59 protein-coding genes, 1 tRNA gene, 1 other RNA gene and 1 pseudogene (1 of these 62 only partly in view) are annotated in these 55034 nt (G+C 61.8%); 36 read left to right on the forward strand and 26 right to left on the reverse strand.

Annotated elements, in window-relative coordinates:
• Complete coding sequence (gene dnaJ / locus EFD55_RS19540; protein WP_125846690.1) at positions 1–1128, forward strand: molecular chaperone DnaJ; 1128 nt, start codon at positions 1–3, stop codon at positions 1126–1128.
• A 328-nt stretch (positions 1129–1456) separates the two neighbouring features.
• Positions 1457–1657: a hypothetical protein gene (locus EFD55_RS19545; RefSeq protein ID WP_125846691.1), complete on the forward strand. Its 201-nt coding sequence runs from the start codon at positions 1457–1459 to the stop codon at positions 1655–1657.
• 161 nt (positions 1658–1818) lie between these two features.
• On the opposite strand, the gene EFD55_RS19550 is transcribed toward EFD55_RS19545, so the two are convergent.
• Complete coding sequence (locus EFD55_RS19550) at positions 1819–2184, reverse strand: helix-turn-helix domain-containing protein (RefSeq protein ID WP_125846692.1); 366 nt, start codon at positions 2182–2184, stop codon at positions 1819–1821.
• A 372-nt stretch (positions 2185–2556) separates the two neighbouring features.
• Between EFD55_RS19550 and recF the strand changes: the two genes are divergently transcribed.
• The 3 genes from recF to EFD55_RS19565 are packed head-to-tail and all read left to right on the forward strand — an operon-like array spanning position 2557 to position 4966.
• Positions 2557–3681 carry a DNA replication/repair protein RecF gene (recF, locus tag EFD55_RS19555; RefSeq protein WP_125846693.1) on the forward strand — a complete coding sequence of 375 codons (1125 nt, stop codon included), beginning with the start codon at positions 2557–2559 and terminating at the stop codon, positions 3679–3681.
• Positions 3678–4496 carry a molybdopterin-synthase adenylyltransferase MoeB gene (locus tag EFD55_RS19560; protein ID WP_125846694.1) on the forward strand — a complete coding sequence of 273 codons (819 nt, stop codon included), beginning with the start codon at positions 3678–3680 and terminating at the stop codon, positions 4494–4496. The genes recF and EFD55_RS19560 overlap by 4 nt, the downstream gene beginning before the upstream one ends.
• The gene (locus EFD55_RS19565; RefSeq protein ID WP_125846695.1) at positions 4493–4966 is read left to right on the forward strand and encodes a GNAT family N-acetyltransferase; all 474 of its coding nucleotides are present in this window, start codon (positions 4493–4495) and stop codon (positions 4964–4966) included. The genes EFD55_RS19560 and EFD55_RS19565 overlap by 4 nt, the downstream gene beginning before the upstream one ends.
• Positions 4967–4979: 13 nt before the next feature.
• Here EFD55_RS19565 and EFD55_RS19570 read toward each other — a convergent pair whose 3' ends face one another.
• Complete coding sequence (locus EFD55_RS19570) at positions 4980–5981, reverse strand: 2-hydroxyacid dehydrogenase (protein WP_125846696.1); 1002 nt, start codon at positions 5979–5981, stop codon at positions 4980–4982.
• Positions 5982–6166: 185 nt separating this feature from the next.
• Between EFD55_RS19570 and EFD55_RS19575 the strand changes: the two genes are divergently transcribed.
• Positions 6167–6706, forward strand: coding sequence for an SH3 domain-containing protein (locus EFD55_RS19575; RefSeq protein ID WP_125846697.1), 540 nt, complete (start codon positions 6167–6169; stop codon positions 6704–6706).
• Here EFD55_RS19575 and EFD55_RS19580 read toward each other — a convergent pair.
• A complete protein-coding gene (locus tag EFD55_RS19580; RefSeq protein WP_125846698.1) occupies positions 6699–7691 on the reverse strand; it encodes an adenosine kinase in 993 nt (330 codons plus the stop codon). The genes EFD55_RS19575 and EFD55_RS19580 overlap by 8 nt on opposite strands.
• A gap of 422 nt (positions 7692–8113) precedes the next feature.
• Between EFD55_RS19580 and EFD55_RS19585 the strand changes: the two genes are divergently transcribed.
• Positions 8114–9061 carry an AEC family transporter gene (locus tag EFD55_RS19585; RefSeq protein ID WP_125846699.1) on the forward strand — a complete coding sequence of 316 codons (948 nt, stop codon included), beginning with the start codon at positions 8114–8116 and terminating at the stop codon, positions 9059–9061.
• Between the two features lie 71 nt (positions 9062–9132).
• Here EFD55_RS19585 and EFD55_RS19590 read toward each other — a convergent pair whose 3' ends face one another.
• Positions 9133–9699 (reverse strand): c-type cytochrome, encoded by a 567-nt coding sequence (locus tag EFD55_RS19590; RefSeq protein WP_125846700.1) that lies wholly within the window; start codon positions 9697–9699, stop codon positions 9133–9135.
• 154 nt (positions 9700–9853) lie between these two features.
• On the opposite strand from EFD55_RS19590, the gene EFD55_RS19595 reads away from it, so the two are divergent.
• Both EFD55_RS19595 and EFD55_RS19600 read left to right on the forward strand, forming a co-directional pair.
• Positions 9854–10609, forward strand: coding sequence for a 3-deoxy-manno-octulosonate cytidylyltransferase (locus EFD55_RS19595; RefSeq protein ID WP_125846701.1), 756 nt, complete (start codon positions 9854–9856; stop codon positions 10607–10609).
• A gap of 10 nt (positions 10610–10619) precedes the next feature.
• The gene (locus tag EFD55_RS19600; RefSeq protein ID WP_125846702.1) at positions 10620–11474 is read left to right on the forward strand and encodes a prephenate dehydratase; all 855 of its coding nucleotides are present in this window, start codon (positions 10620–10622) and stop codon (positions 11472–11474) included.
• Between the two features lie 21 nt (positions 11475–11495).
• Here the strand turns inward: EFD55_RS19600 and EFD55_RS19605 are convergent, their stop codons facing one another.
• From EFD55_RS19605 to EFD55_RS19625, 5 genes are all read right to left on the reverse strand, one after another.
• The gene (locus EFD55_RS19605) at positions 11496–11864 is read right to left on the reverse strand and encodes a VOC family protein (protein ID WP_125846703.1); all 369 of its coding nucleotides are present in this window, start codon (positions 11862–11864) and stop codon (positions 11496–11498) included.
• 137 nt (positions 11865–12001) lie between these two features.
• Positions 12002–12262, reverse strand: a complete 261-nt coding sequence (locus EFD55_RS19610; RefSeq protein WP_125846704.1) for a hypothetical protein — start codon at positions 12260–12262, stop codon at positions 12002–12004.
• 71 nt (positions 12263–12333) lie between these two features.
• Positions 12334–13029, reverse strand: a complete 696-nt coding sequence (locus EFD55_RS19615; RefSeq protein WP_125846705.1) for a helix-turn-helix transcriptional regulator — start codon at positions 13027–13029, stop codon at positions 12334–12336.
• Between the two features lie 4 nt (positions 13030–13033).
• Positions 13034–13993 (reverse strand): NAD(+) diphosphatase, encoded by a 960-nt coding sequence (gene nudC, locus EFD55_RS19620; protein ID WP_125846706.1) that lies wholly within the window; start codon positions 13991–13993, stop codon positions 13034–13036.
• Positions 13990–14400, reverse strand: coding sequence for an HIT domain-containing protein (locus tag EFD55_RS19625; protein WP_125846707.1), 411 nt, complete (start codon positions 14398–14400; stop codon positions 13990–13992). The genes nudC and EFD55_RS19625 overlap by 4 nt, the downstream gene beginning before the upstream one ends.
• Positions 14401–14489: 89 nt before the next feature.
• Here EFD55_RS19625 and ffs point away from each other — a divergent pair.
• The 3 genes from ffs (at position 14490) to EFD55_RS19640 (ending at position 16840) form a co-directional block, all read left to right on the forward strand.
• Positions 14490–14586: signal recognition particle sRNA small type (ffs, locus tag EFD55_RS19630), an RNA gene on the forward strand.
• A gap of 45 nt (positions 14587–14631) precedes the next feature.
• Positions 14632–16494 (forward strand): DNA polymerase III subunit gamma/tau, encoded by a 1863-nt coding sequence (locus EFD55_RS19635; protein ID WP_125846708.1) that lies wholly within the window; start codon positions 14632–14634, stop codon positions 16492–16494.
• A gap of 22 nt (positions 16495–16516) precedes the next feature.
• Positions 16517–16840, forward strand: a complete 324-nt coding sequence (locus tag EFD55_RS19640) for a YbaB/EbfC family nucleoid-associated protein (RefSeq protein WP_004676719.1) — start codon at positions 16517–16519, stop codon at positions 16838–16840.
• Positions 16841–16911: 71 nt separating this feature from the next.
• Here EFD55_RS19640 and EFD55_RS19645 read toward each other — a convergent pair whose 3' ends face one another.
• Positions 16912–17529: an MOSC domain-containing protein gene (locus EFD55_RS19645; protein ID WP_183736767.1), complete on the reverse strand. Its 618-nt coding sequence runs from the start codon at positions 17527–17529 to the stop codon at positions 16912–16914.
• 57 nt (positions 17530–17586) lie between these two features.
• Here EFD55_RS19645 and recR point away from each other — a divergent pair, with 57 nt between their 5' ends.
• Positions 17587–18192 (forward strand): recombination mediator RecR, encoded by a 606-nt coding sequence (gene recR / locus EFD55_RS19650; protein WP_125846710.1) that lies wholly within the window; start codon positions 17587–17589, stop codon positions 18190–18192.
• 11 nt (positions 18193–18203) lie between these two features.
• Entirely contained in the window at positions 18204–19463 is a 1260-nt protein-coding gene (locus EFD55_RS19655) for a lytic murein transglycosylase (RefSeq protein WP_125846711.1), read from the forward strand.
• A 5-nt stretch (positions 19464–19468) separates the two neighbouring features.
• On the opposite strand, the gene EFD55_RS19660 is transcribed toward EFD55_RS19655, so the two are convergent.
• Positions 19469–19924 carry a GNAT family N-acetyltransferase gene (locus tag EFD55_RS19660; RefSeq protein WP_125846712.1) on the reverse strand — a complete coding sequence of 152 codons (456 nt, stop codon included), beginning with the start codon at positions 19922–19924 and terminating at the stop codon, positions 19469–19471.
• A gap of 8 nt (positions 19925–19932) precedes the next feature.
• Positions 19933–21564: an MFS transporter gene (locus tag EFD55_RS19665; RefSeq protein WP_125846713.1), complete on the reverse strand. Its 1632-nt coding sequence runs from the start codon at positions 21562–21564 to the stop codon at positions 19933–19935.
• A gap of 244 nt (positions 21565–21808) precedes the next feature.
• Here EFD55_RS19665 and rimP point away from each other — a divergent pair, with 244 nt between their 5' ends.
• The 10 genes from rimP to EFD55_RS19715 all read left to right on the forward strand — a co-directional run bounded on the left by rimP (position 21809) and on the right by EFD55_RS19715 (position 34160).
• Positions 21809–22414 carry a ribosome maturation factor RimP gene (gene rimP / locus EFD55_RS19670; RefSeq protein ID WP_125846714.1) on the forward strand — a complete coding sequence of 202 codons (606 nt, stop codon included), beginning with the start codon at positions 21809–21811 and terminating at the stop codon, positions 22412–22414.
• A gap of 59 nt (positions 22415–22473) precedes the next feature.
• A complete protein-coding gene (nusA, locus tag EFD55_RS19675; RefSeq protein WP_125846715.1) occupies positions 22474–24075 on the forward strand; it encodes a transcription termination factor NusA in 1602 nt (533 codons plus the stop codon).
• Entirely contained in the window at positions 24072–24767 is a 696-nt protein-coding gene (locus tag EFD55_RS19680; protein WP_183604899.1) for an RNA-binding protein, read from the forward strand. The genes nusA and EFD55_RS19680 overlap by 4 nt, the downstream gene beginning before the upstream one ends.
• Before the next feature lie 101 nt (positions 24768–24868).
• Complete coding sequence (gene infB / locus EFD55_RS19685) at positions 24869–27610, forward strand: translation initiation factor IF-2 (RefSeq protein WP_125846716.1); 2742 nt, start codon at positions 24869–24871, stop codon at positions 27608–27610.
• Between the two features lie 150 nt (positions 27611–27760).
• On the forward strand, positions 27761–28165 hold the full coding sequence (rbfA, locus tag EFD55_RS19690; protein ID WP_125846717.1) for a 30S ribosome-binding factor RbfA: 405 nt from the start codon (positions 27761–27763) through the stop codon (positions 28163–28165).
• A 13-nt stretch (positions 28166–28178) separates the two neighbouring features.
• Positions 28179–29111, forward strand: a complete 933-nt coding sequence (gene truB, locus EFD55_RS19695) for a tRNA pseudouridine(55) synthase TruB (protein ID WP_125846718.1) — start codon at positions 28179–28181, stop codon at positions 29109–29111.
• Between the two features lie 91 nt (positions 29112–29202).
• On the forward strand, positions 29203–30051 hold the full coding sequence (locus EFD55_RS19700) for an alpha/beta fold hydrolase (RefSeq protein WP_125846719.1): 849 nt from the start codon (positions 29203–29205) through the stop codon (positions 30049–30051).
• A 152-nt stretch (positions 30052–30203) separates the two neighbouring features.
• Positions 30204–30473 carry a 30S ribosomal protein S15 gene (rpsO, locus tag EFD55_RS19705; protein WP_125846720.1) on the forward strand — a complete coding sequence of 90 codons (270 nt, stop codon included), beginning with the start codon at positions 30204–30206 and terminating at the stop codon, positions 30471–30473.
• Positions 30474–30826: 353 nt separating this feature from the next.
• A complete protein-coding gene (gene pnp, locus EFD55_RS19710; RefSeq protein ID WP_125846721.1) occupies positions 30827–32965 on the forward strand; it encodes a polyribonucleotide nucleotidyltransferase in 2139 nt (712 codons plus the stop codon).
• Between the two features lie 178 nt (positions 32966–33143).
• Positions 33144–34160 (forward strand): class I SAM-dependent methyltransferase, encoded by a 1017-nt coding sequence (locus EFD55_RS19715; protein ID WP_125846722.1) that lies wholly within the window; start codon positions 33144–33146, stop codon positions 34158–34160.
• Between the two features lie 93 nt (positions 34161–34253).
• Here the strand turns inward: EFD55_RS19715 and fabI are convergent, their stop codons facing one another.
• Genes fabI through fabA form a run of 3 tightly spaced genes read right to left on the reverse strand, consistent with a single transcriptional unit; the run spans position 34254 to position 36857 of the window.
• Positions 34254–35060: an enoyl-ACP reductase FabI gene (gene fabI / locus EFD55_RS19720; protein WP_125846723.1), complete on the reverse strand. Its 807-nt coding sequence runs from the start codon at positions 35058–35060 to the stop codon at positions 34254–34256.
• A gap of 4 nt (positions 35061–35064) precedes the next feature.
• Positions 35065–36297 (reverse strand): beta-ketoacyl-ACP synthase I, encoded by a 1233-nt coding sequence (gene fabB / locus EFD55_RS19725; RefSeq protein WP_125846724.1) that lies wholly within the window; start codon positions 36295–36297, stop codon positions 35065–35067.
• A 44-nt stretch (positions 36298–36341) separates the two neighbouring features.
• Positions 36342–36857 carry a 3-hydroxyacyl-[acyl-carrier-protein] dehydratase FabA gene (fabA, locus tag EFD55_RS19730; protein ID WP_008536155.1) on the reverse strand — a complete coding sequence of 172 codons (516 nt, stop codon included), beginning with the start codon at positions 36855–36857 and terminating at the stop codon, positions 36342–36344.
• Between the two features lie 72 nt (positions 36858–36929).
• Between fabA and EFD55_RS33480 the strand changes: the two genes are divergently transcribed.
• Both EFD55_RS33480 and irrA read left to right on the forward strand, forming a co-directional pair.
• Complete coding sequence (locus EFD55_RS33480; RefSeq protein WP_131588445.1) at positions 36930–37124, forward strand: hypothetical protein; 195 nt, start codon at positions 36930–36932, stop codon at positions 37122–37124.
• 34 nt (positions 37125–37158) lie between these two features.
• Positions 37159–37578, forward strand: a complete 420-nt coding sequence (gene irrA, locus EFD55_RS19735; RefSeq protein WP_125846725.1) for an iron response transcriptional regulator IrrA — start codon at positions 37159–37161, stop codon at positions 37576–37578.
• Between the two features lie 13 nt (positions 37579–37591).
• Here the strand turns inward: irrA and EFD55_RS19740 are convergent, their stop codons facing one another.
• Positions 37592–38227, reverse strand: a complete 636-nt coding sequence (locus EFD55_RS19740) for a trimeric intracellular cation channel family protein (RefSeq protein WP_125846726.1) — start codon at positions 38225–38227, stop codon at positions 37592–37594.
• A gap of 279 nt (positions 38228–38506) precedes the next feature.
• Between EFD55_RS19740 and EFD55_RS19750 the strand changes: the two genes are divergently transcribed.
• A complete protein-coding gene (locus EFD55_RS19750; RefSeq protein ID WP_125846727.1) occupies positions 38507–38980 on the forward strand; it encodes a hypothetical protein in 474 nt (157 codons plus the stop codon).
• Positions 38981–39068: 88 nt separating this feature from the next.
• On the opposite strand, the gene EFD55_RS19755 is transcribed toward EFD55_RS19750, so the two are convergent.
• Both EFD55_RS19755 and EFD55_RS19760 read right to left on the reverse strand, forming a co-directional pair.
• Positions 39069–39857 (reverse strand): YdcF family protein, encoded by a 789-nt coding sequence (locus EFD55_RS19755; protein ID WP_125846728.1) that lies wholly within the window; start codon positions 39855–39857, stop codon positions 39069–39071.
• Positions 39858–39925: 68 nt separating this feature from the next.
• Positions 39926–40648 carry a YoaK family protein gene (locus EFD55_RS19760; RefSeq protein WP_125846729.1) on the reverse strand — a complete coding sequence of 241 codons (723 nt, stop codon included), beginning with the start codon at positions 40646–40648 and terminating at the stop codon, positions 39926–39928.
• Positions 40649–40835: 187 nt separating this feature from the next.
• Between EFD55_RS19760 and EFD55_RS19765 the strand changes: the two genes are divergently transcribed.
• Both EFD55_RS19765 and EFD55_RS19770 read left to right on the forward strand, forming a co-directional pair.
• Positions 40836–41690 (forward strand): AraC family transcriptional regulator, encoded by an 855-nt coding sequence (locus tag EFD55_RS19765; RefSeq protein ID WP_125846730.1) that lies wholly within the window; start codon positions 40836–40838, stop codon positions 41688–41690.
• A gap of 38 nt (positions 41691–41728) precedes the next feature.
• Positions 41729–42271: a YbhB/YbcL family Raf kinase inhibitor-like protein gene (locus EFD55_RS19770; RefSeq protein WP_125846731.1), complete on the forward strand. Its 543-nt coding sequence runs from the start codon at positions 41729–41731 to the stop codon at positions 42269–42271.
• A 42-nt stretch (positions 42272–42313) separates the two neighbouring features.
• Here the strand turns inward: EFD55_RS19770 and EFD55_RS33845 are convergent.
• Positions 42314–42446 (reverse strand): annotated as a pseudogene (locus EFD55_RS33845) (YoaK family protein); the annotation flags it as partial.
• A 203-nt stretch (positions 42447–42649) separates the two neighbouring features.
• On the opposite strand from EFD55_RS33845, the gene EFD55_RS19780 reads away from it, so the two are divergent.
• Entirely contained in the window at positions 42650–42886 is a 237-nt protein-coding gene (locus tag EFD55_RS19780) for a DUF2798 domain-containing protein (RefSeq protein ID WP_125846732.1), read from the forward strand.
• Positions 42887–42974: 88 nt separating this feature from the next.
• On the opposite strand, the gene EFD55_RS19785 is transcribed toward EFD55_RS19780, so the two are convergent.
• From EFD55_RS19785 to EFD55_RS19795, 3 genes are all read right to left on the reverse strand, one after another.
• Complete coding sequence (locus EFD55_RS19785; RefSeq protein WP_125846733.1) at positions 42975–43268, reverse strand: GIY-YIG nuclease family protein; 294 nt, start codon at positions 43266–43268, stop codon at positions 42975–42977.
• A 101-nt stretch (positions 43269–43369) separates the two neighbouring features.
• Positions 43370–43445 (reverse strand) — tRNA-Ala (locus EFD55_RS19790).
• 147 nt (positions 43446–43592) lie between these two features.
• Entirely contained in the window at positions 43593–43976 is a 384-nt protein-coding gene (locus EFD55_RS19795) for a TIGR02300 family protein (RefSeq protein WP_125846734.1), read from the reverse strand.
• Between the two features lie 276 nt (positions 43977–44252).
• Between EFD55_RS19795 and aroA the strand changes: the two genes are divergently transcribed.
• The 3 genes from aroA (at position 44253) to rpsA (ending at position 48172) form a co-directional block, all read left to right on the forward strand.
• Positions 44253–45611, forward strand: coding sequence for a 3-phosphoshikimate 1-carboxyvinyltransferase (gene aroA / locus EFD55_RS19805; protein ID WP_125846735.1), 1359 nt, complete (start codon positions 44253–44255; stop codon positions 45609–45611).
• A gap of 31 nt (positions 45612–45642) precedes the next feature.
• Positions 45643–46296 carry a (d)CMP kinase gene (cmk, locus tag EFD55_RS19810; RefSeq protein WP_125846736.1) on the forward strand — a complete coding sequence of 218 codons (654 nt, stop codon included), beginning with the start codon at positions 45643–45645 and terminating at the stop codon, positions 46294–46296.
• A 172-nt stretch (positions 46297–46468) separates the two neighbouring features.
• Positions 46469–48172, forward strand: coding sequence for a 30S ribosomal protein S1 (gene rpsA, locus EFD55_RS19815; protein ID WP_125846737.1), 1704 nt, complete (start codon positions 46469–46471; stop codon positions 48170–48172).
• Between the two features lie 76 nt (positions 48173–48248).
• Here the strand turns inward: rpsA and EFD55_RS19820 are convergent, their stop codons facing one another.
• From EFD55_RS19820 to EFD55_RS19830, 3 genes are all read right to left on the reverse strand, one after another.
• Complete coding sequence (locus EFD55_RS19820; protein ID WP_125846738.1) at positions 48249–49790, reverse strand: hypothetical protein; 1542 nt, start codon at positions 49788–49790, stop codon at positions 48249–48251.
• A 226-nt stretch (positions 49791–50016) separates the two neighbouring features.
• Positions 50017–50643 carry a ribonuclease D gene (locus tag EFD55_RS19825; protein WP_125846739.1) on the reverse strand — a complete coding sequence of 209 codons (627 nt, stop codon included), beginning with the start codon at positions 50641–50643 and terminating at the stop codon, positions 50017–50019.
• Positions 50644–50729: 86 nt separating this feature from the next.
• Positions 50730–51539, reverse strand: a complete 810-nt coding sequence (locus EFD55_RS19830; RefSeq protein WP_125846740.1) for a MerR family transcriptional regulator — start codon at positions 51537–51539, stop codon at positions 50730–50732.
• Positions 51540–51707: 168 nt separating this feature from the next.
• Here EFD55_RS19830 and EFD55_RS19835 point away from each other — a divergent pair, with 168 nt between their 5' ends.
• A complete protein-coding gene (locus tag EFD55_RS19835) occupies positions 51708–52988 on the forward strand; it encodes a 4-aminobutyrate--2-oxoglutarate transaminase (RefSeq protein WP_125846741.1) in 1281 nt (426 codons plus the stop codon).
• Between the two features lie 64 nt (positions 52989–53052).
• Positions 53053–54534, forward strand: a complete 1482-nt coding sequence (locus tag EFD55_RS19840; RefSeq protein ID WP_125846742.1) for an NAD-dependent succinate-semialdehyde dehydrogenase — start codon at positions 53053–53055, stop codon at positions 54532–54534.
• A gap of 48 nt (positions 54535–54582) precedes the next feature.
• Here EFD55_RS19840 and EFD55_RS19845 read toward each other — a convergent pair whose 3' ends face one another.
• Positions 54583–54792, reverse strand: a complete 210-nt coding sequence (locus EFD55_RS19845; RefSeq protein WP_028757154.1) for a SlyX family protein — start codon at positions 54790–54792, stop codon at positions 54583–54585.
• 177 nt (positions 54793–54969) lie between these two features.
• Between EFD55_RS19845 and uxaC the strand changes: the two genes are divergently transcribed.
• Positions 54970–55034 carry the beginning of a glucuronate isomerase gene (uxaC, locus tag EFD55_RS19850; protein WP_125846743.1) on the forward strand. The gene runs 1351 nt beyond the window's last position, so the window shows 65 of its 1416 coding nt (coding positions 1–65); it begins with the start codon at positions 54970–54972; its stop codon lies off the right edge, out of view.

Raw genomic sequence — 55034 nt, forward strand, 5'->3', positions numbered from 1 at the left:
ATGGCAAAAGCGGACTTTTACGAAACTCTGGGTGTAGCCAAGTCGGCGGACGAGAAAGAGCTGAAGAGCGCCTTCCGCAAACTGGCGATGAAATACCATCCGGACAAAAACCCGGATGACAAGGACGCGGAACGGAAGTTCAAGGAAATCAACGAAGCCTACGAGATGCTCAAGGACCCGCAGAAGCGGGCGGCCTATGATCGCTATGGCCACGCGGCCTTCGAGCAAGGCGGCATGGGCGGCGGTGGCGGCGGATTTGCCGGCGGCGGTTTCTCCGATATCTTCGAGGATATTTTCGGCGAGATGATGGGTGGCGGCCGCGCACGCCAGCGCTCGTCGGGCGGCCGCGAGCGCGGCGCCGATCTTCGCTACAACATGGAAATAACGCTGGAAGAAGCCTTCTCCGGCAAAACGGCGCAGATCCGCGTTCCGACGTCGATCACCTGCGACGTCTGTTCGGGCTCGGGCGCCAAGCCCGGCACGCAGCCGAAGAACTGCGGAACCTGCCAGGGAACGGGGCGCGTGCGTGCCGCACAGGGCTTCTTCTCGATTGAGCGGACCTGCCCGACCTGCCACGGCCGCGGCCAGATCATTCCCGATCCTTGTCCGAAGTGCCACGGCCAGGGCCGGGTGACGGAAGAGCGTTCGCTTTCGGTCAATATTCCCTCGGGCATCGAAGACGGCACGCGCATCCGCCTGCAGGGCGAAGGCGAAGCCGGCGCCCGCGGTGGGCCGGCCGGCGACCTCTATATTTTCCTGTCGGTGAAGCCGCACGAATTCTACCAGCGCGACGGAGCAGACCTCTATTGCGCCGTTCCGATCTCGATGACGACGGCCGCTCTCGGCGGGACCTTCGATGTGGCGACGCTCGACGGCACGAAGTCGCGCGTGAGCGTGCCCGAAGGCACGCAGGCGGGCAAACAGTTCCGCCTCAAGAGCAAGGGCATGCCGGTGCTGCGTTCGGCGCAGACGGGCGATCTCTACATCCAGATCCAGATCGAGACGCCGCAGAAACTCACCAAGCGCCAGCGCGAGCTGCTGCAAGAGTTCGAGCAGCTTTCCTCCAAGGAGAACAACCCGGAATCGACGGGCTTCTTCGCCCGGATGAAGGAATTCTTCGAAGGCTGAGCCGCCGGTCGACATGCCAATCCCGAAAGCCGGGGACGGAAACGTCTCCGGCTTTTTTTGTCCCGCGAATCCTGATTTGCGACACTTGCCGCCCGTTGCCGGGCGATCTGTCTCAGATCGATACGGCGATGGGACGGCAGACGACTTGCGTTAACGCAGCCACATGATGCCGCTTGCAAGTTTTCCAAATGAATTCAGTCTCTGCGGTCAGCGCAGAACCCCTCGATAACAGGGGTTCTGCGCCAATTCAAAGTGATAGAGCGCCCTTGGCGCGTCCCATCGGACGCGCGGCGCTCCGGCGGGAACAACCAGAACAAGGGTATCTAAAATGGCGCCAGCCTTCTCCTCTCAGTCCGAAGACGTCGACGTTCTTGCCGGGGCCATCTACACATGGTGTGCCGAGCGCAACATCAAGCTTCGCAGCCAGCAGGGCCTCTCCATCGCCAGTATCGCGATCGACCTCTATCATGCCGGCCACCAGACGCAGGACGATCTGCTGACGGCGCTGCACGAGAGCGAGATTCACTAAAGCGACGCATCGAAGCTGACGCGACATGCGTCGGCAGCCCCATCCTCGATTCCGAGAATGCTTCCACCTTTGCGGATATGCAGACCTTCAAGGTCCGGACATCGTCCATACCTTGAAGACGCTGAGCTCTTCCGGAAATAAACTTGTCCGCCCCGGCGGAATCAGGCGGCGCTTTCGACCGCTTCACCACTCATGAGAGTGAGAATGGTCTTGACCGCCTCCTTGCCCGCGGTCGAGTTCAGCTTGTCGTAGCTCAGCGCAAGCGCATAGGCATCGGGGCTAAGTTCGATACGGCTGCCGAATTGCGATATGCCGGTTCCCTCGAAAAGAGCGGAGATCTCGACATCGAGAAAAACAGCGATCTGATGCAGCTTGCTGGCGGAAACGCGGTTCGTTCCCTTTTCGTATTTCTGGATCTGCTGGAAAGTCAGTCCGAGTGCTTCACCGAGTTCAAGTTGGGAAACACGACGAAGGGCGCGAAGGTGTCTTACGTTGCGACCAACGATAATATCAACCGGATCTGGCACTTCACTACTCTCTCATACATAAACACTTGGTTTACCATATCGTGTTCAGCGAATAACTCAACCCGGAAGCTGCAAAATTCAACCGACTTTTTTTGGGCTTTACGTTACGTCAGTAATCTCAACCGAATGCGCCAAAGCCTCTGAAATCAGGGCTCGCGGCCGGTGAACCCTGATGTTGGCAATATCGGCTTAGCAACGTCGAGCCATTGCCTCTGAGGTTGTATTTTTTGCAGTAATTGGGACCGCCGCGGCATTGCTCCACGACCGATTTCCGGCATCACCGGCGGTACGCGATCCACCACCGTGAAGCAGCGCGCTTGCCATCAAGACTGCTTCGGCTTAGCTGTCACGCTTAACGATTCCGGACATCCGATGCCGCACAAGGTTTCCCTTTCTCGCCTGAAGCTCACCGACTTCCGCAACTATGCGGCGGCAGCACTTGCCCTTGACGGCCGGCACGTCGTGCTGACGGGAGACAACGGCGCCGGCAAGACCAATCTCATGGAGGCGGTTTCGCTGCTTTCGCCCGGCCGCGGCCTGCGCCGCGCGGCCTATGGCGATATCACCCGCGTCGGCGCGCCGGGTGGCTTTTCGATCTTCGCAGCGCTCGACGGCATGGAGGGTGACGTCGAGATCGGCACCGGCATCGAGACGGGCGAAGAGACAACCGCCCGCAGGCTGCGCATCAACGGTACGCCGGCCAAGACCGCCGACGAGCTGACGGATCACCTGCGTCTTCTTTGGCTGACGCCGGCGATGGATGGCCTGTTTACCGGCGCCTCTTCCGACCGGCGCCGCTTTCTCGACCGGCTGGTGCTGTCGCTCGATCCCGCCCATGGCCGCCGCGCCAGCGATTTCGAGCGCGCCATGCGCAGCCGCAACAAACTGCTCGACGAAGGCCGCTTCGACCCCTCCTGGCTTACCGGAATTGAGGAGCAGATGGCAAGCCTCGGCATCGCGATGGCGCTCGCCCGCCAGGAAATGCTCGGGCTCTTGACCCGGCTGATCGAGGAAACACTGGAGAGTTCACCCTTCCCCTCGGCATCGCTGCGGCTCTCCGGCTTCATGGACGGCCAGTTCTCACGCCCCTCGGTCGACCTCGAGGACGACTACGCCGCGATGCTGGCGGAAAGCCGTTACCGCGATGCCGGCGCAGGACGTACGCTCGAAGGGCCGCACAGAGCCGATCTCATCGTGCATCACCGCGAAAAGGCGATGGAGGCCGAGCGTTGTTCGACCGGCGAGCAGAAAGCGCTGCTCGTTGGCCTGGTGCTTGCGCATGCGCGGCTCGTCGGCAATCTCACCGGCCATGCGCCGATCCTGCTGCTCGATGAAATCGCGGCACATCTCGACGAGAACAGACGCGCGGCGCTGTTCGACCTCATCGACGGGCTCGGCGGGCAAGCCTTCATGACCGGAACGGACCGTGCCATGTTTTCAGCGCTCGGCGACAGGGCACAGGTCTTTACGGTGGCTGACGGAAAGGTATTCGAATGACCGGAGCAGCTTTTCCCGGCGACGGGCGCCATGATAAGGTCCCCGCCATGGAACCGCTCACCCCTGATGAAATCGCGCGCTATCAGCGCCACATCCTGCTCCCCGAGATCGGCGGCGCAGGCCAGCAGAAGCTGAAGGCTGCCCGCGTGCTGGTAATCGGCGCCGGCGGCCTCGGTGCGCCGATCCTGCAATATCTGGCCGCAGCCGGCGTCGGCACGCTCGGCATCGTCGATGACGACCTGGTATCGCTCTCGAACCTGCAGCGCCAGGTCATCCACGATTCCGGCACGATCGGGGAGTTGAAGACGGAGAGCGCCGCCATCGCCATCGCGAGACTCAACCCGCATGTCCGGCTCATCCGCTTCGAGGAACGCTTCTCTCCGGAGACTGCCCGACGACAATTGTCCGGCTTCGATCTTCTGATCGACGGCTCCGACAATTTCGACACGCGTTATGCCGCCGCCGATGCGGCGGAAGGTGCGCGCATCCCGCTCGTCACCGGCGCCGTCGGGCGTTTCGACGGTTCGCTGACAGTAGTGAAACCCTATGAGACGGCCGAGGACGGGACGCCCAACCCTAGATATCGCGACCTGTTTCCCGAAGCGCCGCCGGCGGGGCTGATCCCCTCCTGCGCCGAGGCCGGCATCATCGGCGCGCTTACCGGCGTCATCGGCACGATGATGGCGATGGAGGCGATCAAGCTCGTCACCGGCGCCGGCGAGCCGCTGATCGGACGGCTGCTGCTTTACGACGCGCTGTCGGCCCGGTTCGAAACGATCCGCTACAAACGCCGCCGCTCAAGGCAGGCGGGATGACGATCATCCGCCTCGACGGAAGCTTCACGCGCTGGGACGAACTACTCGCCCTCATCCTTGCCGCCTTCGCCTCGATGAACGGCAGGATCGATCCACCATCTTCCGCGCTCCGCCTAACGGCGCAAGCGCTGGCTGAAAAGGCCGAAGCCGAAATCGGTCACGTCGCGATCGAGCAGGGAAAGCTGACCGGCTGTCTGTTCCTGCGGCCGGAGACCGATTGTCTCTATGTCGGCAAGCTCGCCGTTCTCCCGTCCGTGCAGGGCAAGGGCCTCGGCAGACGGCTGCTGGCGATTGCCGAGGAAACGGCCGCAGCGCTTGGCCTTCCCGCCTTGCGGTTGGAAACGCGTATCGAACTCACGGACAATCACTCCGTCTTCGCCGCCTGGGGATTTTCCAGAACCGCTGAGAAGGCGCATCCCGGTTTTGCCAGGACGACCTTCATCGAGATGCGCAAGGACCTTAGCCGCTAACGCGCAAAATCGCTTAACGACCCGGCAGCACCCGGTTCGGCGGCCTGTGGCCGTCGATGAAGGTGCGGATATTGATGATGACCTTGTCGCCCATGTCGATCCGGCCCTCGATCGTCGCCGAACTCATGTGCGGCAGCAGCACGACCTTGCCCTCATTGGCGAGCTTGACGAGTCTCGGGTTGACGGCCGGCTCATTTTCGAAGACGTCGAGGCCGGCGCCGGCGATCTTGCCCTCCCTCAGGCACTTGATCAGCGCGGTTTCGTCGACCACGTCGCCGCGCGCAGTGTTGACGATGTAGGCCGTGGGCTGCAGCAACGCCAGGCGGCGCGCCGAAATCAGGTGGAAGGTCGCAGGCGTCGACGGGCAATTGATCGAGACGATGTCGACGCGGGCGAGCATCTGGTCGAGGCTTTCCCAATAGGTCGCCTCCAGCTCGTCCTCGACGGCCGGGTTGACGCGCTTGCGGTTGTGGTAGTGGATCGAAAGACCGAAAGCCTTGGCGCGGCGCGCCACCGCCGTGCCGATGCGGCCCATGCCGACAATGCCGATACGCTTGCCGTGAATGCGCCGGCCAAGCATCCAGGTGGGAGACCAGCCGGCCCATTCGCCCGGCTTGTCGGTCAGCACGCGCGCACCTTCGCCGAGCCTTCTCGGCACGGCGAGAATCAGCGCCATCGTCATGTCGGCGGTATCCTCGGTCAGAACGTTCGGCGTGTTGGTGACGGTGATGCCCTTGCGCGCCGCCGCCTCGACGTCGATATGATCGGTGCCGTTGGAGAAGCTCGCAATCAGCTTCATCTGCGGCCCTGCCTCCTCGATCAACGCCGCATCGATGCGATCGGTGACGGTCGGCACCAGCACGTCGGCGGTCCTGACGGCGGCGATCAATTCAGGAACGGAGCGCGGCGTATCATCGATGTTGAGCTCGGCGTCGAAGAGCTCGCGCATGCGGGTTTCGACGGCATCCGGTAGTTTCCGGGTGATGTAGACCTTCGGTTTTTTCTTCGCTGTCATGGCTGCCTGCGGTGCCTTGTTCAGAGGTCTTTAACCAAGAGGGGTGATAATTTTCCCATTCCGGGCATTTTCTACCAGACCCGCACGCGAAGACAAACAAAACTCGTGGTGCAGCGGAAGGATGTCAATGCCCGGACAGCGAGCAGGCCGGGCCTGCCCGCCGATTCGAGCAAACGGAAGCTTCCATGCGCAGCAAAGTCCTGAAGTCCTGCCTCGCCGTCGCGATCGCTCTGGCCGCATCGCTCGGAGCCGTCGAATTTGCCCACGCGCAGGCTGCCAAGGGGCCGAGCGGACTGCCGTTGCCGCGTTTCGTCACCCTGAAGTCCAAGCGCGTCAACCTGCGCATCGGTCCCGGGACGGATTACGCCGTCTCATGGATGTACCTGAAATCCGGTCTGCCGGTGGAGATCATCCAGGAATACGACAACTGGCGCCGCATCCGCGATGCCGACGGCACCGAGGGCTGGGTCAACCAGTCGCTGCTGTCAGGCCAGCGCGCGGCGATCGCCGCCCCATGGATGAAGACGAAGGGCAAGGGTATCTACGTCAATCTGCGCCGCGAGGCGCAGCCCTCCGCCTCAATCGTCGCCAAGCTGGAACCTGGCGTGATGCTGACGATCGGCGAATGCAACGGCGACTGGTGCCGCGCCGGAGCCGACGGCGCCTCGGGATGGGTGGCACAGTCGGAGATTTGGGGAGCCTATCCCGGCGAAGCCTTCAAATAAGCCCTGCTTCTCTGGCCGCCTCGGAAAGCGAGGTCATCGGGCGCGGACCGATCTGCTGGATGACGATACCGGCGGCGAGGCAACCGAGCTTGCCGCAATCTTCCAGCGACCGTCCCTGCGTATAGCCATAGAGGAAGCCGGAGGCGAAGAGATCGCCGGCACCCGTCGTGTCCACAACTTCCCTGATCTTGATCGCATCGACGTAGTAGCGTTCCCGTCCCTTCAGGATGACGGCGCCGTTTTCGCTCATCGTCACGGCGGCGATCTTGCAATCTGCGGCGATCTTGTTCAGCGCCTCTTCGAAATCGTCGGTTTCGTACAGCGACAGCGCTTCCTGGCGATTGGCGAAGACGATATCGACCTTGCCGGACCGCATCAGATCGAGGAATTCACCGCGGTAGCGGCCGACGCAGAAGCTGTCGGACAGCGTCATCGACATTTCGCGGCCGTTTTCATGGGCAATGCGGGCGCAATCGAGAATCGCTTCCTTGGCGCGCGGCGGATCCCAGAGATAGCCTTCGAAATAGGTAACCTTGGCATCGGCCACGACATCGGCCTCGACATCCTCGGGGCCGAGCTCGACGCAGGCGCCGAGATAGGTGTTCATCGAGCGCTCGCCGTCCTCAGTCACGAAGATCATCGAACGCGCCGTCGGCGGGAAAGTGCCCTTGGGCCGCGTCTGGTAGTGAACACCCTGGGCGCGGATATCGTGTGTGAAGATATCGCCAAGCTGATCTGCGGCGACGTTGCCGAAATAGGCCGCCTTGCCGCCGAGGTTGGCAACGCCCGCTGCCGTATTGCCCGCGCTGCCGCCGGAGGCTTCAAGCGCCGGTCCCATGCGCGAATACAGGAGTTCGGCGCGTTCGGCATCGATGAGGTTCATCGCCGCCTTGGTGATCTGGTTGTCAATGAGGAACTGGTCGTCGCAACGGGCAATGATATCCACGATTGCGTTGCCGACTGTCAGAACGTCGAATCTTGTCATGAAATGGGGAGTCCCGGATTTGTGATAGCCGGGGTTTGGTCTTAGCGAAATTTCCGCGGTTTGGAAGGTTAAATGGTGAATGGCGCTACTATTTCTTCGTAAAAGTGCCGCTTATTCGTCATGCCCTTGTCATCTTCAAAATCTAGATATGCTCGCAACAAGACCGGCATGAGCAGCCTTCGGTTGCAGCCGGGTGCGCGAGGGATGATCCCTTCGACCTTGCCGACGCGATGCTGACCACGGATGAACTGGCAGCGTCGTGATCCGGATATCCGGCGGAGCCGGAGCGGAAAAGCGGGCCGTGCCCGCTTTTTTTGCTTTGCGGATGCCAGGGCTACCGGATCAGGTGGCGTTTGCCTTTTCAATCCAGGCGGTTTGCTGCTAGAGATCGGACACTCCCCCCGAGCAAAGCAGCCTCCCCCATGTCAGCCATCATTCTCGACGTCCTTCCCATTTTCATCCTGATTCTTATCGGCTGGGTGATCGTCCGCAGCGGCTTGATGACGTCGGATGTCGGCGACGGGCTCAGCGAATTCGTCTTCAAGATCGCTGTGCCGCTTCTGCTTTTCCGCACGATAGCCGAGGCGGATTTCCACGGCGAGTCGCCTTTCCGTCTCTGGATCGTCTATTTCTCTGCCGTCGCCATCACCTGGACCGCCGGTCATCTCGCCGCCACACGCCTTTTCGGCCGCGACGAACGGATCGGCGTGCTGGCCGGTGTCTCCTCGGCCTTCGCCAACAATGTCTTCATCGGACTGCCGCTCGTCCAGCGCACCGTCGGCGACGAGGGGCTGGTGGCGTTGTCGATCCTTCTCGCCGTCCATCTGCCCGTGATGATGGTCGCCGGCACAGTGCTGATGGAGCATGCGGAGCGGAAGATCGCCGGCAAAAGCGACCGCAGCATGGTGTTCGTGCTTCGCCAGATCGCTATCAATCTCATACGCAATCCGCTGGTGATCGGCCTTGCGGCCGGCATGGCCATGCATCTTTCTGGCCTCACCATGCCGACGGCACTGGCCACGGTCGTCGGGCAGATCGCCGGCATTGCCGGCCCGGCGGCACTGATCTCGCTCGGCATGGCGCTGGAGAGATACGGCGTCTCCGGCAATCTCGGCATTGCCAGCGTGACATCGAGTCTCAAGCTGCTGCTGTTGCCGGGCTGCGTCTGGACAGCGAGCCACCTCCTTGGCCTCAGCAACGAATGGACGGCGGCGATCGTTCTGACCTCCTCGGTGCCGACGGGGGTCAACGCCTGGCTGATCGCCAATCGTTTCGGCGTCGGTCACAGCCTTGCCGCGTCGACGATTTCGGTGACGACGGCGCTCGGCGCCATTACCGTCTCGCTCTGGGCCTATTTCCTCGGCGCGTGAACCTGCACCATGAACTACAAAAGCCCGGCTTGCGGCCGGGCTTCCGATGTCATGCAACTGTGTAGCGGCTTTTACTGCGTCGCCGTCTTCGGATCCGGCAGCGGCACCGGCGAATCGGCGAGCGTGTGCAGGTAGAGGATGACGTTGGCGCGATCCTGATCCTTCGGCAGGCCTGCAAAGCCCATCGCCGTACCGGGAACGTCCTTCTTCGGCGCAGTCAGGAACTTGTTCAGGTTCTCGAAGGTCCACTTTTCAGAGCTGCCCTTGGAGAAATCCTTCATGGGAGCGGAATAGGCGAAGCCCTCATGCGAGGCGATCGGGCGATCTACGACACCAAAGAGGTTAGGACCGACCTTGTTCGGTCCCCCTTTGGTGCCGTCATGACAGGCCTGACACTTCTTGAAGACCGTTTCACCGGCCTTGGCATCTGCAGAAGCGAGCAATTGCGCGATCGGAACGGCAGCTGCGGCAGGCGCAGCTTCACCGCCAGCGGCGGGCGCCTCTTCGGCAACGATCGCGAAACCTTCCTTCTCCGGCGCTTCGGAATGGAAGATCCCTTCGGACGCGATAGAGACCGACATCAGAACGAAAATCGTTCCGAGCAGTGCCCCCACGGCCGTATTGACGTATGAATTCATCTGCAATGCTCCCCTTGCAGCCGGCAGACCATAAACCGGACCATCTTGAAATCGCGCGGAACCTATGTCTTTTGGCGGATCGTTGCAACTGTCTAAATGGTCTCGTGCGTGAGACTTTTTGACACTTTTCAGCCCGGAATAGAAGGCCCGAACAATGAGTGATTCAAATTTAGACGACGTGCTCGTATTGATCCCGGCGCGGATGGCCTCCACCCGGCTTCCGGGCAAGCCGCTCGCCGATATATGCGGTCTGCCGATGATCGTGCAGGTGGCGATGCGCGCCAGGGAGGCTGCCATCGGCCGCGTCGTCGTTGCCGTCGATGACCAGCAGGTGTTCGATACGGTGGCCGCAGCCGGCTTCGAAGTCGTCATGACCAGCAAGGATCATCAATCGGGCTCGGACCGGATTTTCGAAGCGCTGACGAAGGTCGATCCTGATGGAAAGGCGGAAATCATCGTCAACGTCCAGGGCGATCTGCCGACGATCGATCCCGAAACCGTGCGCGCAGCCCTGCGCCCTCTTCAGAACGAGGCTGTCGATATCGGCACGCTGACGACCGAGATCGACAACGAAGAGGACAAGACCGCACCGCACATCGTCAAGATTGTCGGCTCGCCGGTCTCCGAGACCCGTCTGCACGCACTCTACTTCACGCGCGCGACGGCGCCCCACGGCCAGGGGCCGCTCTATCACCACATCGGCCTTTATGCCTATCGGCGTGCAGCACTGGAACGCTTCGTCTCGCTCGGCCCTTCGACGCTCGAACGGCGCGAATCGCTGGAGCAGCTCAGAGCGCTGGAAGCCGGCATGCGCATCGATGCCGAGATCGTTGACACAGTTCCGCTCGGTGTCGATACTCCGGCCGACCTTGAAAAAGCGCGGCGCATCCTCTCCGCAAAGTCGAACTGACGGAAACATCATGAACATCAAGACCAACAGGATCGCCTTCCAGGGCGAATTCGGCGCCAATTCCGACATGGCCTGCCGCGACATGTTTCCGACCATGGAGCCGCTGCCCTGCCAGACTTTCGAGGATGCGTTCACGGCGGTCGACAACGGCGATGCCGATATCGGGATGATCCCGATCGAGAACACCATCGCCGGCCGCGTCGCCGACATCCATCATCTGCTGCCGGAATCGCGGCTGCATATCATCGGCGAATATTTCATGCCGATTCGCTTCCAGCTGATGGTGCTGCCGGGCGTTACCAAGGACGAGATCCGCACGGTGCACAGCCACATCCACGCACTCGGGCAGTGCCGCAAGATCGTGCGCGCCAACGGCTGGAAGCCTGTTATCGCCGGCGATACGGCAGGGGCGGCGAAGCTCGTCAAGGAAACCGGCGACCGGTCGATGGCGGCGCTTGCGCCGCGCCTGGCCGCCGATCTCTACGGGCTTGAGATCGTTGCCGAAAATGTCGAGGATACGGAAAACAACGTCACCCGTTTCGTCATCCTGTCGCGCGACGAGGAATGGGCGCAACGCAATTCGGCTGAGGAAAAGGTCGTCACCACCTTCGTCTTCAACGTCCGCAACATTCCGGCCGCGCTCTACAAGGCGCTCGGCGGGTTCGCCACCAACAACATCAACATGACGAAACTGGAAAGCTACCAGCTCGGCGGAAAATTCGTGGCGACGCAGTTCTACGCCGATATCGAAGGCCATCCGAACGATCCGAACGTCCGCCGGGCTTTGGAGGAATTGCGGTTCTTCTCCGAGAAGGTGCGCATCCTCGGCGTCTACAAGGGACATCCGATGCGAGGCCTGCTTTAAGCAGGCCTCGTCATTCAGTTATTACTTATCCGGCTCACAGACACGCAGCCGATGCCCGTCGGGATCGAGCACGACGAAGGTCGGGCCGAAATCGAGCTCGGTCAGTTCCTGCGCGATCGGCAGGCCGCGCTTGCGCCAGTCCTCATAGTGATTGGCAACGGCATTTTCCCCCGCGACCATGAAGGCCACCTCGCCTCGATTGCCGATGGCGGAGGGCTGCGGCTCGACCTTGCTGCGCCGCCAGAGGCCGAGCGTGAAGCCGCCATCGAGCGGGAAGGCGACGAAATTCGGCGCCTCCACGACCGGTTCGCGATTCAGCAGGTTCCGGTAGAAGCCGGTGCTTTCGGCCGGATCCTTGACGTAGAGAATTATCATATTGGGGCTGGTCATTTCGGTTTTCCCGTTGGCTCGTGAATAAGCCACGACGAGGAATGGTCTGCTGCCAAGTTATGGCAGCAGACAGCAGGGGGACGCTGCCAAAGCAACGCCCTGTTCTCGCCGGGCAGAATACTGATGATGAGTTGCGGCTAAAGCGGGAGCCGATCCTCGTGATGAGGGTTGCGTCCATCCATGAAGCCGAGATCTCGCTTCAGGTAATCGGGTGTCGCTTCAACATCGAGTTTCGAGCGGCTTTCGCCGGAGATCCGGAAAAAGCTGATGGCCAGGCGCAGCAGGCCGGAGCGTGCCGACTGCCGGACGTCGGCGAAAGTTTCGGCCGAAATGATGTCGGCAAAGCTATCGGTGACAAAACGATCGCCGGCCTGCTGAATGACGGGGGGCGTTACCATGATCAGTACTCCTTCCTGATGGATTGAGACTGATAATAACCCCGGCTGCTGACAGTTTATGGCAGCAGCATTCAGTTCTCGACCGGTACGTCCTGTGTCTTTCTCCACTCCTCTAGGAGCACCGCGCGGCGGCGCGGATAACGCACGTCATGCAGCGCCATGTCGATGATGCGGTCGGTGCGGAAATGGCGGAAATCCTGGCGCAGCTCGCACCAGGCCATGATGATGCGCACATGCTCGAAATAGCCGAGCGCGAAGGGCCAGACGCGGCGGCGGGAGATGCGGCCCTGCTCGTCGCCGTAATGCAGCTCGAGGATACGCTCCAAGCGGATCGCCTTGCGGATGGCCGAGACATCGGCCTTGTCCTCGTCCCTGCGTTTGGGGCCAACGAAGAGGGCTGCCGAATCGATCATTTCGCGCATGTCGGACGGCAGCACGGCGGCAATCTTGGCGAGCGCATCGGCGCCGGCGCCGGCAAGGCGCGGCTCGGCGGCGCGGGCCACCCAGCGGGAGCCCAGCACCAATGCCTCCAGCTCTTCTTCGGAAAACATCATCGGCGGCAGCATGAAACCCGGCTTCAGCACATAACCGATGCCCGCTTCGCCTTCGACCATCGCGCCCTGGGCCTGAAGGCTCGCAATATCGCGATAGAGCGTGCGCAGGCTGACGCCGGTCTCCTCAGCCAGCACCGTGCCGGTCACCGGCCGCCGATAACGCCGAAGCGTCTGGAGCAGCGTCAGCAGCCGTTCGGAGCGTGCGACGGGCATGGCACTAGCGCTTCCACTCCACCCAGTCGCGCATCAGGCGATGGGCGATCGCCCCTTTCGGCGGCGGGGCCTTGCCGGTCGCGCCGGGGCGCTCCAGCATCTCGAGCGTCTCCTCACGGGTGAACCAGCGGCAATCCTCAAGCTCGGTTTCGTCGCGGCTGATTTCGGTGGATTTCGCCTCGGCATAACAGCCGATCATCAGCGAGTGCGGCATCGGCCAGGGCTGCGAGGCGTGATAGCGGATGCGACCGGTGCGGATGCCCGATTCCTCGAGCGTTTCGCGGCGCACGGCATTCTCGATGGTCTCGCCGGGTTCGAGGAAGCCGGCAAGACAAGAATACATGCCCGGAGCGAAGTGCGGACTGCGGCCAAGCAGGCAGAGGTCGCGCTCCTCATCGATCGTCAGCATGATGACGACGGGGTCGGTGCGGGGAAAGATCATATGTTCGCAGGCAGTGCAGACGCGCTTGTAGCCGCCGATATGGATCTCCATCGCCGAGCCGCAACGGCCGCAGAAGCGGTTGTCGCCATTCCAGCGGATGAGGCTCGCGGCCTGGGCGAACTCGCCGAGCAACACCTCGTCGATCAGCATCTCACGAAACAGGGTGCGGCCGTCGGCAGGCTTATATTGGCTGGCGAGGTCGTCGACGTCGATGCCGACAGGAACGGCAAGGCGCGGCTCGCCTGATTTGCGGTAGCCGAGAAGCACCGTCTCGTCCCAATCCGGCTGCAATTCTTTGAGCTCGTAGCGGGCAAAGAGCGGATCGAGCACCTGACCGTCGTGCTTCAGCACCAGCTTGTCCCTAGCGAAGGCGAATATATGCGTGCCTTCCTTGGCCAGCGCCTTTTCGACGGATTGCTCGTCGCGATGCTCGGAATCGCGATTGAGATCATTTGCTGCAAAGGCAGTGAGATTGCTGGGTTCCGGATGCGGCACATCCGAATCGAAAAGCGAATGATTCATGATGAAAGGGCTTCCCGCAGCTTCGCTATGAATTCGTCTCTCTTTCCGTCTTCGTAGGGTTCCGCGCGGCCGAAGCCCCAGACAGGACCCGGCCAGTTGGCGTCGCCTTCGAAGCGGGCAATGACATGAACATGAAGCTGGCGGACGATATTGCCAAGAGCCCCGATATTGATTTTTGTCGCGCCGGTGATCTTCTTGAGCGCGCTGGCGACTACCTCCGTCTCGAAGGCGAGCAGCACCTGGTCGAGCGGCGTCAGCTCGAAGATTTCGGTAATTCCTGCCCTGCGCGGCACGAGAATGAGCCAGGGCCAGCGGGCATCCTGCGACAATCTCAGATCACAGAGGCCTGTGACCATGATGCTGATGCTGTCATTTTCCAGCCTGGGGTCGAGCGCAAAGCCGTTCAAAGGACAATCTCCTCATGTTTTCCAACGACTAGCAGTTTTTTGTCATGTTGGCTTGCTTTTGATGACGATATTGCCGATATGTGCATCCGGGAGGTTGGTGGTGGACGAGCCACTCGCCAACCGGGTCAGGTCCGGAAGGAAGCAGCCCTAACGAGCCCGGCACGGGTCATCGTGCCAGCCTCCCACCTTCTCTCCACGAAGTGCCCGACAGTCCGGGCGACAAGCAGGGCGATGAGCGACACCGAGCGACAATCAAAAGATGCCGCCTCGACAGGCACCGGATACCGAGTGCTGGCTCGCAAATACCGCCCCAAGGATTTTACGGACCTGATGGTCGGCCAGGAGCCGATGGTCCGCACGCTCACCAACGCCTTCGAGACTGGCCGTATCGCACAGGCCTATATGCTGACCGGCGTGCGCGGCGTCGGCAAGACGACGACGGCGCGCATCTTGGCGCGGGCGCTGAACTACAAGACCGCAGAGATCGACAAGCCAACGATCGACCTTCGCGTGCCCGGAGAGCACTGCCAGGCGATCATGGAAGGCCGCCATGTCGACGTGATCGAGATGGACGCCGCCTCCCATACCGGCATCGACGATATCCGCGAGATCATCGAGCAGGTGCGCTACCGACCGGTTTCGGCGCGCTACAAGGTCTATATCATCGACGAAGTGCACATGCTGTCGACACAGGCCTTCAACGGCCTGTTGAAGACGCTCGAAGAGCCGCCCGAACATGTGAAGTTCATCTTCGCCACCACCGAAATCCGCAAGGTGCCGATCACGGTCCTGTCGCGCTGCCAGCGCTTCGACCTGCGCCGCATCAGCGCCTCCGATCTTGTCGGGCTATTTTCGACCATCGCGTCCAAGGAAGGCATCGAGGCGGAGCCGGACGCGCTGGCGATGATCGCGCGTGCGGCCGAAGGCTCCGCGCGCGACGGCCTGTCGCTGCTCGACCAGGCGATCGCGCATGGCGCCGGCGCCGTGCAGGCGGAAGCCGTGCGCGGCATGCTCGGCCTTGCCGACCGCGCCCGGATCGTCGATCTCTTCCAGCATATCGTCAAAGGCGACGTGGCCGCAGCACTCGGCGAATTCCAGAGCCAGTACGAGGCTGGCGCCAATCCTGTCGTGGTGTTGACCGACCTTGCCGATTTCACCCATTTGGTGACGCGGTTGAAATATGTGCCGGACGCGGCAAACGATCCTTCGCTCAGCGAGGTCGAACGCACCAAGGCGGCGGAATTCGCCAAAGGCGTCGCGGTGACGACGCTGTCGCGCATCTGGCAGATGCTGCTGAAGGGCATTCCGGAAACGGAAGGCTCGTCAAGGACGGCGGGTGCTGCCGAGATGGTATTGATCCGGCTGGCGCATGCCGCGCATCTGCCGGCGCCCGAGGACGCGGCGCGGCGGCTTGCCGAATTTTCCGGCGACAATGCCGGCCAGCGGCCCTCCCCTTCGCCTTCCGGCAGCAGCAACGGCACGCGGGTTCCCTATCAGAGCAGTGTCGCCGCTCGCGCGCCCGAGCCGACACCACGACCGCTACCCTCAGGGCCGACTGCGATGCTGCGCGCCGTGCCCAATCCCGAGCCGCAGAATGTCGGCCGTATCGAGGCAAAGCCTGCAGAGGCTCCGAAGCCGCTCGTGCGCATCAACTCCATCGGCGATATCGTCGACCTCGCGGGCGAGAAGCGCGATGTCAAATTGAAGGCACTGGTGCGCAACTTCGTGCGTCCGGTCCGTCTTGAGCCCGGCCGGCTGGACGTGAACCTCACCGAAGGTGCGCCGAACACGCTGCTTAACGAACTCGCCGTCAAGCTCAAGGAATGGACTGGAATCCACTGGATAGTCAGCACCAGCCGCGAAGAGGGCGGGCCGACGATGGTGGAGGCGGAGGCCAAGGCGCAGGAACAGCGCGTCAGCGATGCGCGCCAGGATCCCGATGTTGCCGCGATCCTGGCGCATTTCCCGGGCGCCAAGATCATCGACGTGCGCGTACGGGCGCCGGAACCGGACGAGGAAGGCGAGGCGACGCCGCCCGCTGCCGCCGAATCCGAGGAAGGTGACATCCTGCCCGGCGACGACATAGAATTTTAAAGTTTCAAGAAGGAGTGAGACGATGCGCGACATCATGGGCATGATGGGCAAAGTCAAGGAAATGCAGGCCAAGATGGAGCAGATGCAGGCGGAGATCGCCGAGCTCACGGCCGAAGGCAAGGCGGGCGGCGGCCTCGTCACCGTCGTCATCTCGGGCAAGGGCGAGCTGAAAAGCCTGAAGATCGACCCGTCGCTGTTCAAAGAAGACGATGTTGAGATCCTCGAGGACCTGATCGTCGCTGCCCACAAGGACGCCAAGGACAAGGCCGAGGCGCTCGCCGCCGAAAAGACCAAGGCGCTGACCGCAGGCCTGCCGATCCCGCCCGGCTTCAAGCTGCCGTTCTGATAGCAGGCAATTCGATTTTCATTTTCACCCACTTTAAGAACGACACACCTGTCGCGCGGGTGAGATCCGCTCTAACGCTGCGCTTCGAGCACCGCCCGTAGCTTGTAGTGAATTGGAGCAGCGAGATATCGCGCCCGATCCATCTCGGAAAGCCGCCGGCCAAAGGTTTCCATCAGCTCCGGCATTATCACTTTCTCTCCGGAAAAGGGCTGATGCTCCACCGGCATTCCGGCCTCAGCGACGCCGCCCCGGATAACGCGGCAATAGAGGCCGGGGCGGGCGGCGGAGGTATAATGCGTGACGAATTTCGGATCGGCCATACTGGCGGCGAAGGTGGCGCAGGGCATGCGGCACGACGTGACTTCGACGATGAGATCGCCGGTGACGAAGCGGTCGCCGACGGCGACGTCGCGATTGTCGAGATCTGAGATCACCATGTTTTCGCCGAAGGTGCCGGGTTCGTATGGCCTGCCGAGTTCCCCGCTCCACCAGTCGAGCGTCAGCGATCCCTCGATATAGACCGCCTGATCGATACCGCCATGGTGTTTTCGGTTGCAGATCGCATCGCCGACCAGACCTTCGGCATCGATCATCACGGCGCCGTTGACGGGGTGCTTGAAGATGCCGGTCTTGTAGCTCTTGCCGGGCAGCCTTTCGGAATTGCCGGTGCAGAGGGCAAGGATTTTCATGGGATGGCCAATCCTTCCGCGATTCCGTTTTCGTTCCATATCAGCTAAGAACGGCGCATGGCAAAACGAGTCACCGGCCCCGAAATCGAAAAACTCATCCAGCTTCTGGCGAAGGTGCCGGGCCTCGGGCCGCGCTCGGCGCGCCGGGCGGCACTGCATCTAATCAAGAAGAAGGACCAGCTGCTCGGCCCGCTGTCGAATGCGATGGGCGAAGCCTATGACAAGGTGAAGATCTGCTCGCGTTGCGGCAATGTCGATACGGTCGATCCCTGCACCGTCTGCACCGATGCGCAACGCGATCAATCCGTCATCATCGTCGTCGAGGACGTTTCCGACCTCTGGGCGCTGGAGCGGGCGGGCGCGATGAACGCCGCCTATCACGTGCTCGGCGGCACGCTGTCGCCGCTCGACGGGATCGGGCCTGACGACCTCAACATTCGCGGCTTGATCGACCGGATCGGCGAAGGCGGCATCCGGGAATTGATCATCGCGGTCAACGCGACGGTCGAGGGGCAGACGACGGCGCATTACATCACCGACCAGTTGCAGGGGCTCGAGGTGAAGATCACGCGGCTGGCGCATGGCGTGCCTGTTGGAGGCGAACTCGACTACCTCGACGAGGGCACGCTTGCAGCGGCCCTTCGGGCGCGGACGGTGATATGAGGGGCTTGGATATGCCGAAAAATGCTCCACGGCGGCTGCGGCTATTCGCACTCGCTTTAGCGGCCGCTCTGCTTCCCCTCCCCGCCCTCGCAGCCCCTTCCAAGGCCGATGTCGAGGCGCAGTTCGAAAAATGGGTGCAGAGCGACCTCTGGCCGGAGGCGAAGGCAAACGGGATTTCCGAAAAGACTTTCAAGGCCGCTTTCTCTGGTATCACGTTGAACTGGAACCTGCCGGATCTCGTACCGCCCGGCTTCCCGCCGCCCAAGGAGCAGAAACAGACGCAGGCCGAATTTTCCTCGCCCGGTCCCTATTTCAACGAAGACCGGCTGAAAAAGCTTGCCGCAACCGGGCGCGGTTTTGCTGCGCAATATGGCTCGACGCTAAAGCGGATCGAGAAGACCTATGGCGTGCCGGGTTCGATCGTGCTTGCCATCTGGGGCCGGGAGACAGGTTTCGGGGCCGCGAAGATCCCGAATTCGGCGATCGAGGTGCTGGCGACCAAGGCCTTCATGTCGACGCGCAAGGATATGTTCCGCACCGAGCTGGTGGCGGCGCTGCATATTCTCGACGGCGGCGACGTGACGCCCGCCGATTTCAAGGGCTCGTGGGCGGGCGCGCTCGGCCAGCCGCAGTTCATGCCGACCAGCTATCTGAAGTATGCCGTCGATTTCGACGGCGACGGCCACCGCAATATCTGGACCTCAGTGCCGGATACGCTCGCCTCGATCGCCAATTTCCTGGTCAAGAAGGGCTGGCAGCGCGAGCGCGACTGGGGTTTCGAGGTGTCGATACCGGAGGCGGTCTCCTGCGCGCAGGAGGGGCCCGACCTGGCGAAGCCGCTTTCGCACTGGGCCTCGCTCGGCATCGAACGCATATCGGGCAAGGGCTTCCCTTTAGGCGAGATGAAGGCTGATGGCATGATGCTGGTGCCTGCCGGCCGCGACGGGCCGGAATTCATCGTCACGCCGAATTTCTACATCATCAAGGAATACAACAATTCCGATCTCTACGCGCTCTATATCGGTAACCTTGCCGACCGGATCGCCGCTAATGGCGGCGCCTTCGAGGGCCGATGGGGCGATGTCGGCAAGATGCTGCGTTCGGATGTCGCCGGCATGCAGAAGGCGCTGGAACGGCAGGGCTATGACGTCGGGGGCTCCGACGGTCTGCCGGGCTATAAGACACGGCGTTCGATCGGCCAGTGGCAGGCGAAGAACGGCATGAAGCCGACCTGTTTTCCCGAGGCCACGATGAAGGGCAAGCTGCAGTAAGCGCTTCAGAGAGTGCGCTTCATCCCTTCATGGCTCGCGACGAAGCCGAGCTTTTCGTAGAAGCGGATCGAATCCGCCCGCGTCTTGTCTGACGTCAGCTGCACGAGGCCGCAGCCACGCTCGACGCATTGGGCAATCGCCCATTCGATGAATTGGCCGCCGAGACCCGAACCGCGAAGATCGCGAGCGATACGCACGCTTTCGATCTGACCTCGCCACATGCCGGTCCGGGAAAGACCGGGAAGAAAGCTCAGCTGCAGGCAGCCGGCGACCTCGCCGGCCGCATCGACGGTGACAGCCAGCAACTGATTGGCATCCGCCTCGATCGCGGCGAAGGCCGAGATATAACGCGGGTCGACGGGATCGGAAACGATCTCCCTGGCGGCGCCGAGATCGTCGTCGGAGAGAAGCCGGACGATGGCGGCGAGATCGGATTGGCGAGCGAGCCTGAAACTATGCATACCTATCCTCAATGATGGAGATCGATCGGCGCCTTGTGGAAGACGTCGCTATCAGGCGGAATGGCCTGCCGCTCGATCATGCGGTGAACATGGGGCAGACCTTCGCCGCGGTGGAGCGCGCGAAGCCTGTCGATGTTTTCGGCATCGGCCTGCGTGCGCCGCTGGTTATGTCTGATATATTCGACCCAGGTCGGCGTATGGTAGGTTTCCGTCCAGAGCCCGGGATTTTCAAGATCGCGCATCAGCGCCCAATGCCGGGCACCATCGCGGATGCGGATGCGGCGGCGCTCGCTCATGAGTTCCATGAATTCGGCAAGGTCGGCATCGGCGATCTCGTAATCGACCTGAATGACGATCGGGCCGCTGCGCGGCGTGATGTCGAGGCTCAGAGCCGGCGCGGTGAAGCGGTTCAGCGGATCGAGATTGAGCGAGGCGAAAGCCGGCATGGAAAAACGCAGGCCGATCGCAATGCCAAGCAGCATCACGACAACAGACATCAGCAGCGCGTCGGAGACGCCATAACGGTCGGCGGCAACACCCCAGAGCCAGCTGCCACCGGCGATGCCGCCGAAAGTGACGGTCTGATAGAGCGACAGCGCGCGACCCACCACCCAGCGCGGCGTCGAAAGCTGGACGATCGTATTGAAGAGCGAGAGCGCCGAGACCCAACAGGCGCCGGAGATGAGCAACCCAGCAGAGGTGAGGAGCGCGCTCGGGCTGAAGGCGGCGATGACGGCGCTCAGCGCGAAACCGGCAAAGGCGAAGCGAATGATCGTCTCGCTGGATAGCATCTGGCGAAGCCTTGCATTCAGCACCGCGCCACCGATCGCGCCGATGCCGAAGGCGCCGAGCATGAAGCCATAGGTCAGCGGACCGCCCGCGACCAGATCGAGGGCGACGATCGGCAGCAGGGCCAGGATCGAGCTGGCGCCGATGCCGAAGATAAGGCCCCTGACGAGAACCTTCTCCAGGTTGGGCGACATCGAGATATAGCGTAGTCCCGCAAAGATGGCGCTGCCGAGCGCCTCCCGCGGCAGGGTCGAGGCAGGCAGGCTCGGCCGCCAGCGCAGCAGGGCATAGATGAGGGCGAGATAGCTCAGCGTGTTCACCGCGAAGGCAGCAGCCGCGCCGGCGGCCGCCACGATGACGCCGCCGATCGCCGGGCCGACGCTGCGAGTGATGTTGAAGCCCATGCTGTTCAGCGTGACGGCGCCCGGCAGATCGGCGCGGGGCACCATATCGCCGACCGAGGCCTGCCAGGAGGGATTGTTGAGCGCGGTGCCGCAGCCGATCAGGAAGGTGAAGAAGAGCAGCAGCCAGGGCGTGATCCAGCCGAGAAAGGCACAAACGGTCAGCAGCGCTGAAACCGTCAGCATCAGACACTGCGCCGTCAGCATGACCCGGCGACGATCATAATTGTCGGCAAGGGCGCCGGATATCAGGGAAAACAGCATGATCGGCAGCGCCGTCGAGGTCTGCACCAGCGCCACCATGTCCTCTGAGGCGGTGATCGTCGTCATCATCCAGGCCGCGCCGACTGCCTGGATCAAGCCGCCGAAATTCGAGGAGAGGCTCGCAAACCAGATGGCACGATAGGTATCGTGCCGCAAAGGCGCCAATGTCGACGAAGTATACGCCACGATCCCTCCCGCTTTTGTTCTTGTGTCCTCGGCAATATATGCGCAAGACCCGCACAGGCCATAGGCACGTTCATCCCACAGGAAGCGAAATGGCGGAATCGGTCTCAGACCTTGCAATTTGGGAAAAAGCCGACTATATCGCACTCAAATTCTTGATCGCTTGATGAAGAGTGGGCCGCAAGGACCCGCTCTTTTTTATTAGCGCGATCGCCCGAACAGCATGAAATTGCGAGGAGCGCACCGCTTGTCGGACCTGACAAACGCAGACAATGAACATGAGCCGCGGCTGATTACGGAGACCGGCCTCGACCAGCGTCTTGCCGATATCATCGAACCCGTTCTCATCGGCTTGGGCTTCAAGCTTATCCGTGTCCGCATGCTGAACCAGAACGGCGCAACGATGCAGGTCATGGCCGAACGCAATGACGGCACAATGACGGTTCAGGACTGCGAAGAGGTCTCGATGGCGATTTCTCCGGTCCTCGATGTGGAAGATCCCATCGATAAAGAGTATCATCTCGAGGTGTCTTCGCCCGGCATCGACCGTCCGATGGTGCGGAAATCCGATTTCGTCCGCTGGCAGGGCCACCTTGTGAAATGCGAGACGTCGATCATGGTCGGCAATCGCAAGCGCTTCCGTGGCAAGATCCTCGAAGCAGACGCAGATGGTTTCACGCTTGAGCGCGACCAGGTTGCCTATGGGGAAGAACTGAAGGTCATCATTCCCTTCACGGCGCTCAGCGAAGCGAAGCTCATTCTGACCGACGACCTGATCCGCGATGCGTTGCGCGCCGACAAGCTGGCGAAAGCGCAGGCCGCCAACCAGAACGAAGCGGACGACCAGGAATAACCGATCAACAGACCGCTCCAGGGACGGGAACCCCGGAGTAAAGACGGAGAAACAAGACAATGGCAGTCAGTGCGAACCGGCTCGAACTTCTGCAGATTGCAGATGCAGTGGCGCGCGAAAAGGTCATCGACCGTGAGATCGTGCTTGCCGCAATGGCCGATGCCATCCAGAAGGCGGCACGCTCGCGTTACGGCACCGAGTCCAACATCCGCGCCGACATCAATCCAAAGACCGGCGAAATCCGGCTGCAGCGCCTGCTCGAAGTCGTCGACAAGGCCGAGGATTATTCGACGCAGATCCCGCTGGAACTTGCCCGCGACCGCAACCCGGACGCCGCACTCGGCGATTTCATCGCCGATCCGCTGCCGCCGATGGATTTTGGCCGTATCGCCGCACAGTCCGCCAAGCAGGTGATCGTGCAGAAGGTGCGTGAAGCCGAGCGGGACCGCCAGTTCGACGAATTCAAGGATCGCGTCGGCGAAATCGTCAACGGCACTGTCAAGCGCGTCGAATACGGCAACGTCATTGTCGACCTCGGCCGCGGCGAAGGCATCATCCGCCGCGACGAAATGATCCCGCGCGAGAACGTTCGCTATGGCGATCGCGTCCGTGCATACGTATATGATGTCCGTCGCGAGCAGCGCGGCCCGCAGATCTTCCTGTCCCGTACGCATCCGCAGTTCATGGTGAAGCTCTTCACCATGGAAGTGCCTGAAATCTACGATGGCATCATCCAGGTGAAGTCGGTCGCCCGCGATCCGGGTTCGCGCGCCAAGATCGCCGTGATCTCGAACGACTCGTCGATCGATCCGGTCGGCGCCTGCGTCGGTATGCGCGGTTCGCGCGTTCAGGCCGTCGTCGGCGAGCTCCAGGGCGAGAAGATCGACATCATTCCCTGGTCGCAGGACCCGGCGACCTTCGTCGTCAACGCCCTGCAGCCGGCCGAAGTCGCCAAGGTCGTTCTTGACGAGGATGCCGAGCGTATCGAAGTCGTCGTTCCCGACGAGCAGCTGTCGCTTGCGATCGGCCGCCGCGGCCAGAACGTCCGCCTCGCCTCGCAGCTGACCGGCTGGGACATCGACATCATGACGGAAGCCGAGGAATCGGAACGCCGTCAGAAAGAATTCAACGAGCGCACCAACCTCTTCATGGATTCGCTCGACGTCGACGAGATGGTCGGCCAGGTGCTCGCCTCGGAAGGCTTTGCCGCCGTCGAGGAACTGGCCTATGTCGATCTCGACGAAATCTCCTCGATCGACGGTTTCGACGAGGATACGGCGCAGGAAATCCAGACCCGCGCCCGCGAATTCCTTGAGCGTCTCGAAGCCGAGATGGACGAGAAGCGCAAGGCGCTCGGCGTCCAGGACGAGCTGCGCGAGATCGACGGCATGACCGCCCAGATGATGGTCGCGCTCGGCGAAGACGGCATCAAGACGATCGAGGACTTCGCCGGCTGCGCCGCTGATGACCTCGTCGGCTGGACGGAACGTAAGAACGGCGAAACGAAGAAATTCGAAGGCCTGTTCTCGAAGTTCGACGTCTCGCGCGTCGAGGCTGAACAGATGATCGTCCAGGCCCGCCTCTCGGCTGGCTGGATCACGCAAGAGGACCTGGCGAAGGGGACCGAGGAAGAGGTCACCGAAGCCGAACAAGAAGCATGATGACCGCGCATGAGCCGGACGCTCTCCCTGATGAGGACGACGATCTTGCAGGTTATGACGTGAATGGACGCATGTGCATCGTGACGCGCGAAAGCGGATCGCCGGAAGAGCTGATCCGCTTCGTTGCGGCTCCCGATGGAACAGTTGTCGCCGACTTGAAGCGCGAGCTTCCGGGACGCGGATGCTGGGTGAAGATCGACCGGTCGCTGGTCGACAGGGCGGTGGCGAAGAAGCTCTTCGCCCGCGCGCTGAAAATGGATGTGAAGGCGGCGGACGATCTCGGCGCGAGCGTCGATCGGCTGCTCGTGGCGCAATTGATGCAGATGATGAACATGGCGCGGAAAGCCGGCCAGTTCGTCAGCGGGTCCGCGAAAGTGGATGCCGCGGTGAGAAGCGGAGCAGCCCTTGCGGTGTTCCATTCGACTGGTGCAGCGGACGATGGTGTCCGGAAAATCGACCAGGCCCGCAAGGCCTGGCACCTCGGAATGGAGACCGAGGAGGAGATACCTTCCTTCCGTCTCTTCTCGGAGAGCGAAATGGAAGGCCTGATGGGCCAGAATGCTTTTATCCATGCCGCAGTGCTTGCAGGGCAGGCGGGTGAGGGTGTAGTGAAGCGCGCAAAGATGCTCGAACAGTACCGTATTGGCGGTCAGTCCCGGGCAGCGGGCGGCGCTGGCCGGCAAAAACAATGAGGCGGTCACCGGCATCGGCCGGTCCCATTTTCATTGATCGACAGTATTGAACGACAGGGTCTGATCTAGTCATCGCTCCCTGTCCGAAGGAACGGGAACGAATGACCGATAGTAACGACGACAAGACAATCAGCGTAGCGGGCAAAAAGACACTCACCCTGAAACCATCGGGGATGAGCCAGGGCACCGTTCGCCAGGATATGGGTCGAGGTCGCACCAAGGCGGTCGTCGTCGAGACCCGTAAGCGGCGCCCGATGCGCCCGGAAGACGAAAAGCCGATCACACCCGTCGCTCCGGCGGCCCCCGTCCGCGCAGCCGAACCGGCGCCCGCACCGGTGCAGGCGCGTCCGCAGCAGCCGACGCCGGCTCCGCGGGTTCAGCAGGGCAACAACAACAATACCAACCAGCGTCCGCAGCAGCCCTATCAGCAGCCGCGCCAGAACGATCGCCCGCGCCCGGTGGTGTTGAACCATCTGTCTCCCGAGGAGATGGACGCCCGCCGCCGCGCGCTTGCCGAATCCCAGGCGCGTGACGCCCAGGATGCGATCCGCCGTGCCGAGGAAGAAAAGCGCCGTGCCGCCGAAGAGGCTGTCCGCAAGGCAGCCGAGGCGGAAGAAGCCGCTCGCAGGGCCGCCGAAGAGGCTGCCCGGCAGGCCGAGGCACCCGCTGTCGCTGAACCGGCAGCCGCTGAGGCAGCACCGGCTCCCGTCGTAGCCGAAGCTCGTTCGGAGGCTCCGCGGCCTGCGGCTGCGCGCCGGCCCGATGCAGCAGCACCCGCTGCCGCCCGCCCGGCGCCCGGCGCCGCCGCGCCGGCCGGTGCCCGTGGTCGTCGCCCTGAAACGGAAGACGAAGATCGCGGCCCAGCACGCGGCGCTCCGGCCCGTGGCCGCGTCGTTCGCCCGGAACCCGCAAAGCCGGTGACGACGCGCCCGAAAACGGAAGAAGAGCGTCGTCGCGGCAAGCTGACGATCTCCACTGCCAACGTAGACGGCGACGACAATGCCCGCGGGCGTTCGCTCTCGGCGATGCGCCGTCGGCAGGAGAAGTTCCGCCGCAGCCAGATGCAGGAAACCCGCGAGAAGATCTCCCGCGAAGTCGTTCTGCCCGAAACCATCACCATTCAGGAACTGTCGCAGCGCATGTCCGAACGCGCCGTCGACGTCATCAAGTACCTGATGAAGGAAGGCCAGATGATGAAGCCGGGCGACGTCATCGACGCCGACCTTGCAGAACTCATCGCCGGCGAATTCGGCCATACTGTCAGGCGCGTATCGGAGTCCGACGTCGAACTCGGCATCTTCAACGTGTCGGACGAGGATGGGGAACTGGTTTCACGCCCGCCCGTCGTCACCATCATGGGCCACGTCGACCACGGCAAGACCTCGCTGCTCGACGCCATCCGCCATGCCAACGTGGTTTCCGGCGAAGCCGGTGGCATCACGCAGCATATCGGCGCCTATCAGGTGGAGCAGAACGGCCAGAAGATCACCTTCATCGACACTCCCGGCCACGCCGCCTTCACTGCAATGCGTGCCCGCGGCGCACAGGCGACCGACATCGCGATCCTGGTCGTCGCAGCCGACGACAGCGTGATGCCGCAGACGATCGAATCGATCAACCATGCCAAGGCGGCCGGCGTTCCGATCATCGTGGCGATCAACAAGATCGACAAGCACGAGGCCGATCCGCAGAAGGTCCGCAACCAGCTGCTGCAGCACGAAGTCTTCGTGGAAACCATGGGCGGTGAAGTGCTTGACGTCGAGGTTTCGGCCAAGACGGGCAAGAACCTCGACAAGCTGCTCGAGGCGATCCTGCTGCAGGCCGAAATTCTGGACCTCAAGGCCAATCCCGACCGGACGGCGGAAGGCACTGTTATCGAAGCCCAGCTTGACCGCGGTCGCGGTTCGGTCGCGACCGTGCTTGTCCAGAAGGGCACGCTGCGTCCGGGTCAGATCATCGTCGCCGGCGATGTCTGGGGCCGTGTGCGTGCGCTCGTCACCGACAAGGGCGATCATGTGAAGGAAGCAGGTCCTGCGACCCCGGTCGAGGTTCTCGGCCTTTCCGGCACGCCGCAGGCAGGCGACAAGTTCGCCGTCGTCGAAAGCGAAAGCCGCGCCCGCGAAATCTCGGAATACCGTCAGCGTCTTGCTCGCGACAAGGCGGCTGCCCGCCAGTCCAGTCAGCGTGGTTCGCTGGAACAGATGATGATCCAGCGCCAGAGCGCCGGCATCAAGGAGTTCCCGCTGGTTATCAAGGGCGACGTGCAGGGTTCGATCGAAGCGATTGCCGGCGCTCTGGAGAAGCTCGGCACCGACGAGGTCCGTGCCCGCATCGTCCATTCGGGCGCAGGCGGCATCACCGAGTCGGATATCTCGCTCGCCGAAGCCTCGAACGCAGCCATCATCGGCTTCAACGTCCGCGCCAATGCGCAGGCACGCCAGTTCGCCGAGCGCCAGGGCCTCGAAATCCGCTACTACAACATCATCTACGACCTCGTGGATGACGTGAAGGCAGCGATGTCGGGCCTCCTGTCTCCGGAACGGCGCGAGACCTTCATCGGCAATGCCGAGATCCTGGAGGTGTTCAACATCACCAAGGTCGGCAAGGTCGCAGGTTGCCGCGTCGTCGAAGGCAAGGTCGAGCGCGGAGCAGGCGTCCGCCTTATCCGCAACGACGTCGTCGTTCACGAAGGCAAGCTCAAGACCCTCAAGCGCTTCAAGGACGAAGTCGCCGAAGTGCCGATGGGCCAGGAATGCGGCATGGCTTTCGAGAACTACGAAGACATGCGCGTCGGCGATATCATCGAATGCTTCCGCGTCGAGCATATCACGCGCACGCTCTAATCCCGGGCGTCACAGCAACTTTGCAAAAGCCATCCGCCACCCGGCGGATGGCTTTTGTACCTGCCGACTTGACCTTTTCGACCAAAAGAGTCATGGACGCTCTCCTTTGACGGGTTCGATTCCCAGCCGCATCGGCAAATAGAGATAACAATGACCAGAGCAACTTCTTCCGCGCCTTCGCAGCGCATGCTGCGCGTTGGCGAACAGGTTCGCGCCGCGATCACCCAGGTGCTGCAGCGCGGCGAAGTGCGCGACGACGTCATCGAGGCGACCGTGATCTCGGTCTCGGAAGTGCGCATGTCGCCTGACCTCAAGATCGCCACCGCCTATGTCACGCCGCTCGGCGTTTCCGACCACAGGGTCGTCATCGAGGCGTTGAACCGTCATGCGCGGTTTATCCGCGGCCGGCTCGGGCAACAGCTTCGGCAGATGAAATACATGCCGGAGGTGCGCTTCCGCGACGATACCAGCTTCGACAATTACAAGAAGATCGACGAGCTGCTGCGTTCGCCCGAGGTGAGCCGCGACCTCGACGGCGATAATGACGAACAATAAACAGAAGAGACTGATGTCCAAACCACGCAAACCCAAGGGCCGGCCGATTTCAGGCTGGCTGATCCTCGACAAGCCGGTGGATTTCGGCTCGACGGAAGCCGTTTCCAAGATCAAGTGGCTCTACAAGGCGCAGAAGGCCGGTCACGCCGGCACGCTCGATCCGCTCGCCTCCGGCATGCTGCCGATCGCGCTCGGCGATGCGACGAAGACCGTTCCCTATGTGATGGACGGCCGCAAGATCTATGAGTTCACGGTGAGCTGGGGCGAGGAGCGCGCAACGGACGACCTCGAAGGCGAGGTCACGCAAAGCTCGGACAAGCGTCCAAGCGAACAGCAAATCCGCGATATCCTGCCTCGCTACATCGGCACCATCAATCAGGTGCCGCCGCAGTTTTCCGCGATCAAGATATCGGGCGAACGCGCCTATGATCTGGCGCGCGAAGGCGAAGCCGTCGAAATCCCCTCGCGCGAAGTCGAGATCTTCCGGTTGACCCTGCTCGCCTGCCCGGATGCCAATACGGCGCATTTCGAGGTGGAATGCGGCAAGGGCACCTATGTCAGGGCGCTTGCCCGCGATTTCGGTCGCGAGCTCGGCTGCTATGGCCATGTTTCCGGGCTGCGGCGCACTTTCGTCGCCCCCTTCGCGGAAGAGGCCATGGTGCCGCTCGCAGACCTCGTGGCGCTCGAAGCGATCGAAGACATGGACGAGCGGCTTGCCGCCCTCGACGCGCTCCTGATCGACACCTGCGAGGCGCTTTCCACCCTGCCCCACCTCGTCATCAACGACGACCAGGCGCACCGGCTTAAGATGGGCAATCCGATCCTCGTACGCGGCCGCGATGCGCCGATCGCCGAAAGCGAAGCCTATGCGACAGCCCGCGGCAAACTGATTGCGATCGGCGAAATCGGCCAGGGCGAATTTCGCCCGAAACGGGTTTTTGCCTGAACCTGCCCGTTTTGTGACGGCAATGGCGATTGCCAGCCGGTAACGGTGCAATATCTTTGCCCTTGGGCCATGGCGGCCCGAGGGGAAAACCATGCGCAGAATTGCGGAAATACTGACGTTCTTTTCGTTGTTCCTGATCGTTGCCGGCGCCCAAGCCGGTGAACGCTGGGCCGAGCTTCCCGCTTTTCCTTCAATGCCCGCGCCGAAGACGAGCGGCATGGCCGATGTGAACGACATCAAGATGTATTACGCCGAATATGGTGAAGGCGATCCGATCCTCTTCATCCATGGCGGTCTTGGAAATGCAGACGTCTGGAGCCATCAGGTGGCGGAGTTTGCCAGGGATCACCTGGTGATCGTCGCCGACAGCCGCGGTCACGGCCGGTCGACACGCAGCGGGCAGCCTTTCGGCTACGATCTGATGACTTCGGACTACGTTGCCCTTCTCGACTATCTGAAGATCGATAAGGTGACGCTGGTGGGATGGTCGGACGGCGGCATCATCGGCATCGACATGGCGATGAATCATCCGGAAAAGCTGACCCGCGTCATTGCCCAGGCGGCCAACGTCACGACGGAGGGCGTCAAGGAAGACGCCCTGAGCAACAAGACCTTCAAGCATTACATCAAGGTCGCCGGCGACCAGTACAGGAAGCTTTCGCCGACGCCGACCGAATACAAAGCCTTCTTCAGGCAGATCTCTAAGATGTGGGCGACCCAGCCGGCCTGGACAGCCGCCGATCTTGCGAAGATCTCGGTTCCGGTCACGCTTGCGATCGGCGATCACGATGAAGCCGTCAAGCTCGACCATACGGAAATGATGGCAAAGGAGATTCCGGGCGCTAAACTCGTGATCCTGAAGAATGCGAGCCATTTCGCCATGCTGCAGGATCCCGAAGGTTATGACGGGATGATCCGGGATGCCATGGCGGGCCGTTGAAAGCCGCCGGGAACACTCCCTCTTTCCATCGGTGCTTATTTGGTTTATAGGCAGCGCCAGCGTCAGGTCCGCCTGCTCGCATTCGCGGCCAAAGCTGGACGGCATCCCGGCTTTTGGCGACTTCAATCTCCTCTCATAGAAAGGATCATCCGATGTCGATCACTGCTGAGCGCAAGGCTGCGCTGATCAAGGAATACGCAACCGCCGAAGGTGACACCGGTTCTCCTGAGGTTCAGGTCGCGATCCTGACCGAACGCATCAACAACCTGACCGACCACTTCAAGGACCACAAGAAGGATAACCATTCCCGCCGTGGCCTGCTGACGATGGTTTCGAGCCGCCGCTCGCTTCTTGACTATCTCAAGAAGAAGGATGAAGGCCGCTATTCCAAGCTGATCACCAGCCTGGGTATCCGCCGCTAAGATTGTCCGGCGGGCGCTTTCGAGCGTCCGCCGGATCTTGTTTCGGGACGACGTTCCCGATGAAATGTTCCAGCCGCGCTCTATCTCATGCGGTGGAACGACCGGCGGACCCGGATGGGCCGGTTCTGCCAAACCAACCGCTGACCTGTCATGGGGCAGGATTGCCGGATGCTTTCGGCCAGGGCCTTTCGAGGTTTTGGCCTGGCTTTCCAGGGAACTTCAGTTTCCCGAGAAAGCCGAGGATGAAAAGCCTCCCGTTGTCTTGCCCGTGATACGTCACATTGATTGCGGTCGACTGTGCGCTGCGCCTTAATATCGGCGACGGCGCGTGCTCCCGCATTGAAGGACAAGACATGTTTGATACACACACCGTGGAAATCGAGTGGGCCGGCCGCCCGCTGAAGCTCGAAACCGGCAAGATCGCCCGTCAGGCTGACGGCGCTGTTCTCGCCACCTACGGCGAAACCGTCGTTCTCGCCACCGTCGTCTCGGCCAAGGCGCCGAAGCCCGGCCAGGACTTCTTTCCGCTCACCGTCAACTACCAGGAAAAGACCTACGCGGCCGGTAAGATCCCCGGCGGTTACTTCAAGCGCGAGGGCCGTCCGAGCGAGAACGAGACCCTCGTTTCCCGCCTGATCGACCGCCCGATCCGCCCGCTCTTCCCGGAAGGCTACAAGAACGACACGCAGGTCGTCGTCACCGTCATCCAGCACGATCTTGAAAACAACCCCGATGTGCTGTCTATGGTCGCTACCTCGGCAGCGCTGACGCTCTCCGGCGTTCCCTTCATGGGCCCGGTCGGCGGCGCACGCGTCGGCTACATCAACGGCGAATACGTTCTCAACCCACATCTCGACGAGATGGACGAGTCGAGCCTCGACCTCGTCGTCGCCGGCACCTACGACGCCGTGCTGATGGTTGAATCCGAAGCCAAGGAACTCAACGAAGACGTCATGCTCGGCGCCGTCATGTTCGGCCACAAGGGCTTCCAACCGGTTCTCGACGCGATCATCAAGCTCGCTGAAGTGGCCGCCAAGGAGCCGCGTGACTTCCAGCCGGAAGACTACTCCGCTCTCGAAAACGAAATGCTCGGCCTTGCCGAAGGTGAGCTTCGCGAAGCCTACAAGATCACCCAGAAGGCCGACCGCTACGCCGCCGTCGATGCCGTCAAGGCGAAGGTGAAGGCCCACTTCCTCCCCGAGGAAGGCGAAGCCAAGTACACGGCCGAGGAAGTCGGCGCGATCTTCAAGCACCTGCAGGCCAAGATCGTCCGCTGGAACATCCTCGACACCAAGAGCCGCATCGATGGCCGCGACCTCGAGACCGTTCGTCCGATCGTTTCGGAAGTCGGCCTTCTGCCGCGCACGCACGGTTCGGCGCTCTTTACCCGCGGTGAAACGCAGGCAATCGTGGTCGCCACCCTCGGCACCGGCGAAGACGAGCAGTATGTCGACTCCTTGACGGGCATGTACAAGGAGCGCTTCCTGCTCCACTACAACTTCCCTCCCTACTCGGTTGGCGAAACCGGCCGTATGGGCTCCCCAGGTCGTCGTGAAATCGGCCATGGCAAGCTCGCTTGGCGCGCGATCCGTCCGATGCTGCCGTCCGCTGAGCAGTTCCCCTACACGCTGCGCGTTGTCTCCGAGATCACCGAGTCGAACGGCTCGTCCTCGATGGCGACCGTCTGCGGCACCTCGCTCGCTCTGATGGACGCAGGTGTACCGCTTGCCAAGCCGGTTGCCGGTATCGCCATGGGCCTGATCCTGGAAGGCGAGCGCTTCGCCGTCCTCTCCGACATTCTCGGTGACGAAGATCACCTCGGCGACATGGACTTCAAGGTCGCAGGTACCGCCGACGGCATCACCTCGCTGCAGATGGACATCAAGATCGCCGGTATCACCGAGGAGATCATGAAGGTCGCTCTTGGCCAGGCCCAGGGTGGTCGCGCCCACATTCTCGGCGAAATGGCCAAGGCCATCACCGAAAGCCGTGGCCAGCTCGGCGAATTCGCTCCGCGCATCGAAGTCATGAACATTCCGGTCGACAAGATCCGCGAAGTCATCGGCTCCGGCGGCAAGGTCATCCGCGAAATCGTCGAAAAGACCGGCGCGAAGATCAACATTGAGGACGACGGCACCGTCAAGATCGCCTCCTCCTCGGGCAAGGAAATCGAAGCCGCCCGCAAGTGGATCCACTCGATCGTCGCCGAGCCGGAAATTGGCCAGATCTACGAAGGCACTGTTGTCAAGACCGCCGACTTCGGCGCCTTCGTCAACTTCTTCGGCGCCCGTGACGGCCTCGTCCACATCTCGCAGCTTGCTTCCGAGCGCGTCGCGAAGACCCAGGACGTCGTCAAGGAAGGCGACAAGGTCTGGGTCAAGCTGCTCGGCTTCGACGAGCGCGGCAAGGTTCGCCTGTCGATGAAGGTTGTCGACCAGGCTACCGGCCAGGAGATCCCGAACGAGAAGAAGAAGGAAGAAGCGGCCGAATAAGCCGTCCTTCCAGATTTAAGTCGGGGCGCGGGAATGCTTCCGCGCCCTTTTTGTATCCCAAGCGTGGCGTATTCTTTCAGGTTCGCTTGCCACACTTTAGGGCTTTGGTTTTGCGCATGTCGTGGCCGCAAAACCGCTGAATATTTTTGCGCGACATGTTTTAGGACGAGACGAGCTCATGAGCCGCGAGACGCTGAAGACCCTGTTCCATCCCTTTGCCAGCGGCACAGTCCAGGCGCCCGGCGAGGGCGAGCGCGTGCTCTTCCTCGGCGCCGAGGCGGGCTTTGCGCTGCCGGAAGGCTTTGCCGCCTCGCTCAGTGCCGTCCAGGGCTTCCGTCCGCTCTATCGACAGCTGCTGGCCCAGCGGATCGAAGCGACGCCTGAGATCGACGGTGAGGACTATGACGCGGCGCTGGTGCTCTGCACCAAACACAAGGGCGAGAATGAAGCCAATCTCGCCGCCGCGATCGCCCGCACGCGAGCCGGTGGCCTGATCGTCGTTGCCGGCGCCAAGGAAGACGGTATCCAGCCGCTGCGCAAGCGCCTGGAAGGTTTCGGCCTCGCCGTCGACCACATGCCGAAATATCACGGCGTCGCCTTCTGGTTCGGCCGGCCGGCAGAGGCCGGCGATATCGTCTCCAAACTGGCAAAGGCGCCGGTGCACGTCGACGACCGCTTCCATGCGAGCGCCGGCATGTTCTCGCACGACCGGATCGATGCCGGATCGGAGCTGCTCGCCTCGCGCCTGCCGCAGGATTTCACCGGCGACGTTGCGGACTTCGGCGCCGGCTGGGGCTATCTCTCCGTCGAGATGGCGCAGAAGTCGCGTGGACTGACACGCCTTGACCTCTACGAGGCCGATCACGCGGCTCTGGAGGCCGCGAGGGATAATCTGGCGGAGAACTGCCCGAACGCGCCTGCGCGCTTCTTCTGGCACGATCTGGCGGGCGAACCGGTCAAGGACAAATACGACCTCGTCATCATGAACCCGCCCTTCCATGAGGGCCACGCAGCCGAGCCGGCGCTCGGCCAGGCCATGATCAAGACCGCCGCATCTGCCCTTCGCGGCGGCGGCCGCCTGATGCTCGTCGCCAATCGCGGCCTGCCTTACGAGCCGGTTCTTGCAGCAAACTTCAAGGAAAGCGGCGAAACCTGCCGCAATGCCCGCTTCAAGGTTCTTTGGGCGAAGAAATAAGGCCCAGTGGCCTCGAACCGATTTTCATCGACGGAAACAAAAAGGCCGTGCGCATCAGCTGAGCACGGCCTTTTTGTTTCAAGCGGGCGGCGTTTATTCCACGTCCGCCTTACGCAGCGTTTCCAACGTCGGCATTGATGTGACGTTATAGCCGGCGTCGACGAAGTGGATCTCGCCTGTCACACCGGCGGAAAGGTCGGAGAGCAGGTAGAGCGCCGAGCTGCCGACCTGGTCGATGGTGACGGTCTTGCGCAGCGGCGCATTGCGCTGGTTCCACGAGAGGATCGCGCGCGCATCCGAAATGCCGGCGCCGGCAAGCGTGCGGATCGGGCCTGCGGAAATGGCGTTGACGCGAATGCCGCGCGGGCCGTAGTCGGCGGCGAGATAGCGCACCGAAGCCTCGAGCGCCGCCTTGGCGACGCCCATGACGTTGTAATTCGGGATGACGCGCGTCGAGCCGTTATAGGTCAGCGTCAGCATGGCGCCGCCGTCTTCCATCAATGGAGCACAGCGCTTGGCGATCTCCGTGAAGGAGAAACAGGAAATGACCATGGTGCGGCTGAAATTTTCGCGCGTCGTATCGGCGTAAAGGCCCTTCAGCTCGTTCTTGTCGGAAAAGCCGATGGCGTGAACGATAAAATCGAGCTTGCCCCAGCGCTCACCGATCGCGTCGACGACGGTATCGACGGAGGCGACATCCTCGACATCGCAGGGCAGGACGAAATCGGAACCGACTTCGGCAGCGAGCGGCTTGACGCGCTTGCCGAGCGCATCGCCCTGATAGGTGAAGGCGAGTTCGGCGCCCTGTGCAGCGAGAGCTTTTGAAATCCCCCAGGCGATCGAGTGGTTGTTTGCGACGCCCATGATGAGCCCGCGCTTACCCTGCATGATTCCCGTCATGTTATTATCCGTTATGGCGCTGGAAGACGAGCGTAGCGTTCGTCCCGCCGAAGCCGAAGGAGTTGGAGAGGGCGATATCGATCTTCGCGTTGTCGATACGCTTGCGCACGATCGGTACGCCTTCGAATTCGGGATCGAGTTCGGTGATGTGAGCGCTTTCGCCGATGAAGCCTTGCTGCATCATCAGCAGGGAATAAATCGATTCCTGCACGCCGGCGGCACCCAGCGAATGGCCGGTCAGCGACTTGGTCGACTGGATATATGGGATCTTCGATCCGAATACTTCCCGGATGGCGCCGATTTCCTTGCTGTCGCCGACCGGTGTCGACGTGCCGTGGGTATTGACGTAGTCGACATCGCCTTTGACCGTGGCAAGCGCCTGGCGCATGCAGCGGATGGCGCCCTCGCCCGAGGGAGCGACCATGTCGTAACCGTCGGAAGTTGCGCCGTAGCCGACGATTTCGGCGTAGATCTTGGCACCGCGCGCCTTGGCGTGCTCCAGTTCCTCGAGCACCAGCACGCCGGCGCCGCCGGCGATGACGAAACCGTCGCGGTTGACGTCGTAGGCGCGCGAGGCGCTGTCGGGCGAGTCGTTGTACTTGGAGGACATGGCGCCCATGGCGTCGAAGAGGTTGGACATCGTCCAGTCGAGGTCCTCATGGCCGCCGGCGAACATCATGTCCTGCTTGCCCCACTGGATCATCTCGGCGGCATTGCCGATGCAATGCGCCGATGTCGAGCAGGCCGACGAGATCGAGTAGTTGACGCCGTGGATCTTGAACCAGGTGGCGAGCGTGGCGGATGCGGTCGAGGACATCGCCTTCGGCACGGCGAAGGGACCGATACGCTTCGGGCTGTTATTCTTCAGGGTGATTTCGGCGGCCTCGATGAGGGTACGGGTGGATGGGCCGCCGGAGCCCATGATGATGCCGACGCGTTCGTTCTGACCGTAGTCCTTCTCTTCCAGGCCGGAATCGGCAAGCGCCTGCTTCATGGCCACGTGGTTCCAGGCCCCGCCCTGCGACAGGAAGCGCATGGCGCGGCGATCGACCAGTTCGGCCAGTTCTGCGGCGCCGAGCTTGGGGCTGCCCCAAACCTGGCACTTGAAGCCGTGTTCGGCGAAATCGCTGGAGAAGGAAATACCCGACTTTGCCTGCCGCAAGGATTCGGTGACTTCGGCCGCGTCGTTTCCGATCGAGGACACGATACCCAGACCCGTTACAACTACCCGTCTCATCTGATCAAACCTTTGTTGTTTTCGTCAGCCGCTTAAAATGCGGTTCAGGCCGTCTTGTCTTTCGATAGACCGACGCGAAGGTCGGCCGCCTGATAAATTGTTTCACCGTCCGCCTTCAGCCAGCCGTCGGCGGTGCCAAGCACCAGGCGGCCGCGCATGACGCGCTTGAAGTCGATGCCGTATTCGATCAACTTTGTGTGCGGGCGCACCATGCCCTTGAATTTCACTTCGCCCGTTGAAAGCGCCATGCCGCGGCCTTCCTCGCCGAGCCAGCCGAGGAAGAAGCCGGTCAGCTGCCACATGCCGTCAAGGCCGAGGCAGCCCGGCATGATCGGGTTACCTTCGAAATGGCAGGGAAAATACCAGTCGTCGGGACGTACGTCGTATGCGGCGCGCAGATAACCCTTGTCGAAGGCTCCGCCCGTTTCGGAAATCTCCGTGATGCGGTGAACCATCAGCATGGGCGGCAGGGGCAGCTGCGCATTGCCGGGTCCGAACAGCTCGCCGTGCGCGCAGGCGATGAGTTCTTCGTACGAGAAGCTGGACTGTCTGGTGGTCATAAAGTTTCTTTTTCCCCCCGCGTGAAGCCGATGGATGTGAACGTGTAGTCCAAGTTCTCCAGAAAATGAAGCATGAGCAAGGCAGCTTCATTCATGGCTCCGGACCAGGCTTTCGCCTATATTTGGTGGTCGCATACAGGAAGGCTAGGGCCGCGACCAGAGCTATTTGCGTCAGAAGCCCGTTTTTGCCGCGTTTATCAGGCTCTTGTCCCCATTGAACTATTGAAAGGCTCCGGTGCAAAAGTTATACCGCTTGAAGAAACATGATTGCTTTATGCAGGAATAATCGGAGTTGGTCTTGATGGCGGGTGCATCCCCGATCGCAATAGAGGTAAGGCTGCGCGGCGCGGGCCTGCGCCCCACCCGCCAGCGCGTCGCGCTCGGCGACCTCCTGTTTGCCAAGGGCGACCGGCATTTGACCGTCGAGGAACTGCACGAGGAGGCGGTTGCCGCCGGCGTGCCGGTTTCGCTGGCGACCGTCTACAACACGCTCCACCAGTTCACGGAAGCCGGCCTGATCCGCGTTCTCGCCGTCGAGAGCGCCAAGACCTATTTCGACACCAATGTTTCCGATCATCACCATTTCTTCGTCGAAGGTGAAAACGAGGTGCTCGACATTCCCGTCAGCAACCTGACGATCGGCAATCTGCCGGAACCGCCCGAGGGCATGGAGATCGCCCATGTCGACGTGGTGATCCGCCTGCGGGCGAAGCAGAGCTGACGTTAACGCCGCCTTACATGACATCGTCGGGATGCCGGCCGGGCTTGTGCTTGTAGGTCGGGAAGGTCCAGCCGAACCAGAGAGCTCCGCCGCGCACGGCGAAAGCCGCCGCGACGCCGCAGGCGGAAGCCAGATAGAGCTGCATTCCCAACCCATTGGCAGCCGTGAAGACGCCGGCGCCGACGAGGGCCGCGGTCACGTAGATTTCCGGCCGCAACAGCACAGAGGGCTCGTTTGCCATCAGATCGCGCAGGATGCCGCCGAAGGTCGCCGTCAGCGTACCGGTGACGATCGCGATGGTCGGAGAGCCGGTGGCGGCAAGCCCCTTGGCCGCGCCAAGCACGCAATAGGCGGCAAGACCGATCGCATCCAGCCAGATCAGCAGGCGATAGCGCGATTCCAGGAGATGGGCGGTGAAAAAAACAATGACGCCCATGATGCAGCAGACCAGGATATAGGCTGGATTCAGCACCCAGAAGACCGGCACGCGGCCGAGCACGATATCGCGCACGGTGCCACCGCCCGTTCCCGTCACCATGGCGAAGAACAGAAAACCGATCAGGTCCAGCTGCTTGCGCGAAGCGGCGAGCGCTCCAGTCGCGGCAAACAGCGCAATGCCGGCATAATCGAGATAGACGAGCAGAGACATGCGAGCCCCGGGACCGGCAGAAGTTCAGAGCATGATGCCGAAAAGTGTGAGCGGTTTTCTCATGACATCATGCTCTAACTCTTGAATTGAGAACAGGATTCAGATTTTAGGCCGAGTAGACCTAAAATCATCCTGTTCTCGGGAAAGAACCACGGCGGCAAGGGCGGCGCAAGGCGGCGCGGCCATAAAGCCAAAGTCTTTATTTGACGCATGTCGCCCAAAACCACTGCACATTTTGGGACGACCTGCCTAGGAGCCTTTATCCAAAAGAGGAAAGCCGTGAAAACGCTGCTGCTCGCCGTTCTGAACATCGTCCTGCTGCTTGTCATGCCGGCTGTCGCCTTCAGCCAGCAATCGCTGATCTCCGATCCCGAGATCTACGAGAAGAAGCATTTCCAGGCACAGTGCAAGGTCGCCGAATTCGCCGACGGCTTCATCATCCGGCAGGATATCAACAATGACGGGCTGATCGATGCCGTGGTCAATGAGGGCCAGCTGACCTGCGACGGGCAGAAGGGGCCGCAATGCAATGACGACGGCTGCACCAATAATTTCTATCTGCAGGTTGCCGAGGGCGGCTATTTCATGATCGCGACGGCGCAGATCTACGGCTACGACTTCGTCCAGCGCTTCGGCAACATGGTGCTGGCGATGAAGATGCATCCGCGTTTCTGCGACCGCACCGAGGGCGACCCCTGCATCGTGACGGCTCGCGTCCGCGGCACGAAATTCGTCACCATCTCGAAGAAGTAAGCACCTAACCCCGAGAGATTTTCGGGGGTTAGGTGCAAATTCAAAGTGATAGAGCGTCTTCGGCGCATCCTATGGGACGCCCGGCGCTCTATTGCGGATAGAGTTCCGACGTCCGGCCGGCGAGATAGTAGCCGACCAGGCCGTACCATTCGCGGATCGCCGTCGCCATGTTCTGCGCATTCAGGTTCGGTTGGGTGAAATCCAGTCCGGGCTTCACCTTGCCGTCGGTGCGATAATCCGTCGGCCAGGGCACGATGTCGATGCCGAGCTTGCGGAAGATGCCGACGGAGCGCGGCATGTGAAAGCCCGAAGTGATCAGCAGACAATTGGAAAGGCCCTGGCTTGCCAGGAATTCCTTGGTGTTGACGGCATTTTCGAAGGTCGTGCGCGACGACTTCTCCTCAATCAGGCGATCCCTGCCGACACCGAAGAGCGGGAAGAAACGCTCGGATGCCGCCGCATCGCCTTCATAGATGCCGGAGATGGAGCCATCGCCGCCCGACACCAGAATACGCGACTGCGGAAATTTCTGCGCAAGGCGCAGTGCCTCGACGAAGCGGTCGGCCGCACTGCTGAATTCTATGCCGTGACGCGCCGTATTCACTTCGCTTTCGAAAGCGCCGCCAAGGACGATCATGCATTGCAGGTTGTCGGGATCGGCCGAGGGCTTTGCGAACCGCTCCTCCAGATTTTGCATCATGAGATTGCCGGCCGTGGTGTAGAGCGTGACGAAGAGGATGATGGCCGAGCCCATCGCGCCAAGGATGCTTAGGCTACGCCAGCGCAAAAGGCCGGCAATGAGGGCGAAGAAGACAAGAAAGAATGCCAGCGACAGCGGCTGGCCAAAAATCCACACGAGCTTCGAAATGAAGAACAAGACCTACTCCTTGAAGATGGGCGGCTGTCCTTCCTATCCGATTCGGCGGTGACAGGAATGCGACGGTTCTACTTCGCGCGGACAATGGCCGATTGGTTTGATGCGACCTTCTGATTGAAGCGCCGCTGAAGCGGCCGCGGGATCAGCATTGCGGCAAGCGCAAGCACCATGGCGAAGAGGGAGACCAGCCACAGCGCATGCGCGCCCGCCAGTCGCGTCAGGACGGCGCCGGCAATCGCGCCGAGCACCATGCCGCCCCAGGGCACGATCTGGATCGTCCATTCGACACGGCGGTCGCCGATGATCCAGCGGCCGATGCCGCGGCCGAACCGCGACAGGGCGCCGGTCACATAGGTCAGGCCGATTGGCAGGCCTTCGATGTGCTCGACGGCGGCATTCACCATGCCCATGGCGAAAACAATCAGGTAGAATCGCGCCAGCAGCAGGTTCTGCATGGTCAACATCGAGGCAAGCGCCAGATCCAGGCCGACGCAGCCGAGCACCACGAAGATACGACGCTGTGAGACATGGGCGATGACGATGCCCGCCGCGTTGCCAAGCACGAAAACGAGGATGGCCGAGATCAGGACTGCGGCGTGATCGAGATTGCCGTCGCTCAAGGCCAAGGCGGCCCGCGTCGTGTTGCCGGTCATGAAGGACACGAAATCGCCGGTCAGCAGAAGACCGGTCGCATCCGTCATGCCGGCAAGAAACGAGATCGCACCGACAAGGGCGACGCCGATCACGGTTCGTCGGGTACGGATGATGCGGCGGCGTCTTGCTCTGGTCATTGGCTGAGGGTCCTGAAGCCGAATCGTTGGGATTCCGGCAACAAGGATAAATCCTCTCATTGAGGAATTGGCAAAGGCGATGGAATGGAGAGAGAAAGATTCTAAAACCTGTCGCGATCTTGGCTTCGGTCCCGCGATCTGGCAGACGGAGCTTATAAGCCGCCATCGCCGTATCGCTGGGGAACGTATGGAAGATCAGAATTTTCTCATTCCAACCGGTGCCTTGATCCGACAGGGCGGGCGGGCCTGTTTCCGTCATCTCGTCAATACGAGCCCCTTGTTGATACGGGTGCAATCGGGAACGAAGATCGTCACGGCAGCGGACAAGCCTTTACGGTTTGATGCCGGCGCATATGGCCTGCTGCCCGATTATCAGCCGCTGACGATGGAGAACATTCCAAAGGCTCCGCAGCGGTATCAGACCGTTGCGCTCCCCGTTCCCAGACAATTGTTCGAGGATGCCTATGCCCGCATGGGCTCGATCGCCATCCCATCGACGCCCCTTCCCGCGCGGTCTTCCAACATGCCTGATGAAGCGGCTGTATTGTTCGAATATTGCTGCCAGCCCGGCAATCTCGCCAGGCTTCCCGTTGCCATCGCTAGGGCTCGCTTGATGGAACTCATCACCTGGTTTGCTCTGTGCGGGGCGGTGTTGGGCCAAAGCCGGAGCCTTCGACTCGAAGACCGGTTGAGGCAAATGGTTGAAATCGATCCGGCCTTCGGCTGGACGCTGCGGCACGCGGCGCGCTCGTTCAACATGAGCGAGGCGACGCTCAGGCGCAGGCTCGCAGCCGAAAATACCGGCTTCAGCGAGATCCTGAGCGATACCCGGATGAACCGGGCCCTGGGCCTCGTTCAGACGACGACCCTTTCCATGGCGCAGATTGCGCTCGAAGTCGGCTACGACTCGCCTTCTCAATTCGCGGCGCGCTTCAAGGAGCGGTTCGGCACCAGTCCGCGCCATGTGCGCAACGGCTCCGAGCCGGTTGAGCGGATCGGGACAGAAGTTGAGCGTAGCGGGGCAGACGTGCTTTCCGGGTGACGATAGCTCTGCGGCATCATCAACCGCAGGAAAGCAACATGCGTTTCATAACAGCACTTCTCGCAACGTCCCTTATCGGCGTCACGGCCGCACATGCGGAAATGAAGCTCACCTCGACGGATCTGACCCCGGGCAAGCCCATGGCCGACGAGCAGGTCTTCAACGGCTTCGGCTGCTCGGGCAAGAACATCTCGCCTGACCTCGCCTGGTCCGGCGCTCCCGAGGGCACCAAGAGCTTCGCCGTCATGGCCTACGACCCGGATGCTCCGACCGGCTCGGGCTGGTGGCACTGGTCCGTGTTCAATATTCCGGCGGATGTCTCGAAGATTGCCACCGGCGCAAGCGGCGACAAGAAGCTTCCCGAGGGTGTCGTGGAAGGCCGCACCGACTTCGGCGTATCAGGATATGGCGGCGCATGCCCGCCGGCCGGCGATAAGCCGCACCATTACCAGTTCACCGTCTACGCGCTGTCGGTCGACAAACTTCCCCTGCCGGATACGGCGCCTGCAGCCATGGTCGGCTTCTATGTCAGGGCCAATACGCTCGGCAAAGCCTCCGTCGAGGTCACCTACGGCCGCTGAGGTCGGCTTTGGATCGTGATTACGATCCACTGAATGTCGTTAAGACCTGAAATCGCCGGTGAGCAGAAGACCGATCGCATCCGCCATGCGCTAAAAACGAGATCGAGCCGACGAGAGCAAGCCCCATCACGGTTCGCCCGGTGCGGATGATACGGCGGCGTCGTGCTCTACTCATCGGCGGACTCCTAAGGCCAATCGCGGAGATTCCGGCAACAAGCTCGTTGTGGCTGGAGCACGCGGACTTGAACGGCAACATATTTTCGGCCATAAAACGGCGTCGCTTCAGATCGAAGCTCCGTAAGCGTTTACGTCAATCAACGCGCAACCCGCCGGTCGGCGCTGCGCAATTGTTCTGATCGGCATCTTACGGAGATCAAAATGCCCAAAGGCAAACTCCCCAAACGCTATAATACAATCGTCATGCCGCTCATCCTCTCGCTGCTGATGACATGCGTCGTCTCGGCGATCAGCATCCTGAGAGCACAAGGCCTGACCGCGCCTGCCCTTGCCATGTGGCCCTCCGCATGGGCGCTATCCTGGGCTATCGCCTTTCCCGTCCTGCTCTTGGTGCTGCCGCTGGTAAAGCGGCTGACGGCTGCTATCGTCGAGATGTGAGGCGTAAGGCGCCGGCGGGCTGCGGGAGCGGCCTGCCGGGCATATCTGCACGATTTAGCTGCTCCGACTTTCGCACGGCAGGCGGTTCTCAATCGGAATCGACCTTCCAATTGGTGAGGGGACGGGGATCCAGATTCGGCTGGACCAATCTCTTCCTGGCAAAGGCCCGACCAGAATGCGATTTTAGATATTTTTCGAATTCAAGAGCTTTGTGCTTGTCGGGAAAGGCGCAATACCAAAGCAAATTCCACGGTGCGAATTTGGCGGTATGGGCAGATTTTCCCGCATTGTGCGCCGCAAAGCGCTGCTTCAGATCTGCGGTGGACCCGGTATATTCCTGATTGGGAAAATCGACACTGCGGAGAATATAGACATACCACATCAGCACTTCAGCCCGTCGTCGCCCTTCGGGCTATGCCGGGCACTGCTTCGGCCTAACGGTTTCCCGCGGCTGCGCCACGCGAAGCCCGTAAGGGCGAAGCGTGGTGGAGCTAAGCGGGATCGAACCGCTGACCTCTTGCATGCCATGCAAGCGCTCTCCCAGCTGAGCTATAGCCCCATCAAGGCGGTCCGGCGTGGCCGGTCCTGGGATACTCGTCAGGGCGTGCCCTTCGGAGTGGCGGCTTATTACTTGCGGTTTTCGCAGATAGCAAGCCTAAAAAACCCGGCCCGGAATTTTTTTGTCATCCGGGCCGTCATTCGTCGATCAGACTTCGTCTTCGTCGCCGGTCACGCCGATGATGTCGCTCATGTCGTCGTCGTCATCGTCCTCGTCGGGTGTGAGGAAGGTATCGTCATCGTCGTCGCCTTCGATTTCGACATCGTCGTCGCCGATATCGGGGATGTCGTCGCCGGCGGCGGCATCATCGGCATCTTCCAGCGACACCAGTTCGACTTCGGTGTTTTCGGTATCGACTTCCGCGACCTCGTCTTCCTCGGCAACGTCGGCAATCGCCGAGGTTTCTTCGAAGAAGGACAGAGGATAGGACTTGCCGGTATAAGGAGAGACGATCGGATCCCGGTTCAGGTCATAAAACTTCTTGCCGGTTTCCGGATCGGTACGCTTGGTTCCAAGTTCCGCTTTCGCCACTATAAGCCTCGTGAGAATGGCCGAATTCAAAATTCGGCAAATGCCGTTCAAGCCGGCGTTCCATCGGAATTTATAAGCCGGTCCCCTTAATCGCTGCTGCTTCCCATGTCAAAGCCAAACTTTATGATCGCCGTGCGGGGTTTTTCGCATGCCGGCAGATGACCGCCCGGCGCGTTTATGTTAACGAGCCGCGGCAGCCGCAGAACGGCCAGAAAATTGCCACCGCCCGGATCGGAACGGCGGAGGAAATGTGCCGCATTTGCAAAGGATTACGCCATGTCGCACGGCTCTCGGCCAAGGCCCGTCACCGCCCGTAAATCCGTAAATCTTGCCGGCGTCGTCCGCATTCCCGGCGATAAATCGATCTCGCATCGCTCCTTCATGTTCGGCGGGCTCGCTTCCGGGCAAACGCGGATTACCGGACTGCTTGAAGGCGAGGACGTGATCAATACCGGCCGGGCGATGCAGGCGATGGGCGCCAGGATTCATCGGCAAGGCGCAGAGTGGGTGATCGACGGCACCGGCAACGGCGCGTTGCTCGCGCCCGAGGCACCGCTCGATTTCGGCAATGCCGGCACCGGCGTGCGGCTGACCATGGGACTCGTGGGCACTTACGATTTCTCCTCTACCTTCACAGGCGACGCATCGCTTTCGAAACGGCCGATGGGCCGCGTTCTCGATCCGCTGCGTGAAATGGGCGTGCAGGTCAGCGCATCGGCGGGAGACAGGCTGCCGGTAACGCTGCGCGGCCCGAAAATGCCGAGCGCGATCCGCTACCGCGTACCGATGGCCTCAGCCCAGGTGAAATCTGCCGTCCTGCTTGCCGGGCTCAATACGCCCGGTATCACAACCGTTATCGAGCCGGTGATGACGCGTGACCATACCGAAAAGATGCTGCAGGGTTTTGGCGCCGCGCTTTCTGTCGAGACTGATAAGGGTGGCGTACGCGCGATCCGGCTTGAAGGGCGGGGCAGGCTCACCGGCCAGGTCATCGACGTGCCCGGCGATCCCTCCTCCACCGCCTTCCCGCTGGTCGCAGCACTCATCGTCCCCGGTTCGGACATCACCATCCTGAACGTGCTGATGAACCCGACGCGCACGGGGCTGATCCTGACGCTGCAGGAAATGGGCGCCGATATCGAGGTGCTGAACGCGCGCCTTGCCGGCGGCGAAGACGTCGCGGATCTGCGGGTGCGGCATTCCGAACTCAAGGGCGTGACCGTGCCTGAAGAACGGGCGCCGTCGATGATCGACGAATATCCCATCCTCGCCGTCGCCGCCTGCTTCGCCGAAGGCACGACGGCCATGAAGGGGCTGGAGGAACTGCGCGTCAAGGAATCCGATCGTCTTTCCGCCGTCGCCGACGGGCTGAAGCTCAATGGCGCGGACTGCGAGGAGGGCAAGGATTTTCTCGTCGTGCGCGGCCGGCCTGATGGCAAGGGGCTTGGCAACGCTGCCGGCGGTGAAGTCAGGACGCATCTCGATCATCGCATCGCGATGGGCTTCCTTGTCATGGGGCTTGCCGCGGAGCATGCTGTGACGATCGACGACGCGGCAATGATCGCGACCAGCTTCCCCGAATTCATGACGCTGATGACCGGTCTCGGAGCAAGGATCGAAGAGGTGCCGGAATGATTAGTGGACCAGCCGCCGCAGGATTGATCGCATGACAACCAAGACTTTCATCATCGCCATCGACGGCCCGGCGGCAGCCGGCAAGGGCACGCTTTCGCGCCGCATCGCCGAGCAATACGGCTTCCATCATCTGGACACCGGCCTGACCTATCGCGCCACGGCCAAGGCGCTGCTCGATGCAGGCCTGCCGCTCGACGACGAGGCGGTGGCCGAAAAGATCGCGCGGGAGGTTGAACTTGCCGGACTGGATCGTGATATACTTTCCAGGCACGAGATCGGCGAAGCCGCGTCGAAGATAGCGGTCATGCCGGCGGTACGTCGCGCGCTTGTCGAGGCGCAGCGGCGGTTTGCGGCAAAGGCGCCGGGAACGGTGCTCGACGGACGTGATATCGGCACCGTCGTCTGCCCGGATGCGCCGGTGAAACTCTATGTGACGGCGTCGCCGGAGGTGCGCGCAAGACGCCGTTACGAGGAGATCCTCGGCAAGGGGACAACGGCGGATTTCGATGCGATCTTCGAAGACGTCAAGCGGCGCGACGATCGCGACACGAATAGGGCTGATAGTCCGATGAAACCGGCGGTCGATGCACACTTGCTTGACACGTCGGAAATGAGTATAGAGGCCGCGTTTCAGGCTGCTAAATCGTTTATCGACGCCGCCTTGAGCCGAAATGCCTCAAAATAAGCGGTTTTCCGTGCTTCGTGCGCGGGACGCTCATGCAAAGCAAGCCTGAAATTCCGTCCAAGCGCCGGATTGCCTTCTTGAAAGAGGGCGGACTGGGTTCAGGCCCATTCAACTCGAACCAACCGGCGCATACGTGAGCCTTGAAACTATCGAAGGCCACGCAGGAGATTTTATGTCAGTAGCAACTCCCTCTCGCGAGGATTTCGCGGCCCTTCTCGAAGAGTCCTTTGCCAAGAACGATCTGGCTGAAGGCTATGTTACCAAGGGTATCGTCACGGGCATCGAAAAGGATGTCGCCGTTGTTGACGTCGGCCTGAAGGTCGAAGGCCGCATCGCGCTCAAGGAATTCGGCGCGCGCGCCAAGGATGGCCAGCTCAAGGTTGGCGACGAAGTCGAAGTTTACGTTGAGCGTATTGAAAACGCGCTCGGGGAAGCCGTTCTGTCGCGCGAGAAGGCTCGCCGCGAAGAAAGCTGGGTCAAGCTCGAAGCCAAGTTCGAAGCCGGCGAGCGCGTCGAAGGCGTTATCTTCAACCAGGTCAAGGGCGGCTTCACGGTCGACCTCGATGGTGCGATCGCCTTCCTGCCGCGTTCTCAGGTCGATATTCGTCCGATCCGCGACGTCACTCCGCTGATGCACAACCCGCAGCCCTTCGAAATCCTCAAGATGGACAAGCGCCGCGGCAACATCGTGGTTTCGCGCCGTACGGTTCTGGAAGAATCCCGTGCCGAACAGCGTTCTGAAATCGTTCAGAACCTCGAAGAAGGCCAGGTTGTTGACGGCGTCGTCAAGAACATCACCGATTACGGTGCGTTCGTTGACCTCGGCGGCATCGACGGCCTGCTGCACGTCACCGACATGGCATGGCGCCGTGTGAACCATCCGTCGGAGATCCTGAACATCGGCCAGCAGGTCAAGGTTCAGATCATCCGCATCAACCAGGAAACCCACCGTATTTCGCTCGGCATGAAGCAGCTCGAGTCCGATCCGTGGGATGGCATCCAGGCCAAGTATCCGGAAGGCAAGAAGATTTCCGGTACGGTCACGAATATCACCGACTACGGTGCGTTCGTCGAGCTGGAGCCGGGCATCGAGGGCCTGATCCACATCTCGGAAATGTCCTGGACCAAGAAGAACGTTCACCCCGGCAAGATCCTGTCCACGAGCCAGGAAGTCGAAGTCGTCGTTCTCGAAGTCGATCCGTCCAAGCGCCGTATCTCGCTCGGCCTCAAGCAGACGCTGGAAAACCCGTGGGCAGCATTCGCCCGCAGCCATCCGGCTGGCACTGAAGTCGAAGGCGAAGTCAAGAACAAGACCGAATTCGGCCTGTTCATTGGCCTCGACGGCGATGTCGACGGCATGGTTCACCTCTCTGATCTCGACTGGAACCGCCCGGGCGAACAGGTCATCGAGGAGTTCAACAAGGGTGACGTCGTCAAGGCTGTCGTTCTCGACGTCGACGTCGAGAAGGAACGCATCTCGCTCGGCATCAAGCAGCTTGGCAAGGATGCAGTCGGCGAAGCAGCAGCTTCCGGCGACCTGCGCAAGAACGCAGTCGTTTCCTGCGAAGTCATCGCGATCAACGACGGCGGCATCGAAGTGAAGCTCGTCAACCACGAAGACATCACTTCCTTCATCCGTCGCGCCGACCTCGCCCGCGACCGCGACGAGCAGCGTCCTGAGCGCTTCTCGGTCGGCCAGGTCGTCGACGCCCGCGTCACCAACTTCTCCAAGAAGGACCGCAAGATCATGCTGTCCATCAAGGCTCTGGAGATTGCGGAAGAGAAGGAAGCCGTCGCTCAGTTCGGTTCGTCCGACTCCGGCGCTTCGCTCGGCGACATCCTGGGCGCAGCCCTGAAGAACCGCGGCGGCGAATAAGCCTCGCAACGGTCTCTGAATTGAAGAACCCGCCGGAGCGATCCGGCGGGTTCTTCATTTTCAGGCTGTAAGAAAGTTATTCCCAGCCGACCATGCGCTGATAGAGGGCATAGACCGGGTCGGCGGCCGCGCCTGCCGGCTGATGAGCCACCGGTTCGGCATCGATCATCCTCGGAGTCCTTCGCGCAGGTGCTGCGTCGGTTTCTTCGCCGTCTGGCTCGGCGTCCTCGCCGCCGGACTGCGCCTGCTGCTGATCCTCAGAGGCGTCGTCGCGGTGGTGCTGGTGATGCGTGTCGCCTGCCTTTTCGTTCGGCAGCATATCCTTGGCGAACTGGTAAGGCACCTGGGTATAGGCGAGCCCTTCCGGCATCCTTGCCGCCAGCGGCACATAGGAAGCTTCGGCCGCCTGGGGAACCGGCGTCATTTCCGTCTGCGCGGAGATCTCTTTCGGCTGACGGGCAGCCGCAGCCGCGATCTCTATATCCATCTGTGATGGGCGAGGCGCGGTGGACGGGCCTGCATCGGGCGCGGTGAACTCCGCCGGCTGACGGGTCAAGGTCTCGGTCGCGTCGCTGATGACGGCTTCATCGAGGATCGCATCGATCTCCACCGCCGCCTCGACGGGACCATACTCCAGCACGGCCTCGATCTCCTGCTCGCGGATGATGGTGGCGATCATCTCCGAAGCCTCTTCGGTCATGGAGGCGACGATTCCCGTCCAGTTCCTGGGGATGACCGGATCGGCCTTTTCCGACGTCGCGCGCGGTTGGATGGCGGGTGGTTCCGCCGTCTCTCCGATATCGTCTGCTTTTGCCGGCTCCGCCGGCAGGATTTGCCGGGGTTCGATCTCCTGCGAGACAGATTTTTCCGGGGTGACCTCCCTGGCCGTCACCGGAGCGGGTTCGGTGTGGTTTTCTGGCTGCGGCCCTTCCGGATCGATAGCCTGCATGGTGTCGGCGATGATTGCTTCTTCGGCCGTCGCAAGCTCCGCGGCCTCGATCGGCGGCTCGCCCGGCAAGGGCATCTTTTCCGTCGGCTGGCGCGCGGTGGCGGGCAGGCTGTCCTCGTGCAGCTGGATCTCCGGGCGGGCTTCGGCGCGCACCGGCGAAGCATCGTTCTGGCCGTAGGAGCGCATGACGGCGCGGGCGGCGAGATCGCGGTCCTTGTAGCGGACGATTTCCAGATAGGCGATGATACGGGCTGCCTGCGGGCCGGTCGGGTTCTTCAGGGCTTCGGCGATCATCCGGAGCGGCAGGCTATGGCCCTGGTCGGTCAACTGGCGCTCGACCTCGTCGATCCTGGCGGCCGGCAGCCGCCGGATGGCATCGGCAAGCCGGGAGGCGAAGGCAAGATTGGTCTCGTCCTCGCCACGATCCAGCGAGATCGAGCGGCCGGCCGCATCGATGACATCGAACAAAGCTTCGACCATGCGCTCACGCGCGGCAAGGAGGAGAATATTGAGCTTGCCGGCAATGGCGGAATTCAGGTCAGTGGCTTCGACAGCGTTGACAGGGGCAGGCGCGACCACCGAACGGCCGAGGCCTTCGGCGACGATCGCCGCGGCCTGACCTTGGGACGAAAAGCTTGCATTGGACGCTGCACGAACGGGAGACAACATGGCATGCCCTTTCGTAAAGTGACGATGAAAGCAGGCTCTATAAAAGGACCGCGCTCATCCGGCCCCTTGCATCCCAGCAGATCCTCCTGTCCGCATGACGCAATTCTGGCGTCATCGAATGCATAAAAATTAAATCAATTATTAAAAAAGAGACATTAATGAATCGCTAACAGCCGCAGACGAAGCTCGCCTACGGCCGTGAAAACCCTCGAATGAAGACAATTCGTCAGCTATGGGCGAAGATATCGGCCTCTTCCCAGCCGAGCAGGTCGAGCTTGGCGCGGGTCGGCAGGAACTCGAAGCAGGCCGTGGCGTGGTCGAAACGGCCGTCGCGGATCAAGCGCTCGGTCAGCTTATTGCGCAGGGCGTGCAGATAAAGCACATCGGACGCGGCATATTCGAGCTGGGCTGGCGACAGCGTCTCGGCCGCCCAATCGGAGGATTGCTGCGCCTTGGAGACATCGACGTCGAGCATCTCCTTGAGATTGTCCTTGAGGCCGTGGCGATCTGTGTAGGTCCGGCAGAGCCGCGAGGCGATCTTGGTGCAGAAGACCGGTGTCGTCGTGACGCCGAAGGTGTGGAAGAGCACGGCGATGTCGAAGCGGCCGTAGTGAAAGATCTTCTGATGGGTCGGGTCTTCGAGCAGGGCGACGAGATTGGGGGCCCGCTTCTGGCCGGCGGCGATGCGGATGACGTCGGCGGTTCCGTCACCCGGGGAAAGCTGGACGACGCAAAGCCGGTCCCGACGCGGCACCAGGCCGAGCGTCTCGGTGTCGATGGCGATCGCGCCGGTATAGCGGGCAACGTCGGCCGCTGATATATCGCCTTCGTGATACCGTATGGTGGCCGCCATGAGACTGTCTTTCGTTCAAATGCATCCCTGTGGCGCTATAGCGCAAAGGCGCTCAGTGCGAAACCGCTTTCCTCTTGCCACCGAGTTCAGAAGGTCGGCGGCGTGTTGATCCAGAGTAGCACGGTTTCGCCGTCGTGGCGGTTGCGCCAGGAGTGGTAACGGCGGCTTTCGAAATAGAGGGAATCGCCCGGGCCGAGATCGAAGAACTGATCGCTATCGAGCACCAGTTCGAGCCGGCCGGACAAGATATGCATAAATTCTTCGCCCTCGTGGCGATAGGCGCCCTCGCTTGTCGCGCCCGGCGCCAGTACGAAACGGTGACAATCCATCATCCTGCGGCCGTCGGCGAGAATCTGCACCGTGACTCCAGGCGTCGTTTCCGGCCAGTTGCGCCATTCCCCGGCACGTACCAGCGCCAGCTCGTCCTCGTTTTCCTCGCCGGAAAGGCGGGAGACGGTGGTGCCGTAATACTCGGCAAGATCGTGCAGCGTCTTGAAACTGACACCCTGCGAGGTGCGCTCGAGCGTCGAGAGCGTCGAAGAGGTGATGCCGATGTCGCCGGCCACTTGATCGAGCGTCTTGCCGCTCGCATGGCGCAGGCTGCGCAGCTTGCGGCCGAGACCGGAATCCTGGCTCGTTTCCCCGCCATCGGCGGAAGGCTCCTCGCCCTCCAGAGCCTCGCGGATCGCCGCCGGATTGAGGCCGCGCTCGACACGATACCAGGAGATCCGCTTCAGGCGTGCCACATCATCGGCGCTGTATTGCCGGTGGCCGGTTTCGGAGCGCCCGGGAACCACGAGGCCCTGGCTTTCCCAGAGGCGCAAGGTCGAGGCCGAAACGCCCGCCAGCCGCGCGGCCTCCGCCACCTTGTAGCGCACAGGCCCATTATCATTCATCCGCCGATATCCTCGATTCAAATCGCCCGAAGCATTCATCAAAAGGCGTGATGTTTGAAGCAAAAAATCCCACTTGTTTTCTTGCAGGAAAAATGTAGGAATTTTCTACATGTCTTGCAGAACTTATGCAAGATAGTTCTCAAGCCCTTTCAGCGCAGGAGCGTATAGATGAACGGAACAAGCCTTACCGACCGGAAAAATGCCGCGATTTCCCGCGGCGTCGGCGTGACGACCCAGATCTATGCAGATCGCGCAGAGAATGCCGAAATCTGGGACAAGGAGGGCCGCCGCTATATCGATTTCGCCGCCGGCATCGCCGTTCTCAACACCGGCCACCGCCACCCCCGGATCATCGCCGCGGTCAAGGAACAGCTCGATCGCTTCACCCATACCTGCCATCAGGTCGTGCCCTATGAGAGCTACGTGCACCTCGCCGAACGGCTGAACATGCTCGTGCCGGGTGATTTCGAGAAGAAGACGATCTTCGTCACCACAGGCGCCGAAGCGGTCGAGAACGCCGTCAAGATCGCCCGCGCCGCAACCGGCCGCTCGGCCGTCATCGCTTTCGGCGGCGGCTTCCACGGCCGGACCTTCATGGGCATGGCGCTGACCGGCAAGGTCGTGCCCTATAAGGTCGGCTTCGGCGCAATGCCTGGCGACGTATTCCATGTTCCCTTCCCGGTCGAGCTGCACGGCGTCACCGCGGATCAGTCGCTTGCGGCGCTGAAGAAGCTTTTCGCCGCCGATGTCGATCCGCAGCGCGTCGCGGCCATCATCATCGAGCCGGTGCAGGGCGAAGGCGGTTTCTATCCGGCGCCGGCCGCCTTCATGAAGGCGCTGCGCGAACTCTGTGACCAGCACGGCATCCTGCTGATCGCCGACGAGGTGCAAACCGGTTTTGCCCGCACCGGCAAACTGTTCGCGATGGACCATCACGAGGTGGCCCCTGACCTGACCACGATGGCAAAGAGCCTTGCCGGCGGCTTTCCCCTTGCCGCCGTCACCGGCCGCGCCGCGATCATGGACGCGCCGGGACCGGGCGGGCTCGGCGGCACCTATGGCGGCAATCCGCTCGGCATCGCAGCCGCCCATGCCGTCCTCGACGTCATCGCGGACGAGGATCTCTGCAACCGCGCCAACCAACTCGGCGGGCGGCTGAAGCAGCGGCTGGAATCGCTGCGCGAGAAGGTGCCGGAGATCGTCGATATTCGTGGACCAGGCTTCATGAACGCCGTCGAGTTCAACGACAAGGCGACGGGGTTGCCGAGTGCCGAATTCGCTAACCGGGTGCGGCTGATCGCGCTCGACAAGGGACTGATCCTGCTCACCTGCGGGGTCCACGGAAACGTCATCCGCTTCCTCGCGCCGATCACCATCCAGGACGAGGTGTTCGGCGAGGCGCTCGACATTCTCGAAGCCTCGATGCTGGAGGCGAGCGCGGGCAAGTAACCGCGCCGCAACCGGATTTCAATGGCTGCCGGTAAACGGCAGCCGCACTCCCAAGGAGTACGATATGGCTTTCACCACCGCACTGACCAAGCACGTTCCCTTTTCCTCGCCTCTCCTGCGCGACGCCGGCTATATCAACGGCGCCTGGACGGCAGGCGATGCCACGAAGACCTTCGACGTGCTCAACCCGGCAACCGGCGAACTGCTCGCCTCGCTGCCCGACATGGGCGCTACTGACACGCGGACGGCAATCGATGCGGCCCATGCCGCGCAGCCGGCCTGGGCTGCCCGCCCGGCCAAGGAGCGGAGCGCCATCCTGCGCAAATGGTTCGACCTGATGGTCGCCAATGCCGATGAGCTCGCGGCGATCCTGACCGCCGAAATGGGCAAGCCCTTCGCCGAAGCGCGCGGCGAGATCCTGTATGCCGCCGCCTATATCGAATGGTATGCGGAAGAGGCCAAGCGCATCTATGGCGAGACGATCCCCGCACCTTCGGACGATAAACGCATGATCGTCATCAGGCAGCCGGTCGGTGTCGTCGGGACGATCACGCCGTGGAATTTCCCGGCGGCGATGATGACCCGCAAGATCGCCCCCGCACTTGCCGTCGGCTGTACCGTCGTGTCGAAGCCCGCTGAACAGACGCCGCTGACGGCGATCGCGCTTGCGGTGCTCGCCGAGCAGGCCGGCATTCCCGCCGGCGTCTTCAACGTCATCGTCGGTATCGACGGTCCAGCGATCGGCCGCGAGCTTTGCGGCAACGAAAAGGTGCGCAAGATCAGTTTCACCGGCTCGACCGAGGTCGGCCGCATCCTGATGCGGCAGTGCGCCGATCAGATCAAGAAGGTGAGCCTGGAGCTCGGCGGCAACGCGCCCTTCATCGTCTTCGACGATGCCGATCTCGACGCTGCCGTCGAGGGCGCGATCGCCTCCAAGTATCGCAATGCCGGCCAGACCTGCGTCTGCGCCAACCGTCTCTATGTCCAATCGAAGGTCTATGACGCTTTTGCCGCAAAGCTTGCCGCGAAGGTCGCCGAGATGTCTGTCGGCGACGGCTTCAAGGCAGGCGTCGTGATCGGGCCGCTGATCGACGAACAGGGCCTTGCCAAGGTGGAAGACCATGTCAGCGACGCGCTTGCCAAGGGCGCCAAAGTGCTGACCGGCGGCAAGCGTATCGAAGGCGCCGGCACGTTCTTCGCGCCGACGGTGCTGACCGGCGTTGCCCGCGGCATGAAGGTGGCGCGCGAGGAAACCTTCGGGCCGGTGGCGCCGCTCTTCCGCTTCGAAGCGGTCGAGGACGTCATCGCCCAGGCCAATGATACGGAGTTCGGTCTTGCCGCCTATTTCTATGCCGGCGACCTGAAGAAGGTCTGGCAGGTGGCGGAAGCGCTGGAATACGGCATGATCGGCATCAATACCGGCCTGATGTCGTCCGAGACGGCGCCTTTCGGCGGCATCAAGCAATCCGGCCTCGGCCGCGAGGGCTCGCGCCATGGCGCCGACGACTTTCTGGAAATGAAATATCTCTGCATCGGCGGCGTCTGACGCGCCCCCTTATGAACAGGAAAGCACGCGGCATTCCGCCGCGTGCTTTCAATAATGCGGCGGGCGGGTGATACCCGGCGCTTCCAGAGACTGCTCCTCGAGCGACAGGAAACGTTCCGTCAGCCGATCGAGCTTGGTGCGCATCTGCTCGACTGTCTTCCATTGTTCGGCGAGCTGGTCGGAAAGCTCCTCGATCGTCTTTGCCTGGTAGGCCAGCATCTCCTCCAGCCGGGTGATTCGGTTCGTCTCGTCGGACATCGATCCTCCTTTGCCGGAAGCGGCGGAACAGATGGTTCTGCAAAGCGGAAATAGGGCGTCTCGTCAATGATTTCGATGGTGGGAGAGCCATCGCAAAACTGTACCGTTTAGTTACTGAAAGACCTTGCCGTGCCTGATGTTGTGGGGTAGGCCCTTATCGATCAGGGAGGAATACTGATGGATGTTGGGAACGGCTTTCTTCATCCGGACCGGCTCTTTCCGGCCGATCCGGCGACCCGGAG

The organism is Rhizobium pisi (assembly GCF_003938655.1).
GTDB lineage: Bacteria > Pseudomonadota > Alphaproteobacteria > Rhizobiales > Rhizobiaceae > Rhizobium > Rhizobium pisi.

Coding starts and splice junctions, on each gene's coding strand:
- dnaJ (WP_125846690.1), top strand. CDS start 1: ATGGCAAAAGCGGACTTTTACGAAACTCTGGGTGTAGCCAAGTCGGCG.
- EFD55_RS19545 (WP_125846691.1), top strand. CDS start 1,457: ATGGCGCCAGCCTTCTCCTCTCAGTCCGAAGACGTCGACGTTCTTGCC.
- recF (WP_125846693.1), top strand. CDS start 2,557: ATGCCGCACAAGGTTTCCCTTTCTCGCCTGAAGCTCACCGACTTCCGC.
- EFD55_RS19560 (WP_125846694.1), top strand. CDS start 3,678: ATGACCGGAGCAGCTTTTCCCGGCGACGGGCGCCATGATAAGGTCCCC.
- EFD55_RS19565 (WP_125846695.1), top strand. CDS start 4,493: ATGACGATCATCCGCCTCGACGGAAGCTTCACGCGCTGGGACGAACTA.
- EFD55_RS19570 (WP_125846696.1), bottom strand. CDS start 5,981: ATGACAGCGAAGAAAAAACCGAAGGTCTACATCACCCGGAAACTACCG.
- EFD55_RS19575 (WP_125846697.1), top strand. CDS start 6,167: ATGCGCAGCAAAGTCCTGAAGTCCTGCCTCGCCGTCGCGATCGCTCTG.
- EFD55_RS19580 (WP_125846698.1), bottom strand. CDS start 7,691: ATGACAAGATTCGACGTTCTGACAGTCGGCAACGCAATCGTGGATATC.
- EFD55_RS19585 (WP_125846699.1), top strand. CDS start 8,114: ATGTCAGCCATCATTCTCGACGTCCTTCCCATTTTCATCCTGATTCTT.
- EFD55_RS19590 (WP_125846700.1), bottom strand. CDS start 9,699: ATGAATTCATACGTCAATACGGCCGTGGGGGCACTGCTCGGAACGATT.
- EFD55_RS19595 (WP_125846701.1), top strand. CDS start 9,854: ATGAGTGATTCAAATTTAGACGACGTGCTCGTATTGATCCCGGCGCGG.
- EFD55_RS19600 (WP_125846702.1), top strand. CDS start 10,620: ATGAACATCAAGACCAACAGGATCGCCTTCCAGGGCGAATTCGGCGCC.
- EFD55_RS19605 (WP_125846703.1), bottom strand. CDS start 11,864: ATGACCAGCCCCAATATGATAATTCTCTACGTCAAGGATCCGGCCGAA.
- EFD55_RS19610 (WP_125846704.1), bottom strand. CDS start 12,262: ATGGTAACGCCCCCCGTCATTCAGCAGGCCGGCGATCGTTTTGTCACC.
- EFD55_RS19615 (WP_125846705.1), bottom strand. CDS start 13,029: ATGCCCGTCGCACGCTCCGAACGGCTGCTGACGCTGCTCCAGACGCTT.
- nudC (WP_125846706.1), bottom strand. CDS start 13,993: ATGAATCATTCGCTTTTCGATTCGGATGTGCCGCATCCGGAACCCAGC.
- EFD55_RS19635 (WP_125846708.1), top strand. CDS start 14,632: ATGAGCGACACCGAGCGACAATCAAAAGATGCCGCCTCGACAGGCACC.
- EFD55_RS19640 (WP_004676719.1), top strand. CDS start 16,517: ATGCGCGACATCATGGGCATGATGGGCAAAGTCAAGGAAATGCAGGCC.
- EFD55_RS19645 (WP_183736767.1), bottom strand. CDS start 17,529: ATGAAAATCCTTGCCCTCTGCACCGGCAATTCCGAAAGGCTGCCCGGC.
- recR (WP_125846710.1), top strand. CDS start 17,587: ATGGCAAAACGAGTCACCGGCCCCGAAATCGAAAAACTCATCCAGCTT.
- EFD55_RS19655 (WP_125846711.1), top strand. CDS start 18,204: ATGCCGAAAAATGCTCCACGGCGGCTGCGGCTATTCGCACTCGCTTTA.
- EFD55_RS19660 (WP_125846712.1), bottom strand. CDS start 19,924: ATGCATAGTTTCAGGCTCGCTCGCCAATCCGATCTCGCCGCCATCGTC.
- nusA (WP_125846715.1), top strand. CDS start 22,474: ATGGCAGTCAGTGCGAACCGGCTCGAACTTCTGCAGATTGCAGATGCA.
- EFD55_RS19680 (WP_183604899.1), top strand. CDS start 24,072: ATGATGACCGCGCATGAGCCGGACGCTCTCCCTGATGAGGACGACGAT.
- infB (WP_125846716.1), top strand. CDS start 24,869: ATGACCGATAGTAACGACGACAAGACAATCAGCGTAGCGGGCAAAAAG.
- rbfA (WP_125846717.1), top strand. CDS start 27,761: ATGACCAGAGCAACTTCTTCCGCGCCTTCGCAGCGCATGCTGCGCGTT.
- truB (WP_125846718.1), top strand. CDS start 28,179: ATGTCCAAACCACGCAAACCCAAGGGCCGGCCGATTTCAGGCTGGCTG.
- EFD55_RS19700 (WP_125846719.1), top strand. CDS start 29,203: ATGCGCAGAATTGCGGAAATACTGACGTTCTTTTCGTTGTTCCTGATC.
- rpsO (WP_125846720.1), top strand. CDS start 30,204: ATGTCGATCACTGCTGAGCGCAAGGCTGCGCTGATCAAGGAATACGCA.
- pnp (WP_125846721.1), top strand. CDS start 30,827: ATGTTTGATACACACACCGTGGAAATCGAGTGGGCCGGCCGCCCGCTG.
- EFD55_RS19715 (WP_125846722.1), top strand. CDS start 33,144: ATGAGCCGCGAGACGCTGAAGACCCTGTTCCATCCCTTTGCCAGCGGC.
- fabI (WP_125846723.1), bottom strand. CDS start 35,060: ATGACGGGAATCATGCAGGGTAAGCGCGGGCTCATCATGGGCGTCGCA.
- fabB (WP_125846724.1), bottom strand. CDS start 36,297: ATGAGACGGGTAGTTGTAACGGGTCTGGGTATCGTGTCCTCGATCGGA.
- fabA (WP_008536155.1), bottom strand. CDS start 36,857: ATGACCACCAGACAGTCCAGCTTCTCGTACGAAGAACTCATCGCCTGC.
- EFD55_RS33480 (WP_131588445.1), top strand. CDS start 36,930: ATGAGCAAGGCAGCTTCATTCATGGCTCCGGACCAGGCTTTCGCCTAT.
- irrA (WP_125846725.1), top strand. CDS start 37,159: ATGGCGGGTGCATCCCCGATCGCAATAGAGGTAAGGCTGCGCGGCGCG.
- EFD55_RS19740 (WP_125846726.1), bottom strand. CDS start 38,227: ATGTCTCTGCTCGTCTATCTCGATTATGCCGGCATTGCGCTGTTTGCC.
- EFD55_RS19760 (WP_125846729.1), bottom strand. CDS start 40,648: ATGACCAGAGCAAGACGCCGCCGCATCATCCGTACCCGACGAACCGTG.
- EFD55_RS19765 (WP_125846730.1), top strand. CDS start 40,836: ATGGAAGATCAGAATTTTCTCATTCCAACCGGTGCCTTGATCCGACAG.
- EFD55_RS19770 (WP_125846731.1), top strand. CDS start 41,729: ATGCGTTTCATAACAGCACTTCTCGCAACGTCCCTTATCGGCGTCACG.
- EFD55_RS19780 (WP_125846732.1), top strand. CDS start 42,650: ATGCCCAAAGGCAAACTCCCCAAACGCTATAATACAATCGTCATGCCG.
- EFD55_RS19785 (WP_125846733.1), bottom strand. CDS start 43,268: ATGTGGTATGTCTATATTCTCCGCAGTGTCGATTTTCCCAATCAGGAA.
- aroA (WP_125846735.1), top strand. CDS start 44,253: ATGTCGCACGGCTCTCGGCCAAGGCCCGTCACCGCCCGTAAATCCGTA.
- cmk (WP_125846736.1), top strand. CDS start 45,643: ATGACAACCAAGACTTTCATCATCGCCATCGACGGCCCGGCGGCAGCC.
- rpsA (WP_125846737.1), top strand. CDS start 46,469: ATGTCAGTAGCAACTCCCTCTCGCGAGGATTTCGCGGCCCTTCTCGAA.
- EFD55_RS19820 (WP_125846738.1), bottom strand. CDS start 49,790: ATGTTGTCTCCCGTTCGTGCAGCGTCCAATGCAAGCTTTTCGTCCCAA.
- EFD55_RS19825 (WP_125846739.1), bottom strand. CDS start 50,643: ATGGCGGCCACCATACGGTATCACGAAGGCGATATATCAGCGGCCGAC.
- EFD55_RS19830 (WP_125846740.1), bottom strand. CDS start 51,539: ATGAATGATAATGGGCCTGTGCGCTACAAGGTGGCGGAGGCCGCGCGG.
- EFD55_RS19835 (WP_125846741.1), top strand. CDS start 51,708: ATGAACGGAACAAGCCTTACCGACCGGAAAAATGCCGCGATTTCCCGC.
- EFD55_RS19840 (WP_125846742.1), top strand. CDS start 53,053: ATGGCTTTCACCACCGCACTGACCAAGCACGTTCCCTTTTCCTCGCCT.
- EFD55_RS19845 (WP_028757154.1), bottom strand. CDS start 54,792: ATGTCCGACGAGACGAACCGAATCACCCGGCTGGAGGAGATGCTGGCC.